39 protein-coding genes and 4 pseudogenes (1 of these 43 running past the window's edge) are annotated in these 45,347 nt (G+C 66.0%); 18 read left to right on the top strand and 25 right to left on the bottom strand.

The window, feature by feature from the left end; genetic code table 11:
* The 9 genes and pseudogenes from ACFTWF_RS02960 to ACFTWF_RS02920 form a co-directional block, all read right to left on the bottom strand.
* A partial coding sequence (locus ACFTWF_RS02960) for a hypothetical protein (RefSeq protein WP_378459762.1) occupies window positions 1-249 on the bottom strand: 249 nt, incomplete at its 3' end.
* Window positions 250-253: 4 nt separating this feature from the next.
* Entirely contained in the window at window positions 254-478 is a 225-nt protein-coding gene (locus ACFTWF_RS02955; protein WP_378459761.1) for a DUF3263 domain-containing protein, read from the bottom strand.
* Between the two features lie 265 nt (window positions 479-743).
* Window positions 744-1,649 carry an alpha/beta fold hydrolase gene (locus ACFTWF_RS02950; RefSeq protein WP_378459760.1) on the bottom strand — a complete coding sequence of 302 codons (906 nt, stop codon included), beginning with the start codon at window positions 1,647-1,649 and terminating at the stop codon, window positions 744-746.
* Between the two features lie 49 nt (window positions 1,650-1,698).
* A pseudogene (locus tag ACFTWF_RS02945) lies at window positions 1,699-1,845 on the bottom strand (hypothetical protein); the annotation flags it as partial.
* A gap of 19 nt (window positions 1,846-1,864) precedes the next feature.
* Window positions 1,865-1,981: pseudogene (locus ACFTWF_RS02940) on the bottom strand (hypothetical protein); the annotation flags it as partial.
* 191 nt (window positions 1,982-2,172) lie between these two features.
* On the bottom strand, window positions 2,173-3,009 hold the full coding sequence (locus tag ACFTWF_RS02935) for an SDR family oxidoreductase (protein ID WP_378459759.1): 837 nt from the start codon (window positions 3,007-3,009) through the stop codon (window positions 2,173-2,175).
* Window positions 3,010-3,145: 136 nt separating this feature from the next.
* On the bottom strand, window positions 3,146-4,099 hold the full coding sequence (locus ACFTWF_RS02930; RefSeq protein ID WP_378459758.1) for an AraC family transcriptional regulator: 954 nt from the start codon (window positions 4,097-4,099) through the stop codon (window positions 3,146-3,148).
* Window positions 4,100-4,185: 86 nt separating this feature from the next.
* Window positions 4,186-5,703 (bottom strand): long-chain fatty acid--CoA ligase, encoded by a 1,518-nt coding sequence (locus ACFTWF_RS02925; RefSeq protein ID WP_378459757.1) that lies wholly within the window; start codon window positions 5,701-5,703, stop codon window positions 4,186-4,188.
* Between the two features lie 43 nt (window positions 5,704-5,746).
* A complete protein-coding gene (locus tag ACFTWF_RS02920; protein WP_378459756.1) occupies window positions 5,747-6,715 on the bottom strand; it encodes a polysaccharide deacetylase family protein in 969 nt (322 codons plus the stop codon).
* Between the two features lie 234 nt (window positions 6,716-6,949).
* On the opposite strand from ACFTWF_RS02920, the gene ACFTWF_RS02915 reads away from it, so the two are divergent.
* Window positions 6,950-7,960: an NADP-dependent oxidoreductase gene (locus ACFTWF_RS02915; protein WP_378459755.1), complete on the top strand. Its 1,011-nt coding sequence runs from the start codon at window positions 6,950-6,952 to the stop codon at window positions 7,958-7,960.
* A gap of 291 nt (window positions 7,961-8,251) precedes the next feature.
* On the opposite strand, the gene ACFTWF_RS02910 is transcribed toward ACFTWF_RS02915, so the two are convergent.
* On the bottom strand, window positions 8,252-8,581 hold the full coding sequence (locus tag ACFTWF_RS02910; RefSeq protein WP_378459754.1) for a hypothetical protein: 330 nt from the start codon (window positions 8,579-8,581) through the stop codon (window positions 8,252-8,254).
* A gap of 556 nt (window positions 8,582-9,137) precedes the next feature.
* Here ACFTWF_RS02910 and ACFTWF_RS02905 point away from each other — a divergent pair.
* Both ACFTWF_RS02905 and ACFTWF_RS02900 read left to right on the top strand, forming a co-directional pair.
* Window positions 9,138-9,331, top strand: a pseudogene (locus tag ACFTWF_RS02905) (phosphotransferase); the annotation flags it as partial.
* Between the two features lie 1,486 nt (window positions 9,332-10,817).
* Complete coding sequence (locus ACFTWF_RS02900; RefSeq protein WP_378459753.1) at window positions 10,818-11,069, top strand: hypothetical protein; 252 nt, start codon at window positions 10,818-10,820, stop codon at window positions 11,067-11,069.
* 27 nt (window positions 11,070-11,096) lie between these two features.
* On the opposite strand, the gene ACFTWF_RS02895 is transcribed toward ACFTWF_RS02900, so the two are convergent.
* The 5 genes from ACFTWF_RS02895 to ACFTWF_RS02875 all read right to left on the bottom strand — a co-directional run bounded on the left by ACFTWF_RS02895 (window position 11,097) and on the right by ACFTWF_RS02875 (window position 18,431).
* Entirely contained in the window at window positions 11,097-11,474 is a 378-nt protein-coding gene (locus ACFTWF_RS02895; protein ID WP_378459752.1) for a hypothetical protein, read from the bottom strand.
* Between the two features lie 335 nt (window positions 11,475-11,809).
* On the bottom strand, window positions 11,810-11,962 hold the full coding sequence (locus tag ACFTWF_RS02890; RefSeq protein WP_378459751.1) for a hypothetical protein: 153 nt from the start codon (window positions 11,960-11,962) through the stop codon (window positions 11,810-11,812).
* Window positions 11,963-12,002: 40 nt separating this feature from the next.
* The gene (locus ACFTWF_RS02885; RefSeq protein WP_378459750.1) at window positions 12,003-12,785 is read right to left on the bottom strand and encodes a hypothetical protein; all 783 of its coding nucleotides are present in this window, start codon (window positions 12,783-12,785) and stop codon (window positions 12,003-12,005) included.
* 844 nt (window positions 12,786-13,629) lie between these two features.
* Window positions 13,630-16,533 carry an arylsulfatase gene (locus tag ACFTWF_RS02880; protein WP_378459749.1) on the bottom strand — a complete coding sequence of 968 codons (2,904 nt, stop codon included), beginning with the start codon at window positions 16,531-16,533 and terminating at the stop codon, window positions 13,630-13,632.
* Window positions 16,534-18,074: 1,541 nt separating this feature from the next.
* Entirely contained in the window at window positions 18,075-18,431 is a 357-nt protein-coding gene (locus ACFTWF_RS02875) for a DUF732 domain-containing protein (RefSeq protein WP_378459748.1), read from the bottom strand.
* 704 nt (window positions 18,432-19,135) lie between these two features.
* On the opposite strand from ACFTWF_RS02875, the gene ACFTWF_RS02870 reads away from it, so the two are divergent.
* On the top strand, window positions 19,136-20,317 hold the full coding sequence (locus tag ACFTWF_RS02870; RefSeq protein WP_378459747.1) for an RDD family protein: 1,182 nt from the start codon (window positions 19,136-19,138) through the stop codon (window positions 20,315-20,317).
* Between the two features lie 17 nt (window positions 20,318-20,334).
* Here the strand turns inward: ACFTWF_RS02870 and ACFTWF_RS02865 are convergent, their stop codons facing one another.
* On the bottom strand, window positions 20,335-20,508 hold the full coding sequence (locus ACFTWF_RS02865; protein ID WP_378459746.1) for a hypothetical protein: 174 nt from the start codon (window positions 20,506-20,508) through the stop codon (window positions 20,335-20,337).
* A 513-nt stretch (window positions 20,509-21,021) separates the two neighbouring features.
* Entirely contained in the window at window positions 21,022-22,155 is a 1,134-nt protein-coding gene (locus ACFTWF_RS02860) for a BTAD domain-containing putative transcriptional regulator (protein WP_378459745.1), read from the bottom strand.
* A gap of 208 nt (window positions 22,156-22,363) precedes the next feature.
* Here ACFTWF_RS02860 and ACFTWF_RS02855 point away from each other — a divergent pair, with 208 nt between their 5' ends.
* Window positions 22,364-23,065: a hypothetical protein gene (locus ACFTWF_RS02855; protein WP_378459744.1), complete on the top strand. Its 702-nt coding sequence runs from the start codon at window positions 22,364-22,366 to the stop codon at window positions 23,063-23,065.
* 394 nt (window positions 23,066-23,459) lie between these two features.
* Entirely contained in the window at window positions 23,460-25,817 is a 2,358-nt protein-coding gene (locus ACFTWF_RS02850) for an ATP-binding cassette domain-containing protein (RefSeq protein ID WP_378459743.1), read from the top strand.
* 51 nt (window positions 25,818-25,868) lie between these two features.
* On the opposite strand, the gene ACFTWF_RS02845 is transcribed toward ACFTWF_RS02850, so the two are convergent.
* The gene (locus ACFTWF_RS02845; RefSeq protein WP_378459742.1) at window positions 25,869-27,749 is read right to left on the bottom strand and encodes a serine/threonine-protein kinase; all 1,881 of its coding nucleotides are present in this window, start codon (window positions 27,747-27,749) and stop codon (window positions 25,869-25,871) included.
* Between the two features lie 332 nt (window positions 27,750-28,081).
* On the opposite strand from ACFTWF_RS02845, the gene ACFTWF_RS02840 reads away from it, so the two are divergent.
* Window positions 28,082-28,567 (top strand): MarR family winged helix-turn-helix transcriptional regulator, encoded by a 486-nt coding sequence (locus ACFTWF_RS02840; RefSeq protein WP_378459741.1) that lies wholly within the window; start codon window positions 28,082-28,084, stop codon window positions 28,565-28,567.
* A gap of 41 nt (window positions 28,568-28,608) precedes the next feature.
* Here ACFTWF_RS02840 and ACFTWF_RS02835 read toward each other — a convergent pair whose 3' ends face one another.
* Together ACFTWF_RS02835 and ACFTWF_RS02830 are read right to left on the bottom strand one after the other, a co-directional pair.
* Entirely contained in the window at window positions 28,609-30,522 is a 1,914-nt protein-coding gene (locus ACFTWF_RS02835) for a serine/threonine-protein kinase PknD (RefSeq protein ID WP_378459740.1), read from the bottom strand.
* A 394-nt stretch (window positions 30,523-30,916) separates the two neighbouring features.
* Window positions 30,917-31,273 carry a DUF732 domain-containing protein gene (locus tag ACFTWF_RS02830; RefSeq protein ID WP_378459739.1) on the bottom strand — a complete coding sequence of 119 codons (357 nt, stop codon included), beginning with the start codon at window positions 31,271-31,273 and terminating at the stop codon, window positions 30,917-30,919.
* A 414-nt stretch (window positions 31,274-31,687) separates the two neighbouring features.
* Here ACFTWF_RS02830 and ACFTWF_RS02825 point away from each other — a divergent pair, with 414 nt between their 5' ends.
* A complete protein-coding gene (locus ACFTWF_RS02825; protein ID WP_378459738.1) occupies window positions 31,688-31,870 on the top strand; it encodes a hypothetical protein in 183 nt (60 codons plus the stop codon).
* A 597-nt stretch (window positions 31,871-32,467) separates the two neighbouring features.
* On the opposite strand, the gene ACFTWF_RS02820 is transcribed toward ACFTWF_RS02825, so the two are convergent.
* Complete coding sequence (locus ACFTWF_RS02820; protein WP_378459737.1) at window positions 32,468-32,647, bottom strand: hypothetical protein; 180 nt, start codon at window positions 32,645-32,647, stop codon at window positions 32,468-32,470.
* A gap of 223 nt (window positions 32,648-32,870) precedes the next feature.
* Between ACFTWF_RS02820 and ACFTWF_RS02815 the strand changes: the two genes are divergently transcribed.
* Window positions 32,871-33,467, top strand: a complete 597-nt coding sequence (locus tag ACFTWF_RS02815; protein ID WP_378459736.1) for a hypothetical protein — start codon at window positions 32,871-32,873, stop codon at window positions 33,465-33,467.
* 450 nt (window positions 33,468-33,917) lie between these two features.
* Here ACFTWF_RS02815 and ACFTWF_RS02810 read toward each other — a convergent pair whose 3' ends face one another.
* Window positions 33,918-35,153 (bottom strand): sensor histidine kinase, encoded by a 1,236-nt coding sequence (locus ACFTWF_RS02810; RefSeq protein ID WP_378459735.1) that lies wholly within the window; start codon window positions 35,151-35,153, stop codon window positions 33,918-33,920.
* Window positions 35,150-35,830, bottom strand: a complete 681-nt coding sequence (locus ACFTWF_RS02805) for a response regulator transcription factor (protein WP_378459734.1) — start codon at window positions 35,828-35,830, stop codon at window positions 35,150-35,152. The genes ACFTWF_RS02810 and ACFTWF_RS02805 overlap by 4 nt, the downstream gene beginning before the upstream one ends.
* A gap of 124 nt (window positions 35,831-35,954) precedes the next feature.
* Here ACFTWF_RS02805 and ACFTWF_RS02800 point away from each other — a divergent pair, with 124 nt between their 5' ends.
* The 8 genes and pseudogenes from ACFTWF_RS02800 (at window position 35,955) to ACFTWF_RS02765 (ending at window position 42,043) form a co-directional block, all read left to right on the top strand.
* The gene (locus tag ACFTWF_RS02800; RefSeq protein ID WP_378459733.1) at window positions 35,955-36,278 is read left to right on the top strand and encodes a hypothetical protein; all 324 of its coding nucleotides are present in this window, start codon (window positions 35,955-35,957) and stop codon (window positions 36,276-36,278) included.
* Window positions 36,278-37,237 (top strand): FAD:protein FMN transferase, encoded by a 960-nt coding sequence (locus ACFTWF_RS02795; RefSeq protein WP_378459792.1) that lies wholly within the window; start codon window positions 36,278-36,280, stop codon window positions 37,235-37,237. Before ACFTWF_RS02800 ends, ACFTWF_RS02795 begins: the two co-directional genes overlap by 1 nt.
* A complete protein-coding gene (locus ACFTWF_RS02790) occupies window positions 37,237-37,809 on the top strand; it encodes a ferric reductase-like transmembrane domain-containing protein (RefSeq protein ID WP_378459732.1) in 573 nt (190 codons plus the stop codon). The genes ACFTWF_RS02795 and ACFTWF_RS02790 overlap by 1 nt, the downstream gene beginning before the upstream one ends.
* Entirely contained in the window at window positions 37,806-39,092 is a 1,287-nt protein-coding gene (locus tag ACFTWF_RS02785; protein ID WP_378459731.1) for an NADH-ubiquinone oxidoreductase-F iron-sulfur binding region domain-containing protein, read from the top strand. The genes ACFTWF_RS02790 and ACFTWF_RS02785 overlap by 4 nt, the downstream gene beginning before the upstream one ends.
* Window positions 39,089-39,325: a ferredoxin gene (locus ACFTWF_RS02780; RefSeq protein WP_378459730.1), complete on the top strand. Its 237-nt coding sequence runs from the start codon at window positions 39,089-39,091 to the stop codon at window positions 39,323-39,325. The genes ACFTWF_RS02785 and ACFTWF_RS02780 overlap by 4 nt, the downstream gene beginning before the upstream one ends.
* Window positions 39,326-39,769: 444 nt before the next feature.
* Window positions 39,770-40,455: pseudogene (locus ACFTWF_RS02775) on the top strand (IS3 family transposase); the annotation flags it as partial.
* 284 nt (window positions 40,456-40,739) lie between these two features.
* Entirely contained in the window at window positions 40,740-41,207 is a 468-nt protein-coding gene (locus tag ACFTWF_RS02770) for a hypothetical protein (RefSeq protein WP_378459729.1), read from the top strand.
* A gap of 575 nt (window positions 41,208-41,782) precedes the next feature.
* A complete protein-coding gene (locus ACFTWF_RS02765; RefSeq protein ID WP_378459728.1) occupies window positions 41,783-42,043 on the top strand; it encodes a transposase in 261 nt (86 codons plus the stop codon).
* 705 nt (window positions 42,044-42,748) lie between these two features.
* On the opposite strand, the gene ACFTWF_RS02760 is transcribed toward ACFTWF_RS02765, so the two are convergent.
* Window positions 42,749-44,305 carry an acetyl-CoA hydrolase/transferase family protein gene (locus ACFTWF_RS02760; protein ID WP_378459727.1) on the bottom strand — a complete coding sequence of 519 codons (1,557 nt, stop codon included), beginning with the start codon at window positions 44,303-44,305 and terminating at the stop codon, window positions 42,749-42,751.
* 481 nt (window positions 44,306-44,786) lie between these two features.
* On the opposite strand from ACFTWF_RS02760, the gene ACFTWF_RS02755 reads away from it, so the two are divergent.
* Window positions 44,787-44,864 (top strand): TRIC cation channel family protein, encoded by a 78-nt coding sequence (locus ACFTWF_RS02755; protein ID WP_378459791.1) that lies wholly within the window; start codon window positions 44,787-44,789, stop codon window positions 44,862-44,864.
* Window positions 44,865-45,030: 166 nt separating this feature from the next.
* On the opposite strand, the gene ACFTWF_RS02750 is transcribed toward ACFTWF_RS02755, so the two are convergent.
* A protein-coding gene (locus ACFTWF_RS02750) for an MFS transporter (RefSeq protein WP_378459726.1) crosses the window boundary here: on the bottom strand, window positions 45,031-45,347 show its final stretch. 1,009 nt of this gene lie beyond the right edge of the window; only the last 317 of its 1,326 coding nucleotides appear in the window; the start codon falls outside the window, past its right edge; its stop codon occupies window positions 45,031-45,033.

Genomic DNA, 45,347 nt, shown 5'->3' with positions numbered 1-45,347 from the left:
AGCAGACGATCCTTCGGGATCCGACACGTCCCGGGCAAAGCCTGGTGGTTCGGACACGCCGGCACTTGTGCCTCTCCGTGCACGGGCGTTCCATCGCATTGTTGCCGCCAGGTCGGGCGACAGGTTGGGGAGCACGGCGACCGGAAACGACACACCGGCAATGATTCCGGCGAGCCCGGCCGGGACGCCGAGGACCGCCTCCACGGAATCGGTTCGTGTGCGCGCTCCCGAATCGGGAGCGACCATCATGGGTCTATTCGTCGAGCCACAGCCGTCGCCGGCACACCCGCAGCATCGCCGACGCCTCGGACCGGGTGAGGGTGTCGGGCGGATCGGTCTCGAGAAGATCCCCGAGACGCCGGAAGAACGCGGTCGCAGGAAGACCGAACTCGGTTTCGATATCGTCGGCGGGCCCGCCTCCGTGGCGGTACCAGCGGCGCTCGAAGTCCACCAAGTCCGCCGTGTCCATCTCGGGCATCGGTATCACCTTCCCCGTTCGGGCCGGTAGGCCAGATTGCACTCCTCGTCGGTGCGGCCCCGCAAACGACCAGAGCGTCCCCATTCTGCCGGTGCCGGTGCCGGTGCCGGTTCCGCGGAACCGGCACTGCCGCTGCAAGGCTGATTCCGGGGAAGGGCGTTGTGTGCGGTTCCCCTCGGGATGACGGTACGGCGATCGGCCGGTTCGGCTGTAGGGTCCGAAGACCTCACCCGATAGCCGTCCGGTGGCCGACGGCGCAGTCCGCTCACGCGGCGGTCCCGTCGGCCACCGCGGCCGGGAAGGCGCGCGCCACCCGCCGGCCCGACCGGGCGGGAAGTGGCCGGTGGATGACGTTGGTGATGAGTTCACCGAAGGCGCGCGGGTCATCCATCAGCCAGGCATGGCCACCGGGCACGGTGATCGTGTACGGATCCCCCAGTGCGGCCCTCAGTGACAACGCCGTCGATTCGGGAATGATCGTGTCCCGGCTGCTCCACACCACGAAGATCGGGAGGCGACGTTCGGCGAGGGCCGCGAGTTCCGGGGCGAGGTTCGCCGTCCGAGCCAGGTGGGCGACCTCCCACACCGCGGCCGGGTTGCGCAGCACGTTGGGCACCGCGTCGCGCAGCACGACCGGCAGGACGCGCGTGAGTTGACGGCCGGGGAGCAGATCGGCCGGCAGATGCAGCCCCCAGTCCCACAACGGACGATCCCGCAGCGCCCGCACCACCCCACGGCCGTCGGTCCACGCGGAGCCGCCGATGGAGTTCACCAGCACCAGACGTTCGGCCAGATCGGGCGATCGGTGGGCGGTGGTGATCGCGACACCGCCACCGAACGAATGCCCGACGACGGTCACCGGCCGGGACAAGCCGATCGTGTCGGCGAAGTGGCCCACCCAGTGGCCGTACCCGGCGAGGGTTCGCTGCTCGAGCGGGAGGCGGGCGGTACCGCCGAACCCGGGAAGAGCCGGGGCATACACCCGCACACCCATTCCGATCAGCTGTTCGAGTGGGCGGGTATAGGCCTGTCCGCTCAGGCCCCAGCCGTGCAGGAACAACACCCGCGGCCCGAAACCGCCGACCGCGTACCGGGCGGCGCGGCCGTCGACCACCACCGAACGCCACCGCAGACCCGTGCACGGCTGCTGCGACGAATCGATCGCGTCCATACCTTCCAGCACACCTCGACCACCCCCGGCCGCCGAGAGTCCCGGGACCTTAAGAATATGGACGAAGGTCACCACATTCGGAGGGCCATGTCGATGGCCGTTCGGACGGTAGACCGGTCCGGTCACTGTGCGGGGGACGGTTCAGATGACCGCCTGTGGGATGGACGACCAGGACCGGGCATTCGGCGTGTTCGGCGCAGTAGGCACTGACCGATCCGAGGAGACGGGATCACCCGGGCGGCGAAGGCGTCGTTGATTTCGACCAGGTCAATGTCGCCGATACCGAGTCCGGCGCGGGCAAGCGCTTGGCGTGACGCCTCGACCGGTCCGAGGCGATGATCTTTCGCCAACGCGGCAGTGCCCATCTGGGCGGTGACGTCGGGCCGGATGTCTTTCATGAGCCCTTGGGCACTCTTCCGACCGGCGAGCGTGCGGTGGCGACGATGACAGCTTCGGGCATGGGTTGTTCCTCGAAGTGGTGATTGCGGTGGGTGGAAGAAGGTGGAGGCAAAGGTTTTCGCGGTCAGCCGCCGCAGCCGGAGATCCCGCCGTCGAGCGGAATGATGGTGCCGGTCAGATACGAGCCGGCCCGGGAGGCCAGGAAGCGGACCGTGCCGATCATGTCATCGGTTTGTCCGTAGCGACCCAGCGGGACGCGGTCGAGGAGTTTCGCCTCGACCTGTGGATCCGCCGCGACGTGTCCGAGCATGTCCGTCAAGATCGGACCGGGGGCGATCGCGTTGACGGTGATGCCGTCGGATGCCAGTTGCTTGGCTAAATGGCGGGTGACCATGTGCAGCCCGGCTTTGCTCGCACTGTAGGAGTAGTTCTCCCAACTCGGTGTAGCCAAGGCATCCACGCTGCCGATGTTGATGACACGAGCGGGCCGGTCGGGATGCGCCGCACTGCGCAGAAGCGGAAGCGTTCCCGTGATGAGGTAGAACGGGGCGACGAGGTTGGTGTTGAGCACCTTCGTCCAACCGATGAGGGGAAACTCGTCAAGTGGCGCACCCCAGGTGGCCCCCGCATTGTTTACCAGGATGTCGATGCTTGCCAGGTGCTCGCCGAGCCAGTCGACCAGACCGGTCACCCCGTCGGCCTTCGACAGGTCGCTGGCGACGGGGGTACAGCGTCCTGCCGTTCCCGCAGCGTCTGCCTCGGCATTGATGGCTTCGGCCGTCGCGCGGCATTGTTCTTCCTTCCGGCTGGTGATGACAACGTGGGCGCCGCCCAGTACCAGGCCGCGGGCGATCATGGCGCCGATCCCTCGGGAGCCACCGGTGACGACGGCGGTCCTCCCGGCGACGGAGAAGAGGGTGTCGAGTGCCGGTCGCACTTCGGAGGTGGTTGCACTATTCATGCCATCAACGCTAGGACCGGGTTGGTGTTATCTCTTGGGGGGCAGCGCACTCCGCTTGCAGCGCGCGCAGCAGACACGCGCAGACCCGCGCGGGGGCCCGGCCGTCAAGCCTGAGCCGACCCACGGGTCTGCTGATTCAGTCGTTATCGGATGCCGCAGAACGGGTGTCGGACGGCCGCTCACCGAAGGCCCGCCGGTACGCATTACTGAAGGTGCTGAGGTCGCCGAATCCTGAGGAGTATGCCACCTGCGTCACGCTCTGGTGGCTCCAGCCGCGGTCCTGAAGACGTAACCGGGCCAACGCCAGACGCTCCTCTCGGATGAGGTCCGACGGTGTGGTCCCGATCCGCTGCAACTGGGCCTGAACGTGCCGGAGCGACCAGCCGAGGCGCGTCGCGACGACGGCTCCGGTGAGGTTCGGGTCGTGGGCGTTCCCTCGAACAAAGCGTCGGATGGCGGTGACCAACCCTTCCTGAACGTCGACGGAGGGGGCGGCCGTGTCTGCGTTGCAGGCGAGCGCCAGGAGATCGACGATTCGGTCGGCGATCGCGTCGAACTGACTGCCGGTGAGCGCATGCCGCTCCCGGCGCAGACTACTGACCACGTCGACGACGATGCGTCCGAGTCCAGATGTTGCATCCAGGACGGTGCCTGCGTGCGGCAATGTCGGCACCCGCGCCTCGATCCGGTCGCCGGGAATCACGAAGGCGACAGAGGAGAAGCCATCACCGTGGCGCAGATCTGTCACCGTGTCCAGCGATGTGAGAGCCATGACCGCCGGTGTGATCGTGGCTTCGTGACGATCCTGCTGGAGGATCAATTCGCCCCGGACCGGCAAGAGCAGTTCGTAGGCGCCATGTGGATGTCGGCGGATGTCGGCTGCCGTGCGGGAAAGGACTTCCGCCTCCCCCCACCAGCGAACCAGCTGGTACGTGTCCGAATGTTGATGCTCGAGAATTCCCTGGTAGTTGCTCTCGAGGGAGAAGTCCATCGGACAGTGGATCGACGAGACCTGATCGCGCCACCAATCACCGCGCTCACGCTGGTCGTGCTCGTTGCTGCGCAACGTATCGACGGAATACAAGGCCACAACACCTTCTCACACCGGTATGCCGACACTGCGACTCGTGCCACAGACGACGCTAGCGCGGGCCGGCACCCACGCCAACCGCGTGGTCATCGCAGTGCTCGCTTGAGGAGCTTTCCTGTCGCGTTCATCGGCAAGGTGTCCCGGAACTCCACCAGGCGCGGGTACTTGTAAGCGGCCAACCGTTCCCGTGACCATCCGATCAGGTCTTCCTCCTTCAACTCCGATCCGGGCTCGCGGATGACGAAGGCTTTCACTTCCTCACCGATTCGCTCGTCGGGGATTCCGATGACGGCCACGAGACTGACCTCCGGGTGGGCGATGATCACCTCCTCGAGTTCGCGCGGATAGACGTTGAAGCCTCCCCTCACGATCAGGTCCTTGGCGCGATCGACGATGAAGAAGTAGCCGTCGTCGTCTCTCGTTGCGATATCGCCGGTGCGGAACCAGCCGTCGCGGATCACATCTTTGGTCGCCTCGGGTCGCCCCAGGTATCCCTTCATCACGTTGTATCCGCGTACGGCGAGTTCGCCTGGCTCACCGACGGGGACCTCGTCCCAGTGAACGTCGATGAGCTTCACCTCTACTCCCCAGATCGGTTTGCCGATCGATCCCGACCGGTTCGGTTGATCGAGCGGGTTGAACGTGACGGTGGGACTGGTTTCGGAGAGTCCGTAGCCTTCCCGGATCCCCACACCGAAGACATCCCTGAACCGCTCCAGCACGTCGACGGGCAGGGCAGCTGCGCCGGACAGCGCGATGCGCAGGAGCCCGGCAAGGTCAACGGCTATGCCGTCAGCGGACTTGTTGAGCAGAGCCCAGTACATCGTCGGGACACCGGCGAAGACCGTCACCCGGTGCCGCGTCATCAACGCCAGAGCCTCAGCCGCGTCGAATCGTGGCAGCAGGACCAGGGTGGCACCCACTGCGAAACCGGCGTTCAGCTGCACGGTCTGTGCGAACGAGTGGAAGAGCGGAAGAGCGACCAGATGTACGTCGTCGGCCCGGGCGTCGAGCAGTTGGTTGTGCCCGATGGCGTTGAGGACCATGTTGGCGTGGGTGAGCTCCGCACCCTTCGGCTTGCCGGTCGTCCCGCTCGTGTACAAGACCACCGCCGTGTCCGTCGCCTCGGTTTCCTGCAGGACGTCATCCGCGGGGTGTTCGGCCAAGACCTCCGCCAAGGTGGTTCCCACGCCCGGCTCATCGAGCAACGCGGAGCCGAGGGTGACCAGATGTTCGCAGGAAGCGACGTCCAGGAATCCGCGCCACGCCTCGTCGAGCCCCGGCACAGCACAGAAGTACGCCGCCGCACCCGAGTCACGGAGGTGGTAGGCAACCTCCTCCCGCTTGAGCATCGTGTTGAGCGGCACGACGGCTCCACCGGCCTTGAGGATGCCGAAGTAGACGATCGGAAACTCGACGACATTCGCGATCGTCAGGGCGACGCGGTCGCCTGGACGCAACTGCCGTGAGAGAAGAAAACGGGCAACACTGTTCGCAGCCGCATCGATCTCACCGAAGGTGAGGGTTCGGTCCCCTTCGATGACAGCGGTTCTGCCGGGGGTGCGTCGAGCAGTGTCGGCAAGCATGGTGGCCAGGTTGAGCATGATCCTGCTTTCAGATGATGACGTGTGAATGTGGATTGCCGACTCAGGACCAATCCCAGTCGTATTCAGCTCCCACCCGCCTCGCCAACGGCCTGAACATGCGCTCTTCGTACGTCGTCATCGTGTCGAGGCCTGGAATGGGCGCGAGGTTCAGGATCTCGGCAAGCCGCTCGAAGTCGAGTTCCGGTTTCGGTAGACCCGCAGCAAGCGCGAACCTCTGGAGCTGGTTGGTGAAGCTCTCACTGCACGGCGGCTTCCCGAAGTTCACCGGATGCTTCATCGCCTCATCGAGGGTGACGAACTCCACGCCACGCTCGAGGAATGCCTCGAGGATCGGAGCGAGGGTGTCCCGAGAGATCGTGGTGCCGTGTACGAGCCAGATGAGAGGCGCATCGGCACCGAACAGGGTCCGCGCGGTGTCCGCGTGCTTGTAGAGCATGTCCACCGCGGTCGACACGTGCAGATCGCGTACCTGCTCTTGCATGTCCTTGTCGCCGAGCGTCATCGCACGGAAGTACGGCATGATGAACGCGAAATCACTGAACCAGCTGGTGATCGGGGCAGTGCGGTAGCCGAGATCTGCAATGTACTTCTCGACCTCCCCTCGACGTCGCTCGGATCCTGATGACATGTCCATGGGGTACCGGAAGTATTTCGACGGTGCGGCCTCGATCAGATGCCCGATGTACTTCTCGGCCGTCTCGAAATCGCATCGGAATGCCGCGTCGGGCATCCAGCGCAGCGGGGCATGCTGGTGAGTGTGGTTGCCCAGATGATGGCCCGCTTCGGCCCACGACTCAAAGGCCTCCATCTGCTCCGGCTCGTTCTCCAGCCGGTACGTGTGCGAGAAGCCGTAGGTTCCCTGAAGTCCGTAGTCGTTCAGCGTCTTTGCGACAGACCGCGTGATGTCGGTGGGAGTCGTGTCCTCCGGCATGGGAACGCCGTCCCACAGGACGAAGTCATCGATCGTGACCGCAATCTTCAGCGGTCGGACGGCGCGTGTGTCATTCATTGCGTTGACTCCGGATTCTTTCAGGAGGGCTCTCGGCGCGAGCCCAGCTCCCACCGACACTATGAAGTGACGGGCATCACGTCTTGGCTGTGTGCGCGCGCATGCTTTCGTCAGGCGCATCGTGTCCGGCATTGAGATGTGCGCTGTGCGTGCTCTTCGAATCCCGTGCGCGTAGGGCCAAGTTTCGCCGTGTCATGACTCCTACCGTCGTGGGTGACGAAGGAGTAGCACACCGTGAATTCATCACCACAGATCGTCCTGGCGCAGCGTCCCCACGGGCACGTGAGCGTGGAGAACTTCCGCGTGGAGGACGTCGCCCTGCCCGAACTCGAGGCCGGCGATATCGCACTCGAGACCCTCTTTATCTCGATCGATCCGGCCATCAGGGGCTGGCTCGACGACCGACCGAGTTACCTTCCACCAGTGAAAATCGGAGAACCGGTCCGCGCTGTCGGTCTGGCACGCGTGACCGCCTCACGCAACAGCAACTTCTCCGTCGGCGACATCGTTCGTGGCTTCGTCGGCTGGCGACGGCGCCAGATCGTCAGCCCGCCCGGTACCGACTGGGACCGCATCGCCTCACGCGAGGACGTTCCCTTGGAGCACTACCTTGGCGTCCTCGGAATGACGGGCCTGACCGCGTGGGCCGGAGTGTGCGACATCCTGCGTCCGGAACCAGGGCACACCGTCTTGGTCTCCGGTGCCTCCGGCGCAGTCGGAAGCGTTGCCGTCCAGCTCGCGAAGCAGGCGGGCGCACGCGTTGTCGGCATCGCAGGAGGCGCCGAGAAGTGCTCGATGGTGGCCCGACTGGGCGCCGACGCCGTCGTCGACCGAAAGTCCCCCGAGTGGAAGGAGCAGCTGGAGGCGGCAACACCGGACGGCATCGACCGCCTCTTCGAAAACTCGGGAGGCCCGATGTTCGAAGCATCGATCGCCCGGCTGAACAACCACGCACACATCGCATTGTGCGGCCTGATCGACGGTTACAATTTGACCGAAAGACCATCCGGACCAAGCAATTTCGGGCTGCTTCTCACCAAGCGTGTCCACACGCAAGGATTCGTCGTGCTCGACTACATGGACCGCGCAGCAGACGTTGAAGCTACGCTCGGCGAACTCGTCAGTTCAGGACAGCTGGAAGCCGTGCAATCCGTACTGCCCGGATTCGAACAGCTACCGGCCGCCTTCATCGACTCATTCTCCAACGGCAAACCAGGCAAGCTCATCATCGATCTCACCGCATAGCCAGCCTCTCAAAGCCGCCTCCGCCGGAGGTCGTATCCCGGCCCACGCTCACCTTGCGCCTCTTCCAGGGCCAGGGCGATCTCCGCCGCAGCGCTCACCGGTCGGGCATGGAGGCCCCGCGCCTATGCTCTCCGGACGTACCCCCCAGTGAATGACGAAGGACGATCGATGCCCGACAAGTGGATGCGGGCGTGAAGGCGACCTGAGTTTCGCGCACGCAAGTCCGCTGCCCGCGAGGCGCTCAGCGTTCGCAGGCCGTGCCGCGCCCGATCTACGAGGAGGGCCTCCGCGTCAGGAGGAGCCGAAGCCGGGCGGCGGCGACATCTGGAATTGTCCCGGCGCACTATTTTGCTCGTTGCGTCGATCCCGTTGCGACTGACCGTTGTTGTTGCAGTTGTCCATCTGCTGCTGAATTTGGTCCGGCGGTAGCAGCCAGCTGTTGTTGGGATCGCATGGGTCCTGCCCCGGAGGGGCCGGTGCGGCGACGGTCGCCACCGCGGGTACGGCGATGGAGGCCACCGCGGGTGCGGCGGCGAGTCCTGCCGGCAACATGAAGATCGATCCGGCCACCACCAGCCTGACCGTAAGGCTCTTCGTGCGTGCATTCGTGGTTGTGTTCATTGTCAGCTCCTCGGCATGAATTAAAGCCGTCGGCTACGGCACCGCGCGAATGATGCTGTTCGCGCGTTGATCGTGAGCCAGCATCCTGCCGTGTCGCGCTGCTGTTGTGCGTGACCGCCTCGGTGCGCCCCGGATCCCGCCCAGCGTGGCGCTCCAAGGCAGCCCGATTACGAGTCCCTTCCCATCATATGCCCATCCGTCATATGACGTCCGCAACCGAGGGACCGCTGCGGGTGCCGGCAAGCCGGAGCGGACACCGACCAACCATGGTGATCGCAAACCAGAGCGCCCGCCGGTGAATGCGGCAAAGGCCACTCGCACCTTCAGGCCGCCCGGCGCCCTGAACCCTCCGCGACGCCGGTGCCGGACCTGATCCGGATCCCCGTGTCCGCCTGCGGCGGATAGACCCCGGGCGGGCGCAGCAACTTATGACTCCTCCTGAAGATCTACACACCTACCGCAGAAGCTGTTCAGTACCCGAGACTATCGGAGCCTCACCACCCACCGCCGCGCAGAATCACGTCCTCGACACCGTTGGCCGTCACCTCGGTGGTGGCGCTCTCACGCCGGATTCATCGACTGTGGCCGGCTCCGCGTCGCCGACCGACATCAAGACCTCGCGCTCGCTGCACAGGACATCGCCGTTGTGTCCTCGGGGAGCGCTGGGTCCTCCCCTTCCTCCGCACCTACGGCGCAGACACCGACCGTGCGTCCCACCGCTATTACCGCCTCTTAGACGAGTTCTTCTGAACCATTTGGCTTCCCCTCGAGCTGTGAAGGATTCCCGCAGCGGCGGCCGGTCGGTCTGCGGTGATCCTCTCGCGCCACGAATGCCCGACAGCCCGCCATCTCGGTGCCCGCACCCCAACATGGCAACTGGACTGCCTTCGCGGCGATCCGTTCGGAACTTGTGTACGCATCCCCGCCGCCGGTCGTCTGCGCGTCGCGGCCTACATCGACACCCGCACCCCGAAACTCAATCAAGGCCTTGTTCGACGACATCGCCGCCTGGCAAGACCAATGCGGACTCCTGGGAGCGGCTCGACGGCAGAAGCGCATCACGCATCGCCGCCTACACGCCGATCGACATCGACGACCCGGCGACCGCGAGAACGGCCGCCAGCGGGGCGTCGAGACCCTGGTCGCGATGTTCAACACCCTCAACACTCCCCTGCGCGCCGCCGCGGAGGCACGGCGCGCGACCTTCACCGACTCCGAACCGGCCCCAATCGAAGGTGCGTTATCGAGGGCTCCGGATAGGTATGAGGTTGAGCCACGCGCGATGTCAAACCGCTGGACCGCGTCGTTCGGCCGTGCCCCTGCCTGCCCGGGGAAGGCTAGCCCAGAGTGCTCGCTCGCGATCGGGGCGGGCCCAGTCGTCCGTCCTACTACTCTGCAGCACCGCCGAGAAGCGCTGCATTTGCAGGTCGGCCTGATGCGATGGGGTCAGAGGCGCAACCACAGCAGGTCCATCGTCCAATCCCACGGCACCGCCACCGCTATCCGCGGAGCCACGAGCGTCGCCGACGCCGGCCATCAGCGGGTCAAGTTTGACCACGCAGGTGTCGAGAGCCTGGACGATTTCGTCACCCCGGGGAGATTTTCAGAGGCGCTGCGCTGGCCTTGGGCCAGGTCGTAGTGTTGCGGGCGCCGCCCGTCGAGGAATAGACGGCGACGTTCGCGATCACCCAGCCTCGGAGCGGTTCTTCATCTTGCCGGTCGTGTCAACGGTGGTGCCGCAGAGGAACGTGTATGAGCCGGAGTCAATCACCGTGCCGTTGATGAGCGAAAGGCGGGACGCGGAGAACCCTGACTCGACGCGGGGCCACGAGTGATTCGTTCGCAGGGGCGCAGCGCGGATCGGAAGCCGGAACAGCGGGCCGCGGCGACGGCGACGGCGCCGGGGCATGCCGTCGTCGTCGGTGCCGGCCGCGGCCGGTGGAGTGGTCGACGAGAGCGCCGCCGACGTCGTTGTCGGCCGCATCGGGGACCTGGGTCGTCGTGACAGTCGTTGCCGCCGCAGCCGCCGGCTTGTCGTCCGTCTTATCACTACCACCGAACACCGAACCGAGAATCCCCATGACTACCAGCACCGCGACCAGAATCAACAGGACCCTCCCCACCCCGCCCTTCTTCCGCGGAGTGGGCTCGTCGGTATCCGGTCGAGGAGGGCCGGGTTTTCCAGCACGGCGCGCAGCAGGCGGTGAATCGTCGGTTGGGAGATTCCGATGTGCTCATGGTTCAACAGCCGGCCGCAGGCGATCCGCTGGACATCCTCCGGAAGCATCATCGACAAACCGACGACAACGACCAGGACGAGCCGACACCCCACACCGAGACCACGAGCCACCACGTCAGCTCCGGTACCGCCACACCACTGCGACGGAACTACGCGGCCGTCGAACCGTTCCGCTCGAGCTTCTCCGCGATCCACACCCTGATCAGCGACTGCCGGGTCACCCCCAGACGAGTCGCCTCATCGAGCTGATCCCCTCTTGCCCTTCTCGCGGTCCTCTTACGCGCCCGACTTCTTGTTACGCAACAACACCAACGGCAGCACCAGAGTTGCAACCGCGGTCACCAGCCACACCACCAGGGTCGCCAGAATCCACGTGCGCCACCCGTCGATACTCAAACCGCCGACAAGCGATGCGATCACCAAAGCCACCAATGTCGACACGAGCCCGACGCCTCCGAGAAACGCCGAAGCGTTCCGCGCCACCACCTTCCCAATGAACGGAGACAGGACACTTTGCGCCACCGCAAACACCACCACCACGGTGACAAATCCCGACGCGGAAATCGTGACCCCCGGCAGGAGCCACTGCGCCACCAGCAGACCGATCGCCGCCGACCCCAAAAAGACCACGACCCGAAGAAGGAAACGAATCATTCGAACAGCCCTCTCTCCCAGGACGATCGGCTCGAATCAAAGATCGCGACCACTTTCGCCCGGACCGACCACATGCCCATCTCGACCCTCCCCCGGACGGCCCCGTCCACACCCTCGACTTCACCGCAGCCTCCAGTTCCGACGGTACGCCGACCGCACCACGATCGCCGTCCTGTGCCGCCCGGTGACCAGGCCGGACGGCGCATGATCGTGTACGCGAACACCCCGCATCGCCGGGACCGATCCGCACCCCACACGAGGGCTGACGCCCCCGACGAACGCCGGCACCTCCGCCTCGGTGACCGGCGACTTTCCGGCCACCACGAAGAACACCTTCAGTCGTACGCGGTGGCCAGCACAGCGTTCGGCCGGGATCGGGCCGCGACCATGCCGAGGTAGTCGTCGAGCATCCGATGCCCGAACCGTGGGACCAGGCAGCGGCCGAGATGCGCGACGCCGGCGCCGAGCCCTCGGCGGCGATGTCCCACCTCCGCGGGCTCGGACCAGTCGACCGCGGGGTCCGCTCCGTTACCGGCACTTCTTCTCGGCGGCCGCGGTCGCCGGGTGCACGGCGATCAACCCGAGCCCGGCCCGCCGGCGACACAGCGCCGCCAGCTCGCCGTAAGCGGCCTCGCCGATCAGTTCGGTCAGCTCGGGCGCATACGACTCCCACACCGCCCTCGTCCCCACATGCGCGTCCGGCGAGCCGGAGCAGTACCAGTCCAGATCCGCGCCGCCCTCACCCCAACCACGGCGGTCGTACTCGGTGATCGTCGTCCTCAGGATCTGCTCGCCGTCCGGTCGCTCCACCCACTCCTGCGTGCGCCGGATCGGCAGCTGCCAGCACACGTCCGGCTTCACCTCGAGCGGTTCGATGCCACGCCGCAGGGCCATCGAATGCAACGCGCATCCGATGCCCGCCTCGAACCCGGGCCGGTTGAGGAAGATGCAGGCACCCCGGTAGCGGCGAGTCCGCAGCGCCGGCTCCTCCTCGAGCTCGTCCTCCTCGAGGTACCCCTTCTTCCCGAGCCCCTGCGTCATGAACTGCCAGTCCCCACGGGTGAGCAGCTTCACCGACGCATTCAACCTCACGAGGTCCTCCTCGTCGGTGAGGAAGGCACCGTGCGAGCAGCAGCCGTCGTCGGGCCGGCCGTCGATGATGCCCTGGCACGCCGGCGTACCGAACACACAGGTCCAATGCGAGAGAAGCCACGTCATGTCCGCGGCGATGAGGTGCTCGGAGTTGTCGGGATCGCCGAACTCGACCCATTCCCGAGCGAAGTCGAGGGGAACCTCCGGGTTGGGCGTCATCTTGTGCCCGCGCCCCGCACTACCGGCCGTCACAAGCCCCGACGGTAGCCGACCCGCATAACAGACAAGACCTGAACAGATCCCCGTACGGGAGCAAACGATGTTCGGCCCGAATCTCATCGATACTCTCGGGATACCATCGCCTCGATACGAGGTCGATCAACCGGCATTCCGACCGGCGCCGGCCGCGCCGGGCAGGGAGTGACCGGATGACAGCGACAGACGGTGACCCCGGACCTCGCTCAGGCCCGCGTGTTCCTCGAGCACCCGGAGGCGGAAGCCGAGTCCCCCTTCCCAATTCCCCGAGAGTGTGGAGCGTCTCGCCCACCAGGCGAGAGGGCGAGGTGATCTGGCCGAACGCTTTCGGGCAGAGTTGACGTCGCCGCGTGGTCAGTTGTAGAGGTGCACGACCTCATCGAGCGGCTCGTGTTCCGATTTCCGCAGATGCTGCCGACCTCCCGGGAACCACGCCACCGCCCGATGACCGCCGGAACGATCATCGCCAGCGCATACGAGCGGTCCAGGGAGGAGAGGCCGGCAACGAGCACGATGCCCGCAACGGCGGTACCCAGGGACGAGCCCAGGTTGGACACGCACCGCGACAGACCGGAAATTTCGCCCCGCTGTTCCTCCGGGAAGGCGGACAGGACCACGTTGACCGACGGCGTGAGCATCGCGCCAGGCCGAAACCACGATGTGGGGCGGGCCCGTGCTGAGACGGGCGAGCGGGACGTCCGTGAAACCCAGATGTCAGGAATGGTTGGGCACAGCAGTTGAGCCGCAGGCCCTGCGGGTCTGCGGCCACCTCCGATCAGGAATCAGGACCGGCGCGGTCTGCTGCGCGTCAGCCGGCGGCACCCTGTCCGACGGCCTGCATCGCTTCGTGCTCGTGCAGAGCCTTCTCGGCTTCGTGGTGAGCCGGTTGGAGGTCGAAGATCACTTCTTTCACGGTGCCGGTGAAGGCGTACGGTGCCTGCTCTTCGTAGTCGCGGTCGACGACCAGGCCGTTGTCACGGCCGATGTCCATGCCCGCGTAGGAAGAGAAGGCCACCGGCACCGTCTTGGGCATGTCGCCTTCACCGATCAGTTCCTTGCCGGCCCACAAGGTGACGTGCCCGCCGGTGCCGGGCTTCGGTTCGGCGGCGTCGAATTGCATCTTCACCGTGACGTCCCCGGTCGGGATCGGCCGGTCGGACACCTGTTTGTAGGTCTCCACGCCGAGGAAGGAGTAGGTGTGGTGCAGTTTGCGGCCGCCGTCGACCCACAGTCCGAACCCGCCGATGAAGTCGGCGTTGGCGACGATCACCCCCTCCGCCCCGTCCTCGGGCACCTGCAGGTGTGCCTCGATGGCGTAGGAGCGGCCCAGGATGCGGGGAATCATGCCGCGCTGGATGTTCTGGACGCCGCCTTTGAAGGTGAAGCGGGTGGTCGTCGGCATCGGCGGGAGCAGGCCGAAGAAGATCGACATTCCGCCGAGCAGTGGCAGGGCCCGGTTGCGTTCGGCCTCGCTCCACCACAGCTCCTTGAGTTCCTCGAGCTTGTCGGGGTGCTCGGCCGCGAGGTTGTTCGCCTGGGAGAAGTCGTCGGGCAGGTAGTACAGCTCCCAGACGTCGCCGTCCGGGTTGTAGACCCCGGGCGCGAACCGTTTGATGGTTTCGGGTGAGAAGTCCCAGGGCGCCTTGTCCAATCGGGTGCATGCCCACCACCCGTCCCGGTAGATGGCGCGGGACCCGAACATCTCGAAGTACTGCACGGTGTGCTGCTCGGCGGCATCGGTGTCGTCGAAGGTGTAGAGGAAGCTGGTCCCGTCCATCGGTTCCTGGTCGATGCCGTCCACCGTGGTCGGGTCGGGGAGACCGATCGCCTCGAGCACGGTCGGGGCGATGTCGATGCAGTGGGTGAACTGCCTACGCATCCGGGTGTCGGGGCTGATCCGGCTCGGCCAGGAGACGACCATCGGGTCGCGGTCGCCGCCGAGGTGGCTGGCCATCTGTTTGCCCCACTGGAACGGGGTGTTGTTGGCGTGTGCCCAGGCCGCCGCGAAGTGCGGTGCGGTGTGGTCCCCGCCGAGTGCCTCGATCCCGCCGTAGTCATCGATCAGCTGCAGCTGCTGTTCGGCGTCGAGGACCACCCCGTTGAGGAAGGTCATCTCGTTGAACGAGCCGGTGACGGTGCCTTCCATGCTGGCGCCGTTGTCTCCCCAGATGTAGAGAATGAGGGTGTTGTCCAGGTCGCCGAGGTCCTCGACCGCGTCGAGGAGCCGGCCGACGTTCCAGTCCGCGTTCTCCGAGAAGCCGGCGAACACCTCCATCTGCCGGGCATAGAGCTTCTTCTGGGCGTCCGACAGCGAGTCCCAGGCGGGGAACAGGTCGGGGCGCTCGGTCAGTTCGGTGTCGGCCGGGACGATGCCGAGTTCTTTCTGACGTTCGAGGGTTCGTTCGCGGTAGATGTCCCAGCCGTCGTCGAATTTTCCCTTGTACTTGTCCGCCCACTCCTTGGCGACGTGGTGCGGGGCGTGGCTGCAGCCGGTGGAGTAGTACATCATCCACGGCTTCAGCGGGTCTTGCGCCCGGACGGCGTGCAGCCACTCGACGGCCTTGTCGGTGAGGTCGTCGGGGAAGTAGTAGCCTTTGCCGTCCGTGCCCTCGGGGACGCCGAGCACGGAGTTGTCCTGGGTGATGATCGGATCGTACTGTCCGGCGGCGCCGCTGAGGAATCCCCAATAGTGGTCGAAGCCCCATCCCTGGGGCCAGTGGTCGAACGGTCCCGCGGCGCCCTGCACGTTGTCGGGTGTGAGGTGCCATTTGCCGAATCCGCCGGTGACGTAGCCGTTCTCACTGAGGATGCGGGGCAGTGCCGTGCAGCTGCGCGGGCGGGCGGCGGTGTAGCCCGGAAACGGGCCCGGGTACTCCGCGATCGACCCGAATCCCACCCGGTGATGGTTGCGCCCGGTGAGCAGCGCTGCCCGGGTCGGGGAGCACACCGCGGTCACATGAAAACGGTTGTAGGTCAGACCGTTCTGCTGCACCCGGGTCAGGGTCGGGGTGCGGATGGCGCCGCCGAAGGTGTCGGGGCCGCCGAACCCGGCGTCGTCGATCAGCACGATCAGGACGTTCGGGGCACCGTCGGGTGCCTTCGGTCCGGGCACGATGGTCCAGTCCGGCACCGAGTCCTGCACCGTGCGGCCGATCGTTCCGCCGAAGTTGCGGTCCGGGATCGGCAGCCGGGTGCGGTCCGGATTGAACTTGCCCATCGCCTCCGCAAGCGCCGATTCCAGGCCCTCGAGGCTCGGCCCGTCCATCTCGGCGACCGACTTCATCGGTGCACCGGCCAGCGTTTGCTCCACCCGCAGCCGGCTGGTGGGCGACAGGACCGCGATCACCACGCCGGTGCCGGCAGCGAGGGCGTGTCCGATCTTGTCCTCCAGGCCGCTCTTGACGCGGTGGGAGGCGAACTTGCCGGCCAGCGCGCCCGCGCCGGCGCCGACCGCGGTCGCGGCCAGCAGCGGCGGTGCGAACAGACCGACCGCGAGGCCGACTCCGGCGCCCCATCCGGCGCCTTTTCGGCCCGCGTGGTCACCGGTGCCGACCAGGGTGGGATTTCCGTCGGCATCCTTGGCCACCAACACGGCGCCTCGCAGCTTGACCTGCTTGTTTCTCACCTGGACGGTGAGGGAGTCGAAGTCCTGATGGGCGCGATCGAGGTCCTGATAACCGGCCACGAGGACCAGCGCAGTGTCATCACTCATGAGAGGCTCTCCGTTTGAGGTGGGCCACCCTCTGAGGTGGTGGTGGCCCTCTATCCGATGCTCGTCCCGCGGCGGACGCCGCGACAAGGAGGCCAAAGTCCCCACTTCGGGCCTGATTCCTGCGGCGGGGTCGTGGAGTCGACAGCGCTGGGTACGGACGAGATTCCGGAACGCCGGGCCCGGCCAGGCCCCTCTGGATCCGCTGTTCGTGGGCGGAGCCGAGTGCGCGCGGATCGGCGATGGCTGCGGCGACCATGATGCCGCGAACGGTGTTCTCGTCGACGAATGCCTGCACGGCCAGTCAGCTCAGGACTGCCCACACCACCGGGCCGCATGCCTGCCTGACCAGGGCTGCCGTGATGGGCGCGGGCGACGGAGGTGAGTCAGCTGCGGATCTGCTGGTCGCTCTTCCCTGTCGGTAGGAGTGACGACGACCCCGTGGCGAAGTGCCGCCTCGGCCGTCGAACAACTCGGTGCGGACGTCATACCCACCGGCCCCGGGCGAGAGTGAGCGCTCTGCCCATTGCTACTCAGGGCAGGATGAAGTGGTGGCTGAGGCGATCCAGCTGTGGATCCTCGACGCGGCGGCCTGGTGCCTGGCAAGGGCGGAGAATGGCCTGCCCGGGTACGGCCGCTGATGACAAAACCGTCGAGGTCCGGTAGAAACGCGAAACCCGGCTCACCTACCGTCCGGAAGGCTGCCGGGTTCACTTCACCAGGACTACTGTCCCGGGCACCACCATGATGCCATGGAAGCGAACGCCGTCCGCGTACAGAACCCGTCGGCTTGACGTGCCGAGTCGGGGTGCGGTTTGGGTTGGGCTCGGAGACCGCACACTCCGCCTCACCCCGGGGACCACCGGGGCGACCCCGGCGCCGTCCCTGCATGCCCGGCGAGGGGGTATGACCACGCCGACGCGTCGCTGCCGCTCGATGAGGTGGTTACCATCCGCCTCGCCCCGCCCCCCAGCTGCACGCCCTCGCATCATTTGCGCAGCAGCTTGCTGCGTAAACGCCCACTCCACCAGGAGCTCTGTGCGCCCTCCGGCTAGTTGTCCGCATCCGTTGAGTTCTGGCCCAGCAGCCGTCTCGGAATTCCTACTCGATCGCGGTGCTCGATCACGGTTCCCGCACGGGATAACAGTGAATGTTATTGCGCCGGGCAATATCTCGATACTACCAAACGCCTTGGCGGCGGCTGTCGGGTGCTGACGATGTCCATCCGAGCTCCACGCGGGGAGGTCCGCGTTGCGGTCCGGGCCGAAGGCCATCGCCAAGTCCGCGGGACCCACCATGATGCCGTCGATTCCGGCGCTGCCCACCGGTGCTGCGGCGAGCTGTCCGGTGGCGGCGTGCGCGGTCCCGGAGTCGATCAGATCCGCCATCGGGGCGAGTGTCCGTGCGATGGACGATGCCGTTACGGCAACGGCAACGGCGCCGACATCGACGTTCCGCTCGGCGAGCAGCTGCGAGAGCGGTACCCACATTCCAGACAGAGCAACGACTCCTCACCCACTTACCCGCACGAACCACAGACGGTGTCAGGCGGGAAGCTCATCGGTATACCGGGGGCAGTACACCGCCACCGAACCACCGATGAGGTAGCCGACGTCGTAGGCGGACAGGGACGAGTTCTCCAACCCTTCCGCCGCAACCCCGTCGAAGCTGGCACCATCACCGAATTCACCGCAAATATGTTGCGCGAGTTCAATTCCTGCCTCGGGACTGGTGAAGGTAATCCCTTCCTCGGCCATACCGTCGAGGAACGTCACGTCCTGGGAGGACACCGACGCGGCGGATTGAGCGTTGGCGACCGTGACAGCACCGAGGGCACTCACCCCGATCATGGTGGCCAGGGTAAGGGTGCGGGCGACGGTGGTGATGCGGGAGATGAACATGAGATGCGTTCCTTGCCTCGTCGGGAAACTGACAAGGGCAAGCCTGGAAGACCGGCCTTACCGAATCCTTGCCGAATTCTTGAACGCCGGGGCAAAGCATCCCGGGCCACGGAACGGGGAAATCCCCAATCACGTGCAGTTCGCGGCGGTGAGCTCCGCGCTGCCCGATCTATACCATTGCCTTCTTCCTGCCGACGATGACGAAAACGGCCGCGTAAAGGTCGGGATCCTGCACGAAAAGAAATACGCGCCATCGATGTCTTCATGGCCGCCCGGCCTCTAGATAGGAAGACGTTCAGAGTTGCTTAAGCGCTGAGCGACATCCTGGGTGCGCAGGCGTTGTCAGGTAAGGCCTGATTCGGCCATCTCATCGACCGCTGCGGATCGATCCTCCACATGAATCGAAAGGGGTGAATGAAATGCTTCGATACCTCGCACGCCGACTCGCACACAATCAGAAGCGTGGTGGGAAAGTTCATACGCTGGCGTAGCGGACTCCCCGACTTCGAAAGCTGGAGCCCCGCTTTGAAACCGGGAAACCAGGAATCTCGCTTGTCCGCGTGGACGAACAGATAGACGCACTCTACGAGAGTGATGCTGATTCGGGCACAGGGTTCTCACAATCAAGGATGGGTCAGCACACCGCCGAACAGCTAAGTCACCGTCATACCATTTAATTGCCTCGTTACCGGAAGGCTCGGCCAATGACCGAACAACCACCCGTTACGCCCGGCGGTTATCCGCCACCCCCACCCCGCAGGAGTTCTCAACCACCTTCGTGGAGTGGTGCCGGATATCCGCTCCCGGGCCGATCCGTCGGCGTCCTGGGAGCGGAAGCCTACACCTCGTGGAGTAGGCGGGTCGGCGCCTTCATCGTCGACCAACTTCTGTACGTGATCCTCGCAGTTGGCCTCGGTGCCGTTGGCGGGGTGATCGTCTCCATGGCGGATGGCACGTCCTGCACAACCGGCCGAACGACCGACGCCGCGTCGTGCGGCTCGTCGGTCTTGGAAGGCATCGCTTCGTCGATCGTCACTGTCGTGGTACTGACGTATTGGCTCTGGAATTGGGGCTATCGCCAAGGCAGGACCGGCTCGAGCATCGGCAAGTCGGTGCTGAAGTTCAAGGTGGTCAGTGAACGAACGGGCAGGCCGATCGGCTTCGGGATGTCGATCGTGCGGCAGTTCGCCCACTTTCTGGATGCGATTTTTTACATCGGCTTTTTGCTGCCGTTGTTTACTGCCAAGCGGCAGACGATCGCCGACATGCTCGTGAAGACGGTCTGCTTGCCGGTCGAACCGCCGTGGTCCTCCACGCCGCAACCACCGTGGGCCTACGGCACTCAACCGCCGCCTCCGTACGGCACGCCAACGGCTTACGGAACTCCGCAACCCTACGGAACGCCGCCACCGGCGTATGCCGCCCCGCCCAACAATGCTCCAGGCTCGGGCTACGGCCCGCTGCCGCATGCCGGCCACAGCACCGCCCGGCGCCGCGGGACCGTCATCGCCGCAGCGGTCATCGCATTTGTGATGGCTGCTCTGAACATGATCGCCAGCCTGGTTTCGCTCTATACGAGCAGTCACTACTATCCCAGGACAGGTGCAGTCGCAGCAGCCTTATACATGTCCCCCGTCGGTCTCGTGTTTGCCGGGTTATTCATATGGGGTGGAGCCGCCGCATTGAAGGGCCGCACCACCAGAATCCTATTCTGGACTTCATTAGTAGCGGTGGTTCTCTATCTCACCAATATTGGAGTGAGTACGAGCGGGTACGGCCGCTTTCTCGGAGTCCTGTGCTTAGGGCTTGTGGTGGTAGTGGTAGCCCTTGTCTTGCATTCGTCGAACAAGGACTTTCTCCGTGCGCGAGGCGGTCCGACAATCTAGCCGCCGTGGTGTCGGCGTCAGCCGGCACCGGACGGGCGTCGGCCGCCTCCCGCGACCGACAACTCGGCCCGGGCGAGCCCGACGCGGCCGGCCACGGTCAACAGTCCGGTGATCGGCGGGCAGCCCTGATGGAACAGCTGCGCGTGGATGCGCTGCTGCCAGGCCGGCGCTCGTCCATCAACGCGCAGCACAACCGGCCCAACGTCCGGGCTTCGAGGACCTGCTCGGGCCGAATCCACGACCGCGGAACCGGTCCTCCAGGAGCAGCGTGCGCAGCAGCCGGTCGTCAGCGCGGTCGGTATTCGCGCGTTTTCGGGCCACGCAGCCCCGCGGTCTCGGCCGGGTCGGCCAGCTGTGCTGTCGCCCCCGGCGGCGGTCAGCTCGTCCACCACGTACCGCCACCCGGTGTAGCCCTCCACCGCGGTCTCGGCGTCCCCGCCGGGGCAGTGCTCGGCCAGCCAGACTCGCAGCGTGTGCCGCGTCGCCGGACGGATCAGCCCCCACCGCACCCGACCGGTGCGGTGTCTACATAGTCGAAGGTGATTTGCTGCCGGTCCACGTCGAACCCTCGTACGACAGTCACTGGAACCTCCTCGAGCTCCCGAAAACGCTGACGCCACTATCGTGCGTCTGAGCTGAGGGGGTCCTCGTCACATGTCATCTTTCGGTTGACCGGCGCTGACATGAAGTGCCGACCGACCGTCCTACGGTTCAACCACCTCGAACGACCATTCGGTGCTGCCGATGCGGATCACGTCGCCGTGGCTGAGAACGACGGAATCGATGATGCGCTCACCGTTGATCAGCGTTCCGTTCGACGACTGCAGGTCCCGGATTTCGCATCGCGGCCCGGCGGCCACGACGATAGCGTGGTATCGGCTCACATTTTGGTGTCTGAGTACGAGATCGTTGGTGTTCTTCCGTCCGATCCGTAAACCACCCGGGGGGATCGGGACCGCCGTGCCGGCGCGGTCGCGGAGCTGACCGGTGGCCACTCGCTGTTGTTGTTCGATCAAGGTCAACGTCATGGCGCCGGTCGCCACGGTCAGCGGTTCCTGATCCAGGATTCGTTTCTCGAGGTCTTGTAGTGGTCCGGACGGGTCGATGCCCAGTTCGTCGGCGAGGGTTGTGCGTAGCCGTCGGCATGCGTCCAAGGCGTCGGACTGCCGGCCGGCCAGGTAGAGGGCCGTGATCAGTTGGGCCCATAGTGGCTCGCGAAGTGGATGCTCATTCGTCAGGCCGATCAGAGAGGAGATCACTGTTTCGGCACGACCGCAGGCAATTTCGGCTTGGGTGCGCGCCGATGCGGTCGCCAACAGTTCCTCTTCGAGAGTAGCGGCGAACGCATCGGCGAAGCTGTGCCCGCGTAGATCGTCGAGGACCGGCCCTTTCCACTCGTCCAGGGCCTGGGACAGCGCGGTGCTCGCCTCCTCGAATCGTCCGGCCTCGGCGAGCCGGCCACCGGTGGACGACAGTTCCCGGAACCGGGCCAGGTCGTAGTCGCCGTCCGCCACTGACAGTCGGTATCCCGGTGTCGCGGTGGCTAATACAGCCTTGGGGTTCACGTCGGCGCCGCCGAGGGCTTTGCGCAATTTGGACACGATCACATGCAGACTGGCCCGGTAGTCCGGGGGCGGATCGTCGTCCCACGCCGCTGCGGCGAGAGTCTCGGCCGCGACTACACGACCGCGCCGAATGAGTAGCATCGCGAGAACGGCGCGCGGTTTGCTGCCGCCGAGGGACTGCGACACTCCATCAATGGTCAAATCCACTGCGCCCAGGACGTTGAAATCGAGCCGGTCCCTTATGGCCTCGACGTTCTCTTCCACACCAATCACCGAGTCTTTTCGCTCCGGGCTGCCGCGCGACGTTGTTGGGTTGGCATCAATTATGCCGTCCCCGGTGCCGTGTCTACCAGGGCCGGCTTCATGAGGGCGTCAGCAACGATCGCGGGATGCGGGGATAGGGATTTGGTCAGGATCGGATAAGCGGCCGACCCCACACTTCTTCACACCCCTGTAAGACCACGAGAGAAGGTCCACCGTCGTGTTTACCCGCAAGATCGCCACCGCCACCCGTACCTCGCTGACCGCCGCTGTCGTCGGATTGGCTGCTCTCGGCCTCGTCGGAACTGCGAACGCCGTGAGCCCTGCCGCGGTCTCTACAGTGTCGGCCTCGGTGGTGGTCGGCGATCCGGTGGGAGCGGCCGCATACTGGCAACGTCAGCACGGTGACGACTGCGCGGAGATGGCGGTAGCCGACGTCGTCGGCGAAGTCACCGGCCGCACCCCCTCCGAGGCCGAAATCGTCGGGGTCGCGCAAAGGACCCCCAGCACCGTCTATCCAGGCCCGATCTACACCGGCGACGCGGTCGGCGGACCCGCGGACGCCTATATCACCACCGGCGGGACGGCTTCCGAGGACATTCCCGTGTTGCTGGCGCACTACGACATCGCCGCCGTCACCGACTACGCCGAAAGCGCGACGACCGGCATCGATGAACTCGTAGCAGACCTCGTGACCGGTCAGAAAGTCATCGTCGGGGTGAACGCGGAAACCATCTGGAACGAACGCGGCGACCACACTACCGCCGATCACGCCGTCGTCGTCACCGGCATCGACCTCATCGCCGGGGTGGTCTACCTCAACGACAGTGGCATCGACACCGGCCGCGCCGAGATGATCAGCCTCGACGTGTTCCTCGCATCCTGGAGCACCAGCAACTACGAGATGATCACCACTCTCTAGGTGGTGGCTCGATGCCTGCCGGGCGCAGCGGATCGTCGACTCCGCGACCGGGCATCCGCACGCCCTGCAGGTCGCCCACGGCTGCGCCTCCCGACTACCACGATCGCTCACCATTCCGTATCATGAGAGTGCCATATGTTACGGCAATCTTGTTGTCAGGCAGTCGAGTGATGTGATGGCTGCACGGTAACCGCTCGTGCCAAGGTTCCCAACCGGCCCGCGCCAACCTCGGACCCTCGGCGTGATACCCATCGATTCGAAATCGAAGGAAGGATCCGGGAGAAACGCCGACGACGGTTGGCACGGAGGTCCGAAGTAGAGGCCCGGTAATGCAGGGCTGTCTGCGGCGCACTCGGACCTCACACCGAACACCGCGTGCTCCCGGAGTTGCCTTATGCACCCCGACGACTCCCCACCAGACGGGCCACCCGCACTGGAAGTTCAGGCCGACGGACACCGTTGGCGGGCCTCACCGGGCCACGACTTCACCATCGGCCGATCCGAGACCGCCGACGCGCAGTTGGCCAATCCGCGCATCTCCCGGTCGCATGCCACCCTGACCACGACACCGAACGGCTGGACCTTGAGCAATCACAGCCGAAACGGCATCTTTCTGGACGGGCATCGGGTCGATCAGGTATCCGTCCACGGCCCCACAACGGTCGTGCTCGGAAACCCCTCCCACGGCGTGACCCTGCACCTTCGTCCCTTACCTGCGACACCACCACCGGAAACTGCGCACACACAGTCCCCGGGTGGGCCTGCACCGCGGCCACCCACCGCCGTGCATCGCATCGAGCAACCTCGAATCAGGATCGGCCGCACCGTCGACAACGACGTGATCCTCGACGACCTGCTGGTCTCCCGCCACCACGCGGAGCTGCGACACTCGGGCGGGAGGTGGGAAATCGTCGACCTCGACAGCGCCAATGGAACTTACGTCAACGGAACTCGGGTGCCGCACGCGCCCATCGGTTCACCGGATGTGATCGGCGTCGGTCATCAACTGCTGCGCCTGAACGGCAATCGACTCGAGGAATACGTTGACACCGGTGACGTTTCCTTCGAGGCCACCGGCCTGGAGTCGGTTACTGCGAACGGGCGTATCTTGCTGACGGACGTAGGGTTCACGTTGGGACAGCGCAGCCTGCTTGCGGTGGTGGGTCCGACCGGGGCCGGCAAATCCACACTCCTCAATGCTCTCACCGGATTCCGGCCGGCCACCAGTGGAACCGTGCGATATGCCGGTCGCGATCTGTACGCGAACTACCCGGAACTGCGACACCGCATCGGTTTCGTTCCGCAAGACGACATTCTGCACACCCAGCTCACGGTGCGCCGCGCACTGAACTACGCGGCGCGGCTGCGGTTCCCGCAGGACGTGTCCGCCGCGGCCCGGCAGCAGCGCATCGACGAGGTGCTCGACGAACTCGGCCTGACCAGCCAGGCGGATCAGCGCATCACCAGCCTCTCGGGTGGACAACGCAAACGCACCAGCGTTGCGTTGGAATTGCTCACCAAACCATCACTGCTGTTCCTCGACGAACCGACCTCCGGACTCGATCCCGGGTACGACAAGTCGGTAATGCAGACGCTGCGTGCCTTGGCCGACGAGGGTCGATCGGTGGTCGTCGTGACGCACAATGTCTCCCAACTCGACCTGTGTGATCGGCTCCTCGTCCTCGCCCCCGGTGGCCGGCTCGCCTTCTTCGGGCCGCCCGGGGAAGCGCTCACCTACTTCCGCTGCGAGGACTTCCCCGACCTCTTCACCTTGCTCGAGCACGACACCGTCACCGATTGGGCCGCCCGTTTCCGGGAGTCGCCTCTGTACCCGGCGTACATCGGCCCGCACCAGACGGATTCCCCATCCGCACCTCCCCCGCACCGGTCACCACCGGAGGACCCGGCCGCTCAACAATCCGCGCTCACCCAATTCGCGATCCTGTGCCGTCGCTACCTGGCCGTCATCGCCGCCGACCGCCAATACACGGTGTTCCTGGTGGCTCTGCCGCTGCTGCTCAGCCTGTTCACACACGCGGTTCCCGGCACGGCCGGGCTCTCGCTCACCCAGGCAGCGGCCCAACACTCGAATGAGCCGGGCCAGCTACTCGTCTTGCTGATCATCGGCGGCGCGTTGATGGGCTGCGCAGCATCGGTCCGCGAGATCGTCAAGGAACAGGCCATCTACCGGCGGGAACACGCAATCGGTCTGTCCCGCAACGCCTATCTAGCCTCCAAGCTCGCGGTGCTCTCCGTGATCACCGGCCTGCAAGGACTGGTTCTCGGGATCCTGGGAACCGTCGGGCGGCCGGGTCCGGACGACGCCTCCCTGCTGGGATCCGGTGAAGCCGAGATCGCCGTCGCGGTGATCGCGGTGACCGTCACGTCGATGATCATCGGGTTGCTCATCTCGGCCTTGATCGACAACGCCGACCGGGGCATGCCTCTGTTGGTGCTCGTGGTCATGGCTCAACTCATCCTCTGCGGCGGCCTGTTCCCGCTGCACGGGCGTGTTCCCCTCGAACAACTGTCCTGGCTCTCACCGTCGCGGTGGACTTACGCGATGGCCGCCTCCACCGTCGACCTGGCGGCAACGCCCGGATCCCCCGGAGCAGACGACCCGCTGTGGCGCCACACGCCCGGGACCTGGCTGGCCGATCTCGCGGTCTGCGGCGTCCTCGCCCTCACCATGAGCGTGGTGCTCGCCCTGCTGCTCGGCCGAGTGGATTCCCGCCGTCGGGTCGCCCGATGACACGGTCGAGTGCAGATGCTACGTCGTGCGAACGCATCGGTCGCGGCTGTCCTATTCGAATGCTCCCTGATTCGTCCACCACTGGTACACCGGTGTCATGCTGTTGGCGTCCTCAGCGAAGATCGTTCCCATCGCCAGATCGGTTTCATTCGTCCAGACGATAGCGGGCACCGGAGGAGTGTCGGAGGACATGAAACACGCCATCTGGCCGACATCCTGGGGTTGACCGTGCGATTGGTAGGGGCCGGGGCCATTGCCGTTCGGGCAGGAAATGACTTTGGTTTCAGACGTTCCACTAACGACGTTGTCATAATGCCCCTGCAGAGTCGCCACATCGGGAAACAGGAAGAAGCGCGCAGACGGCGCACCGGTGGCTTGATTCGGCTGGCAGGAGAGGGAGGCCAGTTCATCGGCAGTCGGCTGCTCCGATTGGCAATTGAATTCGCCGTAACCGGTCGGCATGACCGTCATCAGCCGCTGATCGGCAGCGGTGAATTGTCCGGTCTGCTCCGGGACCGTCGGGGGGGCTGACGCCGGTGCGGGAACCGGTGCGGGTGACGAAGGGGCGGGCGGTGGCTTCGCGAGCCACAACGCGACGCCGGCCGCGGCCGCGACAACGACGAGCGCGGCAACGGTGAAGACAATCCACAACCGTTTGGACGAACCCGGTGGTGGAGGCTTCCCCTGTTCTGTTCCACCCCACCCTGGAGGTGGACCCACGTGAGTGTTGTCCCACCCCTGGGGACCGACGGCCGCGCCGTGTCCGGTGCCCTGTGGATACGAGTCGATCCGGGTCGCGGCGTTCGAATCCGGTCCACCGTAGTCCTGCGGTGGTGTGCCGTACGGCGGTGCCGGAGTGTGGGTGCCGTATGGCGGCGGTCCCGGAGTGCGAGTGCCGTACGGGGGCGGTATCGGAGTATCGACGTAGGTCGGTGGCGCGGGAGCCTGTCGCGGCGGAGTGCCTCCGGGCGGCGGCGTCTGCGATACGGGTGGGGGCGTCGGCACCCGTCCGGCGCCGCCCTCGGGGCCGGGCTCGTTCACCGTCGCCTGTGTCCTCTCGATGAGGGTGGCGGCCTCGTCCTGATCGCCGGCACTCAGGGCGTCATGTGCTGCGAGCGCGAGATCGCCGGCGGTGGCGTAGCGGTCCTGCGGGTCCTTCGCCATGCCGCGGGCGATGACGGCATCGAAACCCGCCGGCACGCCGGGGCGCGCCACGCTCGGGCGGGGCGGTGGCTCGAACAGGTGTGAGGTGATCTTCACCCGGATGCTGTCCGCCGGATACGGCCGCGCGCCGGTCAGGCATTCGTGCAGCACGCACGCCAGCGAGTAGATGTCGGCGCGATAGGTGACGTCGCTGCCGTCGCCCTCGAACCGTTCGGGGGCCATGTAGTCGTAGGTGCCGACAGCAGTTCCCAGCGTGGTCAGTTTCTCGTCGCTGGCAGTGTTCGCGATCCCGAAGTCGACGAGGTAGGCGAAGTCGTCGCGAGTGACGAGGATGTTCTCGGGTTTCACATCGCGATGGACGAGCTTGTCCGCGTGGGCCGCGTCGAGGGCGGAGGCGATCTGGTTGATGATGGCGACCGCCCGCGGTGGGGCCAACGGCCCGTAGCGGGTCAACAGCGAGCGGAGGTCGGTGCCCTGCACCAGGCGCATGTCGATATACAGCACCCCATTGATTTCGCCGTAGTCGTGGATCGGCACGACATGCGGTTCCTGCAGGCGGGCGGCGGCGTGCGATTCGCGGCGAAGACGTTCTCGGAAGACCGGATCCTCGGCCATGGCGTCGGGGAGGAGTTTGAGCGCAATGGTGCGGTCCTTGTCGAGGTCGTATGCCTCGTAGACCTCGCCCATACCGCCTTTGCCGAGAAGTCTCTTGAGATGGTAGTGCCCGAACTGGGTACCGATCCGTGATCCCTGCGAGGTGCTGCTCATCGTTGCACTCCCTTTGCTCGACGCGATGTTCGCAGGCGGCCTCTCGCCGGCGAACATCGTGATCGATAAGGGAACGGGGAGTGTGGGTCGAGCGGTGGCGTCTGTCGCCTGGGCGACCGTGCACGCGATCAGCGCAGGACGGGTGTTGCGGCGGGCATGACCACGACGTTCAGATGAAGCTCCCGCCCAGATTCCCCTCCGTCGCTAGATCGCTTCACGCGTGAGGCCAACAAAGTCGTTGCGCTACCACCCGATGCTAATAGCTCGGCATCCGAGACACAAGGAATCCTGAAGGCACGGGGACCTGGACGAACCCGGGTAGTCTGGCAACCATGGAACGCGACATTCGCTTGGCGCTGGCCGTCCGCGACTTGGTCCTGGCGGTGGAGCGGTATCGCGGTCGCACGGCACGCGGTCACCTTCGCATCGGCGTGACCGAGACCGTGGCCCTCGGCCATCTCTATGTCAACGGGCCCATGACCGCGAGCGAACTCGCCGCCGAGCTGACGATCACCAGCGCCTCCGCTACCGAACTCGTCGATCGGATCGAGCAGGCCGGGTACGCCCGACGGGTTCCGCATCCGACCGACCGCCGCAAGCGGCTCATTTCGTTGAGCGACGACGGCAGCGATGAATTCAGCCGCATCTATGGGGAACTCGGCGGGATGCTCGGCGAGGTTTACCACACGATGGCCCCCGCCGATCAGCGCACGATCGATCACTTCATCACCGAGGCCAGCGCTGCCATCAACAGCCGGGTCCGCCCGAACTCGAAACCACTGGCCTCTCGACCGCAGAACGGAAAGACCACCGCGTAGAGCACGCCGAGGCTTGCCGGGTGCCGAGTGGACCAATGGTGTTACGCCAACTCGAGCACACGATCGTTACCGAGGTCGGACAGGTAGACGTGACCCGCGTCGTCCGCCGCGATTCCGGCGGGTTGATCGAGGCCCGTGAACGGCAAGATTGCGGGGGCTGACGAACCTGCCGCCAGCTCGACCACGTCGTTGGAGTCCAGGGTGGTCAGGAGCACATCGCCGCCATCGGTGACCGCCACCGCATTCGGCGCACCGAGGTCCGTGAACGGCAGCGTGGTCGGGACGGACGTACCGGTCACCAGCTCGAGCACCCGATGATTCCGCGAGTCGGGAACGATGACGTCTCCCGCACCGCTCACGGCGACATCGGTGGGCCGGTTCAGTCCGGTGAACGGCAGGATGGTCGGGACGGACGTGCCAGATGCCAGCTCGAGCACCCGATTGTTACCCCCATCCGCGACGAAAACGTCCCCGGCCTCGGTGGCCGAAACACCCAGTGGCTCATCGAGTCCGGTGAACGGCAGTGTCGTGGGAGTGGAGGATCCGGATACGAGTTCGAGGATCCGATTGTTGCCCGTGTCAGCGACGTAGACGTTCCCGCGGGCGTTCACCGACACCGCCAGCGGGTCGTCGAGCCCGCTGAAGGGCAGCACGGTCTGGGTGGACGCGCCTTTCGCCAGTTCGAGAATGCGGTTGTTCGACGAATCGGCGACGAACACGTTCCCGTCCGCATCCACCGCGACCCCCTGCGGTCCGGACAATCCGGTGAAGTCGAGCACCGTCTGAGTCCGGGCGGCCGGATGCGGCGAAGCGAGATAGACGGCGATCGCGCCCACCCCCGCTCCCAAGACGATCATCGCGGCGATCAGACCGACCACGATCGTCGTCGGTCGTCTCCACCAGCGGATCGGACGAACGCTCACGCCCGCACGGGCGCTCTCCGGCCGACCTCCGCCTTGGGAATTCCGGTGTGGCCCGGGGGTGTCGACCCGCACCCGGGATGCGGGTGTTGCGGCACGAACCTGGGGCGGAGGCGCCTCGGAGCGGATCCGGTACGGTACCGGCGGCACCTGAGGGGTCCGGATCTCCTTCCCCCCGGGCACCATGCGCGGGGACGAGAGGGCGCTGCGCGCTGCGTCCGCCAATGCACCGCAACTGTCGAACCGCGCATCGCGGTCCTTCGCCAACGCCTGTCGGATGACCGGATCCAACGCATCGGGAAGACCGGGGCGCAGCAGGGTCGGCCGCGGGATCGGCTTGTTGAGATGGGCATCGACTACCTCACGCGCCGTCCCCGGATACGGGAGTCGACCGGTCAACAACTGGAAGAGCATGCAACCGAGCGAATACACGTCGGCACGGGGATCGAGTTCGACGCCTGCCACAAGAGCCTCCGGCGCCGCGTACACCAGGGTGGCCACGAGCATGCCCGTCTTGGTCAGATGCCGAGTCTCGTCCAAGTTTTTCGCGATCCCGAAGTCCGTCAGCAAGACACGCGACACCCCGGCACCGGTTGGTCGCCCGGCGAGCAGGACGTTGGCCGGCTTGACATCGCGATGCAGGACCCCTTGCTCATGTGCGAAGTCGAGGGCATGTCCGATTTCGGCCACGATGTGAACTGCCAAATCCGGTGGCAGCGCCCCCCGGCGCAGCAGCTCCGCCGCGTCCGTTCCTGCCACGTACTGCATGGCGATCCAGAGCCGGTCTCCTTCGCAACCTCGATCGTAGACGGTCACGATATTGGGGTGCTCGAGTCGAGCAACGTGTTCCGCCTCGCGCACGAACCGCGCACGCATGAAATCGTCGGCCGTCCCGTCGAGGACTTTCACCGCGACGCTGCGGGGCAGACTCCCGTGCCGCGCCAGATAGACCGTGCCCATCCCGCCGATACCCAGCACTCGCTCGATCATGTAGCCGGCGAACATCTCACCGGGCACCAAATCGTGCTCCCTCACGCCCACGGACCCAGCCTGCCTATCACGCGAGGACCACCCCACTACCTTTCCCGGAACGAACTAATAGGTCGCCCTTGTACGCGTCACGGTGGATGTCGCCGTTGTCCTTTGAGAACGCCTCGTGGACCGATGGCGGCGCGCACCACGAATGGCCGACCTACTCGTACGCGAATACGGACGCTCGGTCCGACATCCCGCAGACTACCCGGATGGGCCATTATTATAACTCGGCATCCGAGTAATACGGGCGCCGAACTGGATGGTCCGGCCGCCCCCACAACATCGTCCGCCGGTCGCAAGGGCGGTACCGACTTCCTGATCAAGCAACGGACCGACTTCCTGATCAAGCAACGGCTCCGCACCCCACTTACGGCACGAACCGCACGCGCCGGCGTCAGGCGGGGAGCTCGTCGGTGTACCAGGGGCAGTACACCGCCACCGAACCACCGATGACGTAGCCGACGTCGTAGGCGGACAGGGACGAGTGTTCCAAACCTTCGGCGGCAACCTCCTCGAAGCTGGCACCGCTACCGAATTCGCCGCAGATGTGTTGGGCGAGTTCGACCCCGGCATCGGGAGTGGTGAATGTGATCCCCTCGTCGGCCATACCTTCGAGGAACGTCACGTCCTGGGAGGACATCGACGTGGCGGGTTGGGCGTTGGCGACCGTGGCAGCACCGAGGGCACTCACGCCGATGATAGCGGCCAGGGTGAGCGTGCGGGCGACGGTGGTGATGCGGGTGATGGACATGATGTACGTTCCTTGTCTCGTCGGGGGGAACTGACAAGGGAAAGCTTGGGAGACCGGCCTGATCGAATCCTTGGCGAATTCTTGAACGCCGGGGCAAAGCATCCCGGGCCACGGAACGGGGAAATCCCCAATCACGTGCAGTTCGCGGCGGTGAGCACCGCGCTGCCCGAACAAGAACGGCCGCGTGACGGCGCCCGTGCGGACCGTTGATGGACACCGGCAGGACCAGGCTGGGGTCCGACGCCTGATGATCCTGGTCCCCTGTTCTTGGTTGCCGGCAACCCCCGGGCGCACCCGAGGGTCGCCGGCCCGTCTGCAGACACATCCGCCGCATAAGAACTTGATAAGGGTTCGGCAAGGGGCGGGGCGGAATCTTGCATTGTCAATCCAGCCCGTTCATCAGGAGTGTCCGCCATGTTCATCCACCGCATCCGTCATCTCGTCCGCTCGTCGATGCTGCTTTCGATTATCGGCCTGTCCATCATCGGAGGTGTCGGAGCGGCAAACGCAGCATCGGCCGGCACGCCGCGCCACGCCGACGACGTCTACGTCTGCTGGTATGACGACGGCTATACGACCACGTACTGGTACTGCTGATACCGTGCGCGCTTCACCACGTCCGTCCCGGTCGGTTCAACTCCGGGGCGGATGTAGTGGCGTGTAAGGCAACGATTTACGCGTGGCCCGATGCCGCGCCGGCCCGAATTGAGAGATCGTTGATCGCATACACACCCGGTCCGGCGTGCACATGGGCTCTCGCCGTGTTCGATCTCGACGATGAAGGGTCTGCTGACTTCCCGTCCCAGATGCCACCGGAGCCGCACAGATTTCTCCCCACCATCTCACCGACCGCGCTCTGGACGCTGCAGGTCGCGTGGCTGCGGGACCAGACCGCTACCCACTGTCGTAAAAGGTAAAAAACCGATGTCGTACCGGACAGCCGAAGGTGCGAGCGCCTCCGTTCTGGATTCGTGCGTGCGCCGACTACCCGACCCCAGCCCAGGACCGGCTGGGCCAAGCCGTCGATGAAGGAGGAGAGTCGCGCCGTCGTGGTCGAGACCCCCAGCGAGCGGCCAAGTACTCGGGTAGCGGTCGAGGAAACCGAGCACCTCCGCTACCGCCCATCCACCGCCATCACGCACACCTGGCCGTCGCCGTCGGAAGTGCGGATCCACCGCTCCCCTACCCGCACGATCAGCGCCTCGTTCCCAGGGTGACGTTGGTGCGGCGCAGTCCGGCGACGTCCTCGAATCCCAGCCCGCCGGCCACCAAGGTCAGGATCAGGGCGTCGCGACGACCGAACAGCCCGCCCGGCCATCCGGAGGTGGTGATCTGCGAGATCCGCTGCCACGCAACCGCCCCGACCCTCTTCATCCGTTCGGTACGAGCGTTGTCAAGCAGTTGCCGGATCGTTTCCGTGAGCCCCCGGCAACCCGCCCTGGCGTGGACAGGGATGACCGCGAATATCCGGCGCCGTGGCGTTCCGGCAGCGGTTCGACCTGCGGGACGTATGGCGACTTGGCCGTGGGCGGTCGGCCGTTAAGGCCCCATGACGTGAATAGCTCGAATAACATTCCGGGGGGAAGGAGCGAACGCCATGTCACCTGAACAGCGCCCGCGCAGTTTTGGATACGCAGTCGGCGCGGCGCTCACCGCGATCGGCGTGCTCGTCGCCATCGCCGCTTCCGTCGTCTTTGCGGTTCAACTGACTGGCAGGGCCCCGACCGACGACCACAGCTTCGGGAACGACCAAGCCACGGTGGTGCACGTGGCCGCCGGTGGATCGAAAACTATCTACACGAACACGATGTACACCAACACGACGTCCGACAGCAATATCAAGTGCACCGTTGTGCGCGCCGATAAACCGTTCCCCACACGGGAGGACACGCCGCACCTGAGCCGGTCCCACTTCAACATCCCCGTTACCCAGTGGCGACCGGCGTTTTCCTTCACCGTCAAAGACGGCGGCGTCTACACGATCAACTGTTCCGGGGCCCCCTCCGATGTTCGCTACGGCATCGGTGAGTACGTCACAGCCGGCCAATTCGCCTACCTGCTGTTGGCTATCGGCACGGGCATCGTGCTGGTCATCGCAGGCATCGCCACTCTGATCGCCACCGCGGTCCGCCGCGCCGGTGCCAACCGGCCACCCCCGCCAATGCAATACCCGCCTCAACGCCCCCCGCGCTAAATGCTGGTAGGTGGTCCGCAAGCGGATCGGCTTACGGCTACCGCCGGATCAGTGCACGATGAAACGGAGGTTCCTGATACCCAGATGTCAGGAGTGGTTGCGGCACAGTGAGTCCGGAGCGTTGGGTGTTCAGGGGACCATGAGTTTGAACCTCATGCAGATGCTGGTAGACGATGTCGATTCGGTCGAGTGGGTGGCCGAGCGGTTCCGGTTCGGCCGTTGCGGCGTGTCGCCGGCCACCTTCCGAAACGCAGTTATGGCGTAGCAGCCGCTAGGCCTCGGCGGCCGCGCACCCGCCGGACGGGTTGACGTGCATGATCACAACGGGGCCGGGTGCCGCCGCGATAACCGCATCCTGGCCTTCACTGCCGAGAGAGCCTCCACCACATCACCGTTCACGTGGACCCCACCGCCTGCTCGCCGAGATCGCGACGATTGACACCGGTATCGCTATGCGGGTGCTGCAGGGAATGTGAGGGTGAAGGTGGCGCCGCGGCCGGGGGCGCCACCGACGGTGATGTGGCCGCGGTGAGCGGTGACGATCTCCCGGACCAGGGCCAGCCCGATCCCGTAGTGGCGCACCCCGGCGGTGTGGCCGTCGCCGTGCGCGAACCGGGTGAACAACTGTTCGGTGGTGTGGGGGTCGAGCCCGACACCGGTGTCCGTGACGGACACCGACACCGACTTGGTGTCCTGGTGGACGCGTAGGAGCACACGGCCTCCGGGTTTCTCGTGGGCGAGAGCATTGTCGATCAGGGCAATCAGCGCGCGCCGCAGCGCAGATCGGGAACCAATTATTGCGGCGTTCTCGCGGAGAGGAGCCTCGATGTCGAGTCCGATCCCGAGGCTCTCGGCGTACGCGGCGGCGCCGGCGCGTACGTCCTCGCACAGGGCGATCGGGTCGACCCGCTCCTGGCCCGGGACACCGATACCGGACTCGAGTGACGCCACCAGCAGCAGGTCCTCGACAACCTCGCCGAGGGTTCGGGTGTCGGCGACAAGGCCGTGTAGGTGCTCACGCAGCTTTTCGTCGACGCCTTGCTGGTCGGCCCGCCGGGCCGCGAGTTGGGCGCGGGTGTGGAGCAGAGTCAGCGGTGCCCGCAACTCGTGGGAGGCGTCGGCGACGAAACGGCGTTGCAGCGACAGGGCCGTGGCGAGGGGGCGGATTGCCCGCTTGGAGAGCATCACCACGACCACGGTGGCGCCGATCACGCCGGCAATCTCGGCCGCGGCCAACGCAATCAGCAACCGCTGGCGTCCGGTCTGCCACGGGGTCAGGTCGAGCAGCGCGACGACGCGGGTGCCGTCACGGTCGGCGACCAGCGCCCGGTATTCGGACCCTCCGTCGCGGACGTCGGAATATCCGGGGGGCGCGTCGAGCAGGCGTTCGGTTGCAGCGGGGGCGTGGTCGCTGACAGCGACGTTTCCCGACGGCGCGCGGATCGCCAGCGCCGTGCCCGGCGGTGCATCGGTGACGTCGTCGGCGCTGGCGACCACGGCGGACAGTTGCCCGCTGATTTCTTTGTTCTGCACGTGGATGTCGAACAGGAATGCGACCGCGCCGATCAGCATCAACACCACTGCGAGTGCGAGTGCGGCCTGCAGCGCGGCGACGCGGCCGGTGCGCCGCAGCAACACTTGGTCGGCGGCCGGTCCCGCGGAGGTGCTGCCGCGGCGGAATCTCATGGTGCACCCAACCGGTAGCCGACACCGTGCACCGTGCGGATGACCTCGCGGCCGAGTTTGCGCCGGAGGTAGTACACGTAGGTGTCGACGATACCGACGGTGTCCGCGCGGTCGAAGACCCGCTCGAGCAGCTGCGGTCGGGTGAACACCTGGTCCGGGGCGGCGGCCAGCAGCGCGAGCAGCGCGCATTCACGCTCGGACAGCTCCACCTCCTCGCGAGCTCCGGCGGTGTCGACGACGGTCCGGCTCGCCAGAAACAGTCGACGATCGCCGACCGGGAGCGAGCGTGCGATGTCGGTGTGCCGACGTAGCAGCGCCCTGATCCGGGCTAGCAATTCCGGGATCTCGAACGGTTTGACCAGATAGTCCTCGGCTCCCGCGTCGAGACCGGCCACCCGGTCGGATACCGCGCCGCGGGCGGTGAGCACCAGCGTCGGGGTGCCCACCCCTTTCGACCGCAGTGCCCGCAGCAAGTCCAGTCCCTCGAGCACCGGTAGGCCTCGATCGATGATCAGCGCATCGAAGTGTCGAGTCAGACCGAGATGCAGTCCAATCTGCCCGTCACCCGCCACCTCGACCCGGTACCCCTCCTCGGCCAGCAGCGCCGTCAGCATGGCTGCGAGCTGGCGATCGTCCTCGACGAGCAACACCTCGGCCGGCGGGTGGATATCTGTCATGGCCCGAGCCTGCCACCGTCGTTCTGAGAATTCTCCGAGAAACGGTCGGCACCATGAATACCACGGGCTCATTTGCACGACGTGTGGGCTACGACGAAATCGGGACGGTCGAAAGGGTCGGGCTATGGCATCACCGCAGCAGGGTCGCCGCAACGTCCGCGTCGCGACGAAGGCACTGGTGGCATTGAGCGTGGCGGGCACGATCGGCGGAGCAGCGATGGCGTTCGCCGACACCCATACCTCACCGACAGCCGGCACTACCGCGACGACCGGGTCGGTGATGACCGCGCCCGGTACCGGCGGCTCCGATCGGCCCGGCGCCTCGTCCTCGACTGCTGGCCCCGATTCCGGGACCGGCGCCACGGGCTCGGAGAGTGGGGTATTCGGTACCGCGCCACGGCTGTCGACCGGATCCGGTCACCATCACGCCTCCTCGAGCGGGTCGTGATGGACGGCATCGTCGAGTTGGAAGAGAGCTACGAGTGCGACGACGGGGGCGTGGCCGCGGCGGTGTGGCGGCTGTGGGGAACCCAGGCGCGGCTGGTGGTCACCGATGCGGAGCGGCTGGCACAGGCGCGGGTGCTGGTCGCCGACCATCTCGCGGCGGTCGAACTCGCCTGCAGCCGCTTTCGCACCGATTCCGAGCTCACCCTGCTCGCCAGACGACGCGGCCAGCCGACCGAAGTCAGCGTGCTGCTCGCCGACCTGTTGCGGGACGCATTGACCGCCGCCGATCGCACGGACGGGGACGTGGATCCGACCATCGGCGCCGCGCTCGTGGATCTTGGCTACGACCGTGACTTCGCCCTGATCGACAACATGAACACCCCGGTCCGGGCGGTACTCGTCCGTCCGGCCGAATGGTCGATGGTGACCTTGCAGGACCGGACGGTCACCGTTCCGGATGGTGTGCAGCTCGATCTCGGTGCCACCGCCAAGGCTGCCGCCGCCGACCAGTGCGCCCGGCTGGTGACCCAGAATCTGGGCTGCGGGGTGCTGGTCAGCCTCGGCGGGGATATCGCCACCGCGGGGCCGGCACCTGCCGGCGGGTGGCAGTTACTGGTCCAGGACGGCCCCGGCGAACCCGCCTGTCGCGTGTCGCTGCCTGCCGGTGCAGCGTTGGCGACCTCGAGCACCCTGCAACGGCGGTGGATCCACGCGGGCAGACAGGTTCATCACGTGCTAGATCCACGATCCGGACGCCCCGCAGACCCGATCTGGCGCACGGTCAGCGTCGCCACCAGCTCGTGCCTGGCCGCGAACACCCTCACCACGGCATCGCTCGTCCGCGGCCACGCGGCCGTCGACTGGCTCGCCCGGCTGGGCCTTCCCGCCCGATTGGTCGACAGCAGCGGACGGGTGCGCACGATCGGCGGCTGGCCCGACGACCCGCGCAGGGCCGACTGATGGCCCCCGCCGAGATGGATCAAGCGCTGTGGGCGCTCGGCCGCGGAGCCGGGATCACCGCGCTGGTGTTGCTCACGGTCGCAGTCGCCACCGGCATCGTGACCCGCTCCGGGCGCCCGCTCGGCCCGTGGCCGCGGTTCGGGGTCTCCGAGCTACACCGCACCGCCGCCCTGCTCGGAACCGCGCTGGTCGGCATTCACCTGCTGACCCTGCTCGCCGATCCGCACGCCCAGTTGCGGCTCGTCGACTTCGTAGTGCCGTTCCTGGGCGCCTACCGACCGTTCTGGCTCGGGTTGGGCACCCTCGCAGTCGACCTGCTGGCCGCGATCGTCGCGACCAGCCTGCTCCGCCACCGGCTCGGTCCCCGGTCCTTCCGGCTCGTGCACTGGGCCACCTATGGGCTGTGGCCGATCGCTTTGATCCACGGCCTCGGGAACGGCACCGACTCCGGGCAGCCATGGCTACTCGTCGTCGCCGCCCTGTGCACGTGCACCGTCACCGGCGGCGTGGCGTGGCGTTTACGCAGGGAGTTCGTGGAGTACGACCAAGTACGGGCCGAAAGGATCCGATGACCACCTCGACTGACCACATGCGCTTGTCCGCAAGTTCGGGCACCGGCGACCGCGACGCACCGACCCCGCCTGGGGACCGCAGGCTACTGGCCGCCGACGGCCCCGATCTGCCCCGCCACGCGGCCCGGTTCGGACCACTGCCCCGGCCACACGAGCTGATCGGCCAACTCGTCGAGTCCGGCCTGTGCGGCCGCGGCGGGGCCGGGTTCCCGACCGGCAGCAAGATGGGTGCCGTAGCCGGCCGCCGGCCCGTGGTGATAGCCAACGGCGCTGAAGGTGAACCCGCCAGCAGCAAGGACGCTGTGCTGCTCGAGCACGCACCGCACCTCGTGCTCGACGGTCTCGCGTTGACCGCCGCAGCCGTCGGAGCCCGCGAGGCCCACCTCTACACGTCGGCCGACGTCATGCCGGCAGTGCGCCGAGCCGTCGCCGAACGGCGCGCCGTCGGCTGGGACCGGCTGCCGGTGCAGCTCACCGAGGCTCCCGACACGTTCCTCGCCGGCGAGAAATCCGCTGTCGTCAACGCGATCGAGGGCCGCCCCGCGATCCCGCGGGACCACCCCATCAGCCTCACCCGGTCCGGACTACGCGGCCGGCCCACACTGGTACACAACGTGGAAACCCTTGCCCACGTGGCGCTGATCGCTCGCTACGGCCCGAACTGGTTCCGCGGGGTGGGCGATCAGTCCGAACCCGGGACCATGCTGGTGACCCTCTCTTGCGCCGCAGCGCCCAGTGTGGTCGAGGTCCCGACCGGGATGGCCCTGGCCCGGTTGCTGGATGACCACACCAGCATCGGCCCCGCCGACGTGCGGGCACTGCTGCTCGGCGGGTACCACGGCACCTGGATCTCCGCGACGGACGCGGCGCATGCGGATTTCTCACGCATGTCGTTGTCCCCGTTAGGTTCTGCCCCCGGCGCTGGGGTCGTCCAGATTCTCACGAGGGACGAATGCGGCCTTCGCCGATCCGCCGACATCGTCACCTATCTGGCGGCCCAGAGCGCCCGCCAATGCGGGCCCTGCCTCAACGGGCTACCCGCACTCGCGAACATCCTCACCGACCTCGCCTACCGGCAGCCCCGGCCGGACAGCGTCGGCGAGATCACGCGGTTGGCCGCGCTGGTCGAGGGCCGCGGCGCATGCAAACATCCCGACGGAACAGCCCGCTTCCTGCGCTCCACCATGTCCACCTTCAGCCACGACGTCGAACTGCACCTGCGCGGGACCTGCGAAGCCGCCTACCTCGAGCGAGAGCCCCGGAACCTGGTGAACCCGCGATGACCAGCTCGCGCCGACCGGCATTGCGCCTGCATATCGATTGGACCCGCTGTGACGGGCGCGGACTGTGCACCGAACTGCTCCCGAGCGTGCTCGACCGCGACGACTGGGGCTACCCACTCCCCCGAAACCACACACCCGAACCCGGCATCCCCGCGCAACTGCAACCCGACGCCCGCGACGCGGTGCGGCTGTGCCCACGGCTGGCGCTGACCCTCCTGCACCCGAACGACTGACTCACAGTGGCCACTGCAATCTGCCTCAATTTCCGGGCATTTCGTCAGCCAACATCACTGCCCGATACGGAAGCGAACCCAGAACACGCGGTGGGCTCCTCCCCCTACTCCTGACTGGCCTTCCGGGCCAACCAGGTCAGCTCCCCAGACGCGTTATCCCCGAAGGCAATCAGATCCGCCCACTCGCACTGCGGGCCCCGGACACACACCAACGCCAACTCGTTCTCGGACAATGCCTGCCACAGCTGCTCCACCGCGGACGACCATACCGCCCATTCAACCGCAGAACGTCGATCCCGGGTACGGCCACGCCGGACCACGATCTCGCGCCATGCACCACGGTCAGTCTCGCTTCCGGGGATCGGCGCCCATCTGGGTCATGGCCCCATATGAACCGTCCTGGATCGAGTGGAGGCTGTTGATCCAACAAGGAGAATGTTGGTCATGCCTGCACCGAAGAAATACGACGCCGAGACCCAGGAACGGGCCGTCCGGATGTATCGGGACCGGCTCGACGAGCACGGCGGCCCGAAGATCGCCGCCTGTCGCCACGTCGGTGAGTTGCTCGGCATCGCGCCGGCGACGCTGCGGAACTGGATCGAGCGGGACGAAGCGGCCCCGCCCGGGGCTGCGTCTCCAGAACCGGACGCGTCAGAGGAACTCGCTCGGCTTCGCCGGGAAGTATCCGAATTACGCAGGGCCAATGAGATATTGAAAACCGCGAGTGCGTTTTTCGCGGCGGCGGAGGCCGTCCCCCGCAAGCGGGAGGTGCCCCCACGCCGACTGCGGTGATCGTCGACTACCGTTCCCGATTCTTCGGTCGACCCGATCTGCGCCGTGCTCACCGAGCACGGCGTCAGCATCGCCCCGGCCACACGGTCTACGTGGCCAACAAGCGGGTCTACGGTGTCCGCAAGATGTGGCACGCGATGAAACGCGCTGGTCACGACATGGGCCGCGATCAAGTGGCCCGCCTGACGCGAATCTGCGGGATCGCCGGAGCCGTGCGCGGCACACACCGCACGATCACCACGAAGCGAGACGATCGGGCACCGCGGCACCCCGATCTGATCGAGCGGAACTGGGACGCACCGCAGCGTCCGGACCAGTGGTGGGTCGCAGACTTCACCTAATGGGAGAGTCGGATCCCGTTCCGACACGAAAAAGCGACTGGCAGGAGGTCCCTGAGATTTTACCGATCCGGGTGCAGTCTGAAGCGGTGAGCTGCTGACAGGTTGATCACTGCTGTTGATGACACGGACTGCGTGTGAGGTCTGAACGTAGACGGTGACCCTGCCAGTCGCCGGGGTACGTGATCGGCTTGTGAGATGCCGCGCCTCCGAGCGCTGTCCATTAGGTTGCCGCACCACCCCCAAGCTCGCCGACGGGGAACGCCGACAAGGAAGGGCAGCAGATGGGCATCACCTGCGGAATCGACTGGGCCGAAATCCACCACGATATTGCGCTCGCCGACGAGACGGGCCGGATCATTGACCGAGCCCGGATCGACACCGGCGCTTGCGGATTCAACGAACTCCTCGGCCTGATTGCGGAGAACGGAGGTACACCCGAGGACACCCCGATCGCCATCGAGACCGACAAGAACCTGCTCGTCGACGCCTACGCCATCAAGAACAGGTCGTGCGGGAGGCCCTGGTTCGGCATCTGGACGAGCGCCGGCCGAGTCTGGACTACAGCACCCTCACCAGCCTCGTCGGTCGGCTCGTGGGCGCGTTCTGGTCCGACATCGAACACCACCACCCCGCAGCCGGCACTCTGCATCTACCAGAGGAGGTGGCCGGTGCACGGAAACGTCGCCTTCGTGACGGGTTCACGAAGAAGGGCGGCGCCCGCTCGCACAGCGATTATGTGGCCACGCTGACGTGTGTCCGCTCCTTCTATCGGGATCTTCAGGAATGGGCGGTGCAGGATCCGTCCTGGGCGCACTGGAGCTACCCGAGTCCGGTGCGCAAGAGCGACACCGCAGGACAGGCACGGAAAAGTGCGACAGAAGGCCATCGCGGACACGCATCAGCGCATCCGAGAGCGCATGCCCCACCTTCCCGTTCTCGTCGAAAGCCAGCAAGATCCTGCTTCCAGTCAACGGAGGTGCCCGCGCGCAGACCGAGCACCGAGGTGGCGAGTCCAGCTGACCGTCGGTTGACCCCGGGGTTCGGAGCGCGGCGAAGCCGCTAGCACACATGCGACCCGGCGGGGTGTGCAGTTCTCAGCCGACTGGCCGTGCATGCATTCGTCGACGAAAACACCGTTCGCAGCATCGTGGTGGCCGCAACCATCACTGATCGGCGCACACCGGCGACGTGGGTTGTTGGCGAAAACTGACCAAACCGGTTGTGGAGTCCGCGCTCGTATCCGAGATGGACGACCACCTCGGATACGGCAAGAGCAACCGGAGGGCCAGCGGCGAACTCCCGCAACGGCAGGCGAGCCAAGACCGTGTTGACCGAGGCCGGGCAGGTCGGGTACGCGCTGAAAAACCCTGATGCGCAATATGTTCTGATCATCGTGCACTATTCCGTCAAGCATCTGCCCGACTCGATCGTGCGGATGTGGCTGCAGACCATCGTCCAAACCTGCGTGGTACACCTTCTCCTTCTCCGCAACACCCGTGCCTACGACTCTCGCAACGACCGGGCCGAGATCGCCCAAAGACCTCACACCGGTCTGCACCGCCCCGTCGGAGCACGCCGCGCTTGACCTGGTCGCCGAGTTGAGCGAGAAATGGGAGAAGCGCCATCCCTCGATCATCCGGTTCCGGACCGATTCCTGGGCGGAGTTCGCGCCGTCCCTGCAGTTCGACCACGCGATACGGCAGGCGATTTACGCGACAAGATTTTTTCAGGCATGCCCACATCTCGTCGTAAGATCCGCGCGCGACGTTGTGGACATGCCGTCTCCCACCACATCGTTAGACCTGAAATACGAAGGAGCGGTCTAGGTTTCGCCGATACATAAGTCGAGCCCGCCGGGAACTGGCATAGATCGCTTCGGTCAATCTCCGGATGTTCGTGCCGGAAGGGCGGCGCACTGCCTACGGTTCGACAGCGGGAGCCATCTGACGAACGACTCTCACACACGGTTCCGAGAGCGGCGGCCCCGCAATTCCCGCCGCCGACTCATCCATTGCTCCGTCCACACGTCCACGACTTTGCCACATACCATGTACGCGAAGGACATTCGCGAAAGCTGCTGACGCGCATGGCCCGGGTTCAGCCGGTGGACGCACCACCTCGATCAGCGAGGTGCGGATGGGGCGTCCTGAAGGCGTGGATGACAACGTCACGGGTCGGCCGGCGATGCGGTCGCCGGGGCGGCCACCGATGCGTCGTGATGCCGAGCGTGCGTTGAAATCCCGCCGAGTCACCCGCACCTGCCCTCACCCGCGGTAGGAACCCGCATTTCCTAGGAGGCTCGCATGGTGCCGGTCGCGAGGTACCGCTGATGGAACGAGAACGCTTCCCCGAGCAGATGCGGGGTGTGGCCGGCGGAACCCGGCGCGGCCTGCGTCCGCTCGACGTAGTCCGTGAGCAACGGCCGGAATTCGGGGTGCGCGCAGCGCTCGATGATCACCCGGGACCGGCGACGTGGCGAGAGCCCCCGCAAGTCGGCGAGACCCTGCTCGGTCACCACCACCTGGGTATCGTGCTCGGTGTGATCGACGTGCGGGGTCATGGGAACGATCGAAGAGATCGCACCATTCTTGGCGGTGGACGGGCTGAGGAACATCGACAGGTAGCCGTTGCGCGCGAAGTCCCCGGAACCGCCGATGCCGTTCATGATCTTGGTTCCCATGACGTGCGTCGAATTGACGTTTCCGTAGATGTCGGCCTCCAGCATCCCGTTCATCGCGATGATCCCCAGCCGGCGTACCACCTCGGGGTGGTTGCTGATCTCCTGCGGGCGCAGCCGGATGTGTTCGCGGTAGAAGTCGATGTTGGACGTCAGCTCGGCGATCCCGGCCTCCGAGAGCGCCAGCGCGGTGGCCGATGCGAACCGCACGGTGCCGTGTTTGATCAGGTGCAGCATGCCGTCCTGGATCACCTCGGAATAGCAGGTCAATCCGCGGTACGGGCCACGGTCGAGACCACCGAGGACGGCGTTGGCGACGTTGCCGATGCCGGCCTGCAGCGGCAGCAACGTGTTCTCCGGGAGGCGTCCACGCCGGACCTCGTGGTCGAAGAAGTCCAGCACGTGGGCCGCGATCGCCTCGCTGACCGAGTCGGGGGCCGTCAGCGGGCTGGCGCTGTCGGGCGCATTCGTCTCCACGACCGCGACGACCTTCCCCGGGTCCACCCGGTAGTGGGGCTGACCGATCCGGTCCTCGACGTCGGTGAGCTCGATCGGCCGGCGGTGCGGGGGCAGTGCCGTGCCGTAGTAGATGTCGTGGATGCCGTCCATCGCCTCCGGGACCCAGGAGTTGACTTCGAGAATGACTTTTTCCGCTACATCGAGCCAGGTCTTGTTGTTTCCGACGGATGCGGACGGAATCAGTTCGCCGGTCTCGGTGATGCCGGCGACCTCGACGACGGCGACGTTCACCGGGCCGTAGTAGCCCTCCCATACCTGCTGCGCCACGTGCGACAGGTGTATGTCGACGTAGTCCATTCGCCCCGCGTTGATCTTCTGCCGAGCCGTGGATTCCGCTTGGTAGGGCATCCGTAGCGCGATTCCGTCGACCTCGGCGAGCATTCGCTCGGTCTCGGTCGAGACGGACGCCCCGGTCAGTAGGTCGATGGTGAAGTTCGAGCCGGCGGCGCGGGCAGCGTGAATTCGGCCGACCAGTGCCGGGATGATCGCCTTCGGTGTGCCCGCACTGGCGAAGCCGCTGACCGCGACGGTGTCACCGTGAGCGATGGCCTTCACCGCATCGTCTGCCCCGGTCACCTTCTGCCGGAATACCGAGTTTCGAATCCGGCTCGACTGCGGCGGCGACGCGGGGGTACTGATCTGGAGGCTCACGGCGGCCAGTGTAGGAGTGCGGGATGTGATGCGGACAGCCCGACGATGGTCGATGTCCACCAGGTCATAGGCGGAACGCGCCGACGTCGGTGGCCCGCGACCGTTCGTCGCGAGCGGTGTGCCGCTCGTCGGCTGTGTCGGCTCGCCCGTCGAATCACGCTCGAAGTCTCACCGATGCGTGATTCTCGTCACTACCGCGCCACCTCGGCGCCGGGAGCACAACGATCCCTTCTTCACATCCGACGCCCAGTCACAAGCAGCGACGCGGGCCGCGGCAGACCGACTGCCTTCTACGCCGGAGGCGGGCCCACGTGGACCAATCGCATTCGGTGGCGAATCCAGCAGCCGGGTCGACGAGCCCCGCGGGAGCTGATGCGAGTGGCGATTGCCGTAACGGTGACCGACGCCTTCCGCGCGGCGGATCTGACGAGGGTGTCCGCCAACGCGGTACCGGGCGGCGTCATCGCCCCGCCACGAGAAACTGGACCCCGTCGGGTTCGCCGTTCTCGCCGTCCTATCCGGCCTCGGCGGCGGAATGATCCGCGACACCCTGCTGTAAACACGGCACCCCGATCGCACTCACCGACTACGCCTATCTGACCACCGCCCTCACCGCGGCCGCGTGGCGCATCGATCACGGCCACCGTGAGGCCGCAGGTGTTCCCGTAGCGGTGGTGGGCCGGGCACCCCGATCGGGTGCCCGGCGTGCGGTGGCCACAGTGTCGTCACGCGCTCAGGTCAACGTGCTTGCTCTCGCTGACGAACAGAGTGAGGATCACGGTGCTCATGGCGCACAGGGCGACGAGATAAACGATGACACTGGTGATCGTGCCAGACCCGGCGAACAGAGAGGCGACGATGACCGGGGTAAATCCGGCACCGAGCAGACTGCCGATCTGGTAGCCGAGGGACGCGCCGGTGTAGCGGGCTCGGGTGCCGAACTGTTCGGCGAGGAATGCCGGCATCGGTCCGAACGTAAGCGATTGCAGCACTGAGCATGCGATCAGGAAGGCAAGCACGACGAGCAGGAAATTGCCGGACG

Source organism: Rhodococcus sp. NPDC056960 (assembly GCF_042674125.1).
Classification (GTDB): domain Bacteria; phylum Actinomycetota; class Actinomycetes; order Mycobacteriales; family Mycobacteriaceae; genus Rhodococcus_F.
The sequence above is the reverse complement of the archived record's forward strand: the minus strand, read 5'-3'. Positions and strand labels throughout refer to the sequence as shown.

Excerpts from the sequence above, each read along its gene's own strand:
- ACFTWF_RS02955 (WP_378459761.1), bottom strand. The coding sequence starts at position 478 with ATGCCCGAGATGGACACGGCGGACTTGGTGGACTTCGAGCGCCGCTGG.
- ACFTWF_RS02950 (WP_378459760.1), bottom strand. The coding sequence starts at position 1,649 with ATGGACGCGATCGATTCGTCGCAGCAGCCGTGCACGGGTCTGCGGTGG.
- ACFTWF_RS02935 (WP_378459759.1), bottom strand. The coding sequence starts at position 3,009 with ATGAATAGTGCAACCACCTCCGAAGTGCGACCGGCACTCGACACCCTC.
- ACFTWF_RS02925 (WP_378459757.1), bottom strand. The coding sequence starts at position 5,703 with ATGCTCAACCTGGCCACCATGCTTGCCGACACTGCTCGACGCACCCCC.
- ACFTWF_RS02920 (WP_378459756.1), bottom strand. The coding sequence starts at position 6,715 with ATGAATGACACACGCGCCGTCCGACCGCTGAAGATTGCGGTCACGATC.
- ACFTWF_RS02910 (WP_378459754.1), bottom strand. The coding sequence starts at position 8,581 with ATGAACACAACCACGAATGCACGCACGAAGAGCCTTACGGTCAGGCTG.
- ACFTWF_RS02900 (WP_378459753.1), top strand. The coding sequence starts at position 10,818 with ATGGTTCAACAGCCGGCCGCAGGCGATCCGCTGGACATCCTCCGGAAG.
- ACFTWF_RS02895 (WP_378459752.1), bottom strand. The coding sequence starts at position 11,474 with ATGATTCGTTTCCTTCTTCGGGTCGTGGTCTTTTTGGGGTCGGCGGCG.
- ACFTWF_RS02885 (WP_378459750.1), bottom strand. The coding sequence starts at position 12,785 with ATGACGCCCAACCCGGAGGTTCCCCTCGACTTCGCTCGGGAATGGGTC.
- ACFTWF_RS02880 (WP_378459749.1), bottom strand. The coding sequence starts at position 16,533 with ATGAGTGATGACACTGCGCTGGTCCTCGTGGCCGGTTATCAGGACCTC.
- ACFTWF_RS02875 (WP_378459748.1), bottom strand. The coding sequence starts at position 18,431 with ATGTTCATCTCCCGCATCACCACCGTCGCCCGCACCCTTACCCTGGCC.
- ACFTWF_RS02870 (WP_378459747.1), top strand. The coding sequence starts at position 19,136 with ATGACCGAACAACCACCCGTTACGCCCGGCGGTTATCCGCCACCCCCA.
- ACFTWF_RS02850 (WP_378459743.1), top strand. The coding sequence starts at position 23,460 with ATGCACCCCGACGACTCCCCACCAGACGGGCCACCCGCACTGGAAGTT.
- ACFTWF_RS02845 (WP_378459742.1), bottom strand. The coding sequence starts at position 27,749 with ATGAGCAGCACCTCGCAGGGATCACGGATCGGTACCCAGTTCGGGCAC.
- ACFTWF_RS02840 (WP_378459741.1), top strand. The coding sequence starts at position 28,082 with ATGGAACGCGACATTCGCTTGGCGCTGGCCGTCCGCGACTTGGTCCTG.
- ACFTWF_RS02830 (WP_378459739.1), bottom strand. The coding sequence starts at position 31,273 with ATGTCCATCACCCGCATCACCACCGTCGCCCGCACGCTCACCCTGGCC.
- ACFTWF_RS02825 (WP_378459738.1), top strand. The coding sequence starts at position 31,688 with ATGTTCATCCACCGCATCCGTCATCTCGTCCGCTCGTCGATGCTGCTT.
- ACFTWF_RS02820 (WP_378459737.1), bottom strand. The coding sequence starts at position 32,647 with ATGAAGAGGGTCGGGGCGGTTGCGTGGCAGCGGATCTCGCAGATCACC.
- ACFTWF_RS02815 (WP_378459736.1), top strand. The coding sequence starts at position 32,871 with ATGTCACCTGAACAGCGCCCGCGCAGTTTTGGATACGCAGTCGGCGCG.
- ACFTWF_RS02810 (WP_378459735.1), bottom strand. The coding sequence starts at position 35,153 with ATGAGATTCCGCCGCGGCAGCACCTCCGCGGGACCGGCCGCCGACCAA.
- ACFTWF_RS02805 (WP_378459734.1), bottom strand. The coding sequence starts at position 35,830 with ATGACAGATATCCACCCGCCGGCCGAGGTGTTGCTCGTCGAGGACGAT.
- ACFTWF_RS02800 (WP_378459733.1), top strand. The coding sequence starts at position 35,955 with ATGGCATCACCGCAGCAGGGTCGCCGCAACGTCCGCGTCGCGACGAAG.
- ACFTWF_RS02795 (WP_378459792.1), top strand. The coding sequence starts at position 36,278 with ATGGACGGCATCGTCGAGTTGGAAGAGAGCTACGAGTGCGACGACGGG.
- ACFTWF_RS02790 (WP_378459732.1), top strand. The coding sequence starts at position 37,237 with ATGGCCCCCGCCGAGATGGATCAAGCGCTGTGGGCGCTCGGCCGCGGA.
- ACFTWF_RS02785 (WP_378459731.1), top strand. The coding sequence starts at position 37,806 with ATGACCACCTCGACTGACCACATGCGCTTGTCCGCAAGTTCGGGCACC.
- ACFTWF_RS02780 (WP_378459730.1), top strand. The coding sequence starts at position 39,089 with ATGACCAGCTCGCGCCGACCGGCATTGCGCCTGCATATCGATTGGACC.
- ACFTWF_RS02770 (WP_378459729.1), top strand. The coding sequence starts at position 40,740 with ATGGGCATCACCTGCGGAATCGACTGGGCCGAAATCCACCACGATATT.